The following is a 55541-nucleotide window of genomic DNA, read 5'->3' as shown; positions in this document are numbered from 1 at the left end:
CAGCGTCGACAACGTGGTGGGCGCCCACCTGGCCACCGCCCACCTGCTACAGCTCGGCCACCGACGCATCGCCTTCGTCTCGGGGTCGCTGCGCAGCGTGAACCGCCGGGAACGGTTCCGGGGTTTCACCGACGCACTCGAGCAGGCCGGCCTGGACCCGGTCGAAACATTCGTCTGGTCCGGTGGCGCAGAGCAGGAGCCCTACGGAGATCTCGACGCCGCCGGTCTCGGTCGCACCGCCGCGAACGCGCTGCTGCGGACTTCGGACCGCCCCACCGCCATCGTCGCCATCAACGACATGTGCGCCCTCGGAATCAGCGCCGGCATCCGGGACGCCGGGCTCCGGGTAGGCCAGGACATCTCGGTCGTCGGCTTCGATGACATCGTGCTCGCCGACCTCGCCGCACCACCACTGACGACCGTACGCCAGCCGGTCGCGGAGATGGCGGCAGCCGCGTTCCGGCACCTGCGGGACCGGATCGACAACACCGAACCCGGCCCGAGCCAGTCGCTGCTGCTCCGCCCAGAGCTGGTGGTCCGCACCTCGACGGGCCCGGTACCGGAAGTGAGGAAGTAGGGGTACCACGATGACGACAGGCGGCGTCCCCCGGGTCAAATCGGCAGACCGCACCGTCGAGCTGCTGGAGCTACTCGCCGCCACCGCGGACCGGCGCACCCTCGTGGAACTCGCCCGCGCCCTGGGTATCCCCAAGAGCAGCATGCACGGACTGCTCCACACCCTCGTGCAGCGCGGCTGGGTTGAGACTGACACCGCAGGGTCCCGTTACGGGCTGGGTGTCCAAGCACTGCGGACCGGCGCAGCTTACCTGCGTACCGACCGCGCGGTCCGCAGGCTCACCCCGGTCGTGGACCTGTTGCACCGCCGGCTCAAGACCACCGTGCAACTGGGCCGGCTGGTAGGTGGCCACATGGTCGCCCTGCTGACGCGGGAAGAGGTCGACGTGGCACCGATGCTTCGGACGGGCTGGCCGGCCCCGGCATACACCACGGCGATCGGCCGCGTCGTACTGGCCCGAGTGGCCGACGACGAGTCACTGGCACGGATGCTGTCCGCCTCACCGCCCCTGCCTCCCGACGCTTTCGCAGCGCTCCGCGAAGAGCTCCGGCGGGTGGTCGAGCGTGGACATGCTGTCGACCAGGTGCCGGCCGACCCGAACGGCGGCCGCGGCGTGGCGGTCGCCGCTCCGGCCAAGCTCGGCCCGCACGACGCGATCGGCGTCTGCGTCACCGACGGCGAGCTGACCGAGGCGCATGCCAGTGAACTCGCGGACGCAATCCGGGCAGCGACCATCGCCGGCCTGACGGGTCGGATCTAACAACTTCGCAATACTCCGTTGACCATCCAGTCATCATCGCGCTGCCGACCGGCTCCTCCGGCAGCCCGACCGAAATCAAGCAACCCGCCCTGAACGGCTTCCAAATCTCCCCTATTTCGTCACTACGGACTCGTGCCGGTCGGTCCAGCTCCGCTCCCCCGTCAACGGGGTGACCACAGGCGGCTCCAGCTACGCCCGGTCGGAGCTGCGTGAGATGGCGAACAACGGTGCCGCCCACGCGAGCTGGTCGTCGACCTCCGGCACACACACCCGGGGGCTCACACCCCCGGGCGGCGCGGCGTCCTCGCGTCGCTTCCGCCCCTGGCGCCGAGGTCAGAGCGGGCGGATTCTACAAAAGCGCCCGACATCGGCTCCGATAACCGGCACCGACGGCAGAGTCAATCGGCGGCGCGGCAGACTTGGCGATGCTCGCCCAGCCCTTCGATGTCGACCCGCACCACATCCCCCACGCGCAGATAGGGAAACTGGCCAGACAACGCGACCCCCTCCGGCGTACCGGTGTTGACGACGTCACCTGGCTCAAGCACCAGATACTGGCTCAGATACCAGATCAGGTGGCGCACATCAAAAATCATGTCCTGTGTGGTGGAATGCTGACGAGGCTGGTCGTTCACAAAGCTGCGCAGGGTGAGGCGTTGCGGATCATCTAATTCATCGGCAGTGACCAGCCATGGTCCCATCGGGTTGAACGACTCGCAACTCTTGCCCCTGGCCCACTGGCCGCCGGCATCACCCATCTGGTAGTCCCGCTCGGACAGATCGTTGGACACGGCGTACCCCGCTATGACGTCGCCCGCCTCGTTGGGTGACGCGAGGTAACGTGCCCGCCGGCCGATGACGACCGCCAACTCCACCTCCCAGTCGGTCTTCACCGCACCCCTCGGGATCACAATGTCATCGTAGGGCCCGACCACGGTGTTCGAAGCCTTGAGGAAAACGACCGGCTCGGCCGGCGGAACGGTGCCGGACTCCGCAGCATGTCGGGAGTAGTTCAGCCCGATGCAGGCCACCGTGCCTGGCCTGGCGATCGGCGCACCGACGCGGGCACCCCGGACATCGACCTCTGGGAGATCCCCGGCGGCCATGGCAGCGCGTACCCGGTTGATGCCGTCACCGCCGAAAAAGGCCGGGTCGATGTCAGCGGTGACGCTGGTCAGATCGAAGTGACGGCCCCCGACGAGGAGGACCGGTCGCTCGCTGCCCTTTGGGCCGACCCGCATGAGCTTCATCATCAATTCCCTTCGAAGCAGGACAAGTCTCCGCAGACCGGGACGGCACCATCGGCATCAGCCAGGCCGTGCGCAGTAAATCGATACACTCGCCAGTCTCGTCAACCTCCGCGCGGTCTGTCAATCGACGACGCACACCCTCGAAGCAGCCTGTGGACTGATCAGCCGGGCGGGCAGGGTGGTCGCCACCCGTACGACACCGTGCAGCTGGCCCGTTAATCAGCGCGGATGGACCGGGACACGGTCACCGGTCCGGCGACGGATCACCGCCGGACCGGTGACCGGCACGCGATACGCCGAACCGAGCGGACCGCCCGTACGTGGATTCCTCGCGACAAGGCCGCCACTGCGGGCCCCGCTCGCATGAAAGTGGTGGGCGATACTGGGATCGAACCAGTGACCTCTTCGGTGTGAACGAAGCGCTCTCCCGCTGAGCTAATCGCCCTCAGCGCGGATGACTGTACCCGATCATCCCACCTGGGCGCACATCCGGGTGGCGGTCGGCTCAGGTGGTGGCGAGGTAGCGCAGGAAGCTGGCGATCACGTCGATGCCGAGGCCGACCTTCAGCGAGACGATCACCACGGCCGCGACGAAGGCGAGGCCCACCCCGGCTATGCCGAGCCGCACCGGCCAGCTCTGCCGGGTCACCCACCGGGTCCATCCCTGAACGTGCCGTCGGGCGAAGGCGAGCAGCCGCTTGGCCCAATGGAACTCCACGCCCCAGACCGCGAGTCCGCCGAAGACGATCAGCCAGCCTGGCCCGGGTAGCGGGATCAGCACCAGGCCGAGGACCACGATCAGGGCACCGAGCAGGCCGACGCCGACTTTCAAGGCGATCCGGCCAGTGGGATTGGAGCGGATCAGGGCGAGGGTCACCCGAATCCGTTGGCGCAGCCCGGACAACGTTCGCGGTGCCTCCGGTTCGGGACGATCGGTGACGGCAACCGGAGCGCCGCGCCCACCCTGACGCCCGATCGGGTCGCTGCCCACCTGGTCTCCCCCCGACTCGGCGTGTCCGACAGCCTCATCCGCCGGGTCGTACGGCGCATGACCCGGTGTTGAATTCTCGGCCATCCGCTTGGCGGAGGAGGGTTTTATGGCCATTTTGCCCCTCATTGTCGCCTGCCCCGTCACCCCAGGGCACCACTGGACGTTACCGGAGTGAGTCGACGTCTGAACCACCCGACGCCGGGCACGTCCCAGTACCCAGGCAGATCCGGACAAGCCACCTAAAACGGACTTTTTCAGTGCATGCCGGAACCGCTTCCCTCTACTGGGTGAGATCAGTGATAGACGGAGCGTAGTCAAATGCAAGGCCGGAGTATGGGGAAAGCGGGGCGGGCGTCCCGCAGCGGCGCCGGGGGGAGAACGTCCATGAGTGTCATCCGACCAACGACCGTCGAGGTCGAGACGTCACTACGGCTCATCGCGCCTGACGCTACCGCGCTGCCGGTACGAGCCAGCCTGCGTTACGAACCAACTGATCCGTACGCGGTCCACGTGCTCTTCCACGCGGAGTCGGCCGGCGGTGAAGCGGTCAGCTGGTCGTTCGCCCGAGAGCTTCTGGTGACCGGGCTCGACGAACCGGCCGGGATCGGTGACGTCCGGGTCTGGCCCTGGGCAACTCCCCGGGGCGATTTCGTGGCGCTCGCGCTGAGCTCCCCGGACGGCAACGCGCTGTTCGAGGTACCGCGCAGCGTGCTGGTCCGCTTTCTGCGCCGCACCTACGTGGTGGTGCCCCGCGGCCGCGAGTCCGACCACCTGGACGTGGACACTGCGGTAAACCGGCTGCTGGCCGGACGCTGATCGGAACGGCCCGACTCCGCCCGACCCGGCGGGGACTACGGCTGTTTCGCGTGACGGGAGTACGGCGATGCGCCGTACTCCCGCCGCTGGTGCCGCCGCCGGTGCGCCCCGGCACCTCCGCTGGCACGATGCGACGATCCCGCCGGGTGGCCGGGATGCGGTTGCGGCGCACTGCGGTTACCGTCGAGAACGATGGTTCAGCCCGATCAGCTCGCCCGCCGGATGTCCGACCCGGATTCCCTCGGGCCAGCGATCAGCGCAACTACTCTCAGTGACAGCCTGACTGCTGACGCACCACCTCGACCACGACTACTCCCCCACGACGAACTGCTACTGGTCACCGCCGGTCACGGCAGCCACGAGATCGACTTTGTCGCGTACCCGTGCCGACCCGGCACTCTGCTGTGGGCCCGGGCCGGGCAGGTGGTCCGGGCCGGCGGACAGCACGGTCTGGACGCGATCCTGGTGCGATGGACTCCGGCACCAGGGATGCCGGACCGGCCCACCTCCCGCGCCCACTGGCAGCTCACCGGTGAGGACGCCGACGCCATCATCAACGAGGTCAGCCAACTCGTCGTGGACAGCCAGCGGTCCCGGCGGACGACGCTCGTCGACGAACTCCTCCGCCATGAGCTGCGGGTCCTGCTGCTACGGATCGCCCTGCTGCCGTCCGACTCCCCGCCGGCGCTCGATGCCCCCACCACAGATGACCGTCCCGGTGACGTTCCCGCATGGGCGGACGAGGCCACCGGGGCGGGTTCGTCGAGGTGGGACACCTTCCGGCGGTTCCGGGCCGAGGTGGAGCGAGACCACGCGCGTAGCCGGCGGGTCGAGGAGTACGCCGAACGGCTGTCCTGCGCGGTCCGGACCCTCACCCGGGCCAGTCTGACCGTGGCCGGGCGGACCGCCAAACAGGTGATCGACGACCGAGTGGCCCTGCAGGCCAAGCGGTTACTCGCGGCGACCGACCTGCCGGTGGCCCAGATCGGTGCACGGCTCGGCTTCCCCGAGCCGACGAACTTCGGCCGTTTCTTTCAACGCGAAGTGGGGTGCAGCCCGGGTAGCTTCCGCGCTGACCTGCGGGAACGCCCACCGGTGACCGACCGGGTCGCGGCAACCGGCATGATGGTGGCGTGCAGATCTCCGCGCGCGGCGACTACGCGGTACGAGCAGCGCTGATCCTGGCTGCCGCGTACCCGACGCTGATGTCCACCCAGGCGATCGCCGCCGAGCAGGACATGCCGCGCAAATTCCTCGAGGCGGTGCTGGCCGACCTGCGCCGCGGCGGGGTGGTCCGGGCGCAGCGCGGCGCGGAGGGTGGCTACACGCTGAGCCAGCCGCCTGGGGACGTCACCATCGGCATGATCCTGCGGGCGGTGGACGGGCCGCTGGCCGGGGTGCGCGGGCTGCGTCCGGAGGAGACCCGGTACGCCGGCGCCGCGGAGAACCTGCCCCGGCTCTGGATCGCGGTACGCGCCGCGTTGCGCGAGGTGGTCGACGAGGTCAGCCTCGCCGAGGTACTCACCGGCCGGATGCCGGCGCACGTACGCAAATTGACGCTGAAGCCGGATGCCTGGGAGTCCCGCTAGTCAGGCAAGTGGACGGTGGGGCTCCAGTTGAACTTCACCGAAAACGAGTTCTCGTCCTGGACCATCCGGATCGGCCGATGGTCGTGGAACTCGCGAGCCAGGAGGCACCGGTACGACCTGCCTGGCCCGTTCTCGTGGAAGCAGGACAAGTCGCGTAGCTGAGCGGCGCAGCGCAGGCGCAGGGCAACGATCGAAGGCTCGGCGGGATCACCCGCCGGGCCTTTGATTTGTAGGAATAATAATCTTATGTCCGATATAGCTGGAGATGATGCTCTGTCCCGTACTCGGAATCCCCGCCGGGCCGAGGTACGGCGTACCACTGCCATCTGCCTGCTGATGGTCCTGCTCTACTACCTGGTCCCGGTGGAGCCGGGGGTGACGGGGATGCATCTCGCGGTCCGCGCCGTGGTCACCGTCGTCGGCGTGGCTCTGGCGGCTGCGCTGGTGCTCCAGCAGATCCGCGACCAGATCACCGCCGATCCGACCGACGTACGCCTCACCCGACTGGCGATCGCGCTGGTCGGCGGAGTAGTCGTGTTCGCGCTGGCCGACCTGGTCATCTCGTTCAGCGACCCGGACCAGTTCGTCAACCTGACGACGAAGACCGATGCGCTCTACTTCGCGATCGGCACGCTCACCACCGTCGGGTACGGCGACGTGCACGCCGAGGGCCAACTCGCCCGCGCGGCGGTGTGCGTCCAGATGGTGTTCAGCGTCGGGGTGCTCGCCACCGGCGCGTCGCTGCTGGTCAGGCAGTGGACGGAGTACGCCCGCCGGCAGCCGGGGCAGTCGGGGTGATCTCCACATCGCCGGCCAACCGTCCGTCCGCCGGCCAGCGCCGTACCCGGTCGGCGGCGAGCAGACCGGCCAGCGCCCGGTTGGCGTCGACGGCCCGGTGGACCGTCCCGGTCACCGTGAAGCTGCGCAGCTCGGCGACGGTCCGGGAGCCGCACTCGACGAGGTGGGCGTACAGCCGGTCGCGCAGCGCGGCGAGCCCGTGGTCCGGCTCCGGCCCGGCGACGGCCGTCGCCTGCGGATCGTCGGCGGCACGCAGCCCCCACCCCGCCGGGTCGACCTCCCAGAGCGCTTCCTTGAACGCCTCGATGCGTTTGCCGGACCCGGTGGCGAAGGCGACCGGGTACGACGTAGCGCCGTCGACCTGCCCGGTCGCCCCGGCCGGCACCAGCTCGACGACGCTGATCAGCGGAAAGCCGGCTGCGGTCAACACCGGGCGCAGTTCAGCTGATGAAGCCGCTCCGACCACCAGCAACTCGGCCGGGCGGCCGGCCGTCGACGCACGCCACACGGCGGGTCCGGGCAACGGGCCACCGGCCAGGTCAAGGTGGCACAACAGCGGCGCGTTGGCGGCTGCGGCGGCGGTCACGGCCACCGGGAGCAGCTCCGGACTGCCAGGCAGCAGATGGGCCGTCACCGCCGCCGGCAGCCCGGTCGGGTCCGCCTCGGCACCGGAGGACGTGACAGTGACGACCGTCAGGTGCCGGCCGGTGACCAGTTCCGGGTGGTCGGCGACGGCGCGCAGCGCAGCGTACGCGGTGGCCCCCGGCGGGCCCTGGTACGCCTGAACGAAGGTGGCGCGACGGGCCTGGCGCAGCGCGGCGGGAACCCAGGTGCTCAGGTGGCGGAGCAACAGGTCACGCGGGACCCGGCCCGCTGGCTCGGCTGTCATGGCGTCCGTTCTACCGGCCCGGGTCACGGCCCGCACGGGCGGGGCCGACCGACCCGTTGGCGGGCCGCCGTCGACCCGGCTCCTCCCGTAGTCGGTTGTCGCACGCCGTGTCCCGGCTGGAACAGCTCGGCTGGGTCCGCCGCGAGGAGTGTCCGACCGACCGGCGCGGTCAGTTCGCGGTGCTCACCGTGCCCGGCTCAACTGCCCTCACCGCCGCCGCGCCCGGCCACGTCGACGCGGTTCGGCGACACCTGTTCGACCAGCTGACCCCGGAACAGGTCGATCAACTGCGGATCATCAGCGAAGCATTAGTCAAGCATCTGGCCGGTAACAATCCGCCATCATGAGCGAACTGTCCCACATCAGGCCCTTGTTCAGACCGTCGTCGGACACGCACGATGGGACGTGTCTCTCGGCCTGGGCGAAATCACCACGCAGGCGCACGGCCTGATCAGCGTCGGCGACCTGCTGGGCGCGCGCGACTTGCTGGCCACGGCGTTGGCCGCCACCGACCCGCGTCCCGCACACGCCGGCACCGAACAGGCGGAGGCCGCCGGACTACTCGCCCGGGTGACGGTCGCGCTCGGCGACGCACCGGCGGCTCGGGCGTGGGCGGCGTACGCGTACTCGGCGAACCAGCGGCTGCATGGAACGGCGGACGAACGGACCATCGGGGCCGCCGCCACCCTCGCCGCCGTACTGCACCGGGTGGGCAGCGACGCCCGCGCCGCGCACCTGTACCGCGAGGTGATCGACGAGCTCTGCGCCATCGACGGCCCCGAGTCGCTCCGGGTCCTGGCCGCCCACGCGGACCTCGCCACCGTCGAGTTCGCCCGCGGCGAGTGCGACGTCGCCCGGGACCGTCTGGAGGATGCCTGGGAACTGCACCGCGAGGTGTACGGCGAGGGGCATCCGGCCGGGATCAAGATGCTGGCCCGGCTCGGCGCGATGCAGCGCGACTGCGGCCGGCTCGCCGAGTCCGACGTCAGCCTGTCGCTCGCCATCGACCTGTGCCGCACCCGCCTGCCGGCCGACCATCCGCTGGTCGGGCAGGTCGCCGCGCTGGCCGAGGCGTCCGCTGATCCGGCGCACCGCTGTGGCGGGCCGGGGCCGGTCAACGACGGGCCGGACGACACCGGCGGCCCGGATCCCGACCGCGGTCCGGACGACACCGACGGCCCAGGACCGAATCTTCAGCCGGACGACAACGGCGGCCCAGGCCACGACGGCGGCCTGGGCCAGGGCGGCTGGCCGCCCGGCACCAGGCCGGCCGGTGGGCCAACGACTCCGGCGGCCGATCCCGCCGGGCGCGACCGGCTCACCGGTCCGGCCTGGGCCGAGCCCGGCTGGATCGAGCCGGAACCACCGGTCGCTGAGGTAGCCGACCCCCGCTGGTCGGCGGCGTTCTGGACGGAACCGAACGCGCCGTCGGTGACGCCGGCCACCGGCCGGTCAAGCGACGACGCGACGGACGGCCATCGGGACGGACGGCACCGGGCCGACCCGCCCTGGCTCGACCCGCTGGACCAGCCGGTGGACCAATCGGTGCCCGACCCGGTGGCTGAGCTGGACAGCGGCCGGCCGTGGGCCCAGCACGGCTGGATCGAGCGGGAACCGGCGAGCAGCGACGCCGACGACCCGCTCTGGTCGCCCAGTGGTTGGCTAACCGACGACCCCTCCCCTGCCCGGCGGAACACGACCGGGCAGGAGCAGGGAGGCGACCAGCACCAACCGGACGAACCCGACCCGACCGACGGCCGGCCGGCGACCATCCCACCGCCCCGGGTGCCGGTCGATCTGCCGCCGTCCGGCTCAGCCAACCATGACGGGTCATCTGGTATTTGGCTCTTCGACGAACCGTGGTGGCCGCCCGAGCAGTCCGCTGCCGGGGACGGCTCCAATCCGGCCGCGGTGGATCGCCAGGACGGACCAGATCAACCGGACGCACCAGAGCGGCCGGACGTCTCAGACGCCGCCGGCCCGGTCAGCCCGTTCGGGCCGGTCCGGTTCCGGCAAGCGACCGGCCCGTCAGCGGCCGACTCTCCCACGGCCGACAGTTCCATCAGCGGCCCGGCGGCCGTGCCCGGCGAGCCGGTGCCGCCGGAGACCCCTGCCTTCGTACCCAACCCACGGGTGCCCGACAGGGCAGACGCTCGACCGGAACCGGCACCACCGGTGAGCGACGAAGATTTTGCGGGCCGGGAGGCCTCGGTCGATGCCGACTCCGCGGTCCGCCACGCCGAGGTCACGGACGGGCCGGGCACCGGAGCCACGGACGAACCGGCCGCGAGCGTCGCAGCCGGTGGAGTCGGCGCGACCATCGGAACCGGCGCCACCGGCACGGGCCGGAGTACCGGGACGCTGTCCCGACTGCCACGACGTGAACTCAGCCGGATACCCGACCGCCGCAGGAGTCTTCCGGTCCGACGGCAGCGAGGAGAGTTGGTGCCGGTGCCCAAGCCGGCGGCGACCGCCGCCCGCCCACGCGGGCCGATGCTGGTGTTCACCGGCGTGGTGGTGGTTCTGCTCGGCGCTGCGGCGGTGGTGGCCGGCGTCAGCCTGGTCGACGAGACGCCCTCCGAGCCGGCCGGGGCACCAGCCGAGGCCACCCCCCCGACCGGTACGCCGACCAGCGCTGCGCCGCCGGCCACACCGGGTACCGCGCCGGGCGGCGTGGGTCTGCGCGACAACCGGGACAGCGTGACGTTGACCTGGACCTATCCGGCGGGTGCCGAGGGACAGGTGCTGATCTCCGGGGGCAGCAGCGATCAGCAGCCCCGGGCCTTCATGACGTTGCCAGCGGGTGCGGACAGCTTCGTCGCGTACGGGCTGGACGAGTCGATCGACTACTGCTTCACGGTCGCCGTGGTCTACTCGGCCGATGTGATCGGGCAGGCCGACCCGGTCTGCACGGACCGGTCAGCGAACGCCCGGTGACGCTGTCCGGTCTATGCCGGGCCGGGGTCGTCGTCCACCGGGTCTGCCGGAAGCCGAACCCGAACCTGAAGTCCGGTATGGGCACCGTCGGGCCCTGCCGCATCACCGTCGCGTCCCGCCGCATCTTCCGCCTGCCCCGCATCGGCCAGTTCGACAGTGCCGCCGTGTCGGCGGACCAACTGCGCGACGATGGCCAGCCCGAGCCCGGCGCCACCGGCGTCGTGGGCCCGCGCGTCGTCGAGCCGGGTGAACCGGTCGAAGACCCGTTGCCGGTCGGCCGGTGGGACACCCGGACCGTCATCGGTGACCAGCAGCTCATGCCAGTCCGGCCCGTGCGGTCGGGCGGTCACCAGCACCTCGGAGCGGGCGTGTCGGACCGCGTTGTCCAGCAGGTTGGCCAACACCCGGACCAGCGCGTCCGGGTCACCGGCGATCCACAGCGGCTGGTCCGGCGGCACCACCCGCACCGGAGGTCGTGGATACCGGGCGGCCACCGTGGCGGCCAGTTCGCCCAGTTCCACCGGACCGACCGGGCCGAGCACCACCCCGAACTGGCCGGCCTGCTGGTCGGCGCGGGCCAGCAGCAGCAGGTCGTCGACCAGTCGGCTGAGCCGTTGACTGTCCGCCAGCAGGTCGTCGGCGACCGCCAACCAGTCCGTGCGGCTACCGAGTCGCTGCGCCACCTCAAGCTGCGTACGCAGACTGGTCAGCGGACTGCGCAGCTCGTGGGCGACGTCGGCGACGAACGCGCGTTGCCGGGCCCGCGCGGCCTCCAACCGGTCGAGCATGTCGTTGAGGGTGACCGCCAGCCGGTGAATCTCGTCGCCACCACCCGGCACCGGCAGGTGGCCGGCCTGGTCGCCACCGGTGATCTCGGCCGCGCCGGCCCGCAGTTTCTCCACCGGCCGCAGCGCCGCCCCGACGGCCCGCCAGACGATGACCGTGACCGCTGCCACCAACAGTGGGAACGTCATCAGCAGAATCACCCGGACCAGGGCGAGGCTGCGGTTGATGTCGGCCATCGACCGGGCGACCAGCACGGTACGCGGCTGCGCCAGCCCGCCGGCCGGTTGCGCGATCACCCGAACCGGGCCGCGCAGACCGAGCCGGGCACCCGGCACGGTGACCGCCCCGGTCGGTTCGGCAGCGAGCTGTTCCCGCTCGGCCGCGTAGAGCATCGGGACGAGTCGGTCGGCGCCAATGGATGCGGCGCGTATCCGTCCCCGCTCGTCGACAATCTGCACCCGTACGTCGTTGCCGGCCACCGGCAACGGGTCAGGCACCGCGTCGGCGGCCACCAGCTGGGCGATCGCGTCGGCGGTGGTCCGGGCGTCGGCGTCGGCGCTGCGTTCCAACGCCAGGGCAAGGACGACGGTGAGCCCGATCGCCCCAGCGGCCAGGCCGGCGGTGAGACCCAGCACGCTGATCGCGGTCAGCCGGGTGCGCAGGCTGAGCCGGACCCGCAGGTACGCCCGCCACTGACTGGGATGCACCACCGAAAGCCGTCGGCCGGTCACGGGACCAGCCGGTAGCCGGCACCCCGGACGGTTTCCAGCCGATCCCGGCCGACCTTGCGGCGCAGGTACCCGATGTACACCTCGACGGCGTTCGGCGCGGTGTCGACGCTGGCGTCCCAGACGTGGTCGAGCAGTTCGATCTTGGAGACCACCTCGCCGGCGCGCCGCATCAGGTACTCCAGCAGGGCGTACTCACGGGCGGTGAGCGCCACCTCGGCGTCGGCCCGGGTGACCCGCCGCCGGGCCGGGTCGAGGCTCAGGTCACCGGCGGTGAGCACGGCGGGCCGCTGCGGCGCGCCGCGCCGCAGCAGCGCGCGCAGCCGGGCCAGCAGCACCACGTACGAGAAGGGCTTGGTCAGGTAGTCGTCGGCACCGCAGTCGAGGCCGTCCGCCTGGTCGTACTCGCCGTCCTTCGCGGACAGGATCAGCACCGGCAGCCAGTTCTGCTCGGCCCGCAGCTGGCGCACCACCCGGTAGCCGGACAGTCCGGGCAGCATCACGTCAAGAATCATCGCGTCGTACCCGCCGTGCCGGGCCAGCTCCAGCCCGGCCGGCCCGCTCGCGGCGACGTCCACGGCGAAGCCTTCCTCCTGCAAGCCGCGCCGCAGGGCGTCGGCCAACCGGACCTCGTCCTCCACCACCAGCACCCGCACTGGTCAAGGGTGCCACCATGGGCGTGTAACCGGGTTACCCGTGATCGTCGTCGCTGAGCGTGTTCTCAGCTTGGCCACCGGCTCTCAGCAACGTCTCAGTACACCCGACGCACGATGGGTGGCAGGAGGTACGAAGATGTCGGTATTCACATCCCGGCCGGCGATGCGCTGGCTGGTCCCCGCCGCGTCGGCGGCGGTGCTCGTCGGCGGCGGCGTTGCCGTGGGGGCGCTCGCCGCGTCCGCTGACCCGGTCCTGCCGCCGCGCAGCGCCGAGCAGTTGCTGGTCGACCTGCAGACCGCCGAAATCGACGGCATGTCCGGGACTGTCGTGCACCGCGCCGAGCTGGGCCTGCCGACGGCGCTCAACCTGGCCGGTCAGATCGGTGCCGGCAACGGGCTCGGCTCGCTGATCAACGGCACGCAGACTCTGCGCGTCTGGTATGCCGGTCCGGACCAGGCCCGGTTGGCGATGGTCCGCACGCTGGGCGAGACCGACGTCATCCGCAACGGACGGGACGTCTGGATCTGGTCCAGCCAGCAGCAGCAGGCCACCCACTTCGAGTTGCCGGCCGAGGGCGATCACGCCGACGCGGCGGGCGAGCGGGCCGGCGCCGATCCGACGCCGGAGCTGCCCATCACCCCGCAGGCGGCGGCCGACGAAGTGCTGGAGGCGATCGACCCGAGCACCGAGGTGTCGGTGGGCCGCTCGGCGGAGCTCGCCGGGCGGACCGCGTACGAACTGGTGCTCACCCCACGCGACAAGGACTCGCTGGTCGAGGAGATCCGGATCGCGATCGACTCGGTGGAGTACGTGCCGCTGCGGTTCGCGGTCTATCCGGTCGGCGCCGACCGGGCCGCCATCGAGACGGCGTTCACCCAGGTCAGCTTCGACACACCGGATGAGGAGCAGTTCGTCTTCAACCCACCGCCGGGCACCGAGGTGATCGAGGCGGGCGAGGACGACGTCGCGGCGCCGGGTGACGGTTCCCGAGGTCCGGACCAGCTGCCGGGCGACGCCGAGACCGACGGCATGCTGGAGGAGCTGGCGCGGGGTTGGGCGGACAGTGAGGACGCGGTCCGTACGGTCGGCAGCGGCTGGGGCACCGTCCTGGTGATCACGCCGCCGGCCGAGGCGGCGACCGCGGTCGAGGAGCACGCCGGTGAGTCCGCCGAGGGCGCCCAAGTCATGCAGATGCTGGGTGATCTGCCGGCGGTCGACGGCCCGTGGGGCAGCGGCCGGCTGTTCTCCAGTGCGCTGTTCACCGCGTTGATCGCCGACGACGGCCGGCTGTTCGCCGGCGCGGTGACGCCGGAGCGGCTGTACAAGGTGGCTACCGAGACCCGCTGACTTGACCGGTCCACTACCGGCGTCGACCCCGGATCACCGGACGTCGACGCCGGTAGCGGCGGTTACCGGGCACGATCAGCCAGAGGTGCGGACCGACACCAGGGACGGAGCAACTTAACCGGTTGCGTAGCGGGACCGCGCCGGTCTACTCTGATGCCTGCGTGAAGGGCCGGGTAGTCGCCGACACCGCGCTGGCCAGGTCAGCAGGTGTCTTTCGTCCCCGTGGGTCACCCACGGGTCGCTACCCGAGGTAGGTCATGAAGACACGTCTGAGCGTCGCGGCCGCGACGCTGCTCGCCCTGGTCACCTCCGTCGTGGTACTGGTCCAGCCCGCACACGCCGCCGTCGGTCTGCACGTCAGCGGCGGCCGGCTGGTCGAGGCGAACGGCACTCCGTTCGTCCTGCGCGGGGTCAACCACGCACACACCTGGTACCCCAGCCAGACCAGTTCCTTCGCCAACATCAAGTCCTTGGGCGCGAACGCCGTCCGGGTGGTGCTCAGCAACGGCCATCGGTGGACCCGCAACGATGCCAGTGACGTCGCCAACGTCATTTCGCTGTGCAAGGCCAACCGGCTGATCTGCGTCCTGGAGGTGCACGACACCACCGGGTACGGCGAGGAGGGGGCCGCCGCGACCCTGGCGTCCGCCGCCGACTACTGGATCAGCCTGGCCAGCGTGCTGCGCGGCCAGGAGAACTACGTCATCATCAACATCGGCAACGAGCCGTTTGGCAACAGCGGCTACCAGAGCTGGGCCAGTCACACCACGAGCGCGGTACAGCGGCTGCGCGACGCCGGTTTCGAACACGCGATCATGGTCGACGCACCGAACTGGGGACAGGACTGGACCTTCACGATGCGCGACAACGCGCAGTCGGTGTGGAACGCCGACCCGACCCGCAACCTGATCTTCTCGATCCACATGTACGGCGTGTTCGACACCGCCGCCGAGATCAGCAACTACCTCGGGCGGTTCCGCTCGGCCGGGCTGCCGATCGCGGTCGGCGAGTTCGGGCACGACCATTCCGACGGCAACCCGGACGAGGATTCGATCCTGTCCTACACCCGGCAGCACGGCATCGGCTGGCTCGGTTGGTCGTGGAGCGGCAACAGCGGCGGCGTCGAATACCTCGACATGGTGAACAATTTCAACGTCAACAGCCTCACCTCGTGGGGTCAGCGGCTGTTCAACGGTGCCGACGGAATCCGGGAGACCGCTCGGGAGGCGACCATCTACAGCGGCGGTACGCCACCGCCCACCACCGCACCCCCCACCACCGCACCCCCCACCACCACACCCCCCACCACCCAGCCGCCGGCCGGGGCGTGCACCGCGACGTACGCGGTGGTCGGTCAGTGGCAGGGTGGTTTCCAGGGTGAGGTCCGGGTGACTGCGGGCGGTTCGGCGCTCAGCGGCTGGCGGGTGAGCTGGACGTTCGCCAGCGGTCAGTCGGTCAACCAGGCATGGAACGCCACCGTCACCAGCACCGGGGCGAGTGTCTCGGCGACCAACGTCAGCTACAACGGCAACCTCGGCGCCGGACAGAGCACGACCTTCGGCTTCATCGGCAGTTGGAGCGGCAGCAACCCGGTGCCGACGCTGTCCTGCGCCGCGCGGTAGCGGCCGCCACCCGAAGGTGTGGCCGGTGGCCGGACGGGTACCCGTCCGGCCACCGGCCACACCCGGCGTCGTTCACCTGAGCCGGCCGGCGGCCGGTGTGGGCACTGCCAAGTCGCTACGAGCTGGAGGTTGATGGTGAGCGAAGGTCCTCGTATACGGGTGGGCGCGTACGCGGTGGTCGTCCGCGACTCAGCGGTGCTGCTGAGCCGGTTGTCCGAGGCGTCTCCGGTGTTCGAGCCGGGTGCGTGGCACCTGCCGGGAGGTGGTCTCGATCCGGGCGAGCAGCCCAGCGAGGCGCTCGCCCGGGAGCTGCAGGAGGAGGCCGGGCTGGAGGTGATGTCGTCGCGGTTGCTGGACGTGCGGTCGTACCTGGCGCACCGCAACGGCACCGACTGGCACGTGGTCGGGCTGCTGCACAGCGCGCGGGTGGGGCCGGGCGAGCCGGTTGTCACCGAGGTCGGCGGCAGTGCGGACGCCATCCGGTGGGTGCCGGTCAACGAGATCGACCGGCTGCCCCTGTCGCCGCCGACCGCTGACGGGCTGCGGATGGCGGAGCTGCTACCGGTGCCGGCGTAGGAATTCGTCGCCGGGCGCGGCTGGTTGGTCGTCAGGCATGGTCACCGGACCGGTCGCAGCCGTCACGGCCTCGGCCGGGCCGGTGACGACCGGATGCCGGCTGGCCGGCGGCCGCGTCGGGTGCACATTCGCGGCGGGCGGCCCGTAGCCGCCAGACGACGAGCGCCCCGAGCGCCAGCACCGCGACCACGACGGCGGCTGCCCGGCCGGCGACCTCCTCGATCGCGGCGTAGGAGCTGCCGGCCAGGTAGCCGATCAGCACCGTGCCGACCCCCCAGACCAACGCGCCGGCGACGTTGTAAAGAAAGAACCGCCGGTACGGCATGTGTGCCGCGCCGGCCAGGGCGGGCATCACCGCGTGGAAGAAGGTCACGAACCGGCCAACGAAGACCGCGGTGCCGCCCCGTACCGCCAACTGGTGCTGCGCCCGCCGCACCCAGGCCTGCCGCTTGCGCAGGAAACGCATCCGCAGCAGCCGGGGCCCCAGGGCCCGGCCGATCAGATAGCTGGTGGTATCGCCGGCCACGGCCGCACTGACCACGACCACGGTGATGCCGGGCAGCGAGATGGTGCCGAGGCTGGCGGCGACGCCGCCGAGCACCGCAGCGGTCTCGCCGGGGAACACGAAGCCGACGAACAGCGCGTCCTCGGCGAACACCAACAGCCCGACCAGCAGGTAGATCAACGCACTGTCCATCGACAGCAACGGCTGCAGCCAGTCGCTCAGCACAGCACCCCCCGCTCGCGGGGGGCTGCGGAGCCGACGTTAGCAGTTGCGGGACGGTGCCCGTGACGGTCCGACGGATGCCGCGCCGGGGCGTCGCGGGCGTACTCCCCACCACAGAGAGGTGTCACCCGGACCCGGTCGGCGGATCAGCCGGCGTCGCCAGACGCACCATCGTCCAGGAGACGGGCGGCAGCATCACCGACAGCCGCCCCCTGGTCGGCCGCCGGGCCGGGAAGGGTCTGGGGACGGACCCGGTCCGGCTGCGCCGACGTGTTGGCGGCCCGCACGTCCGGGTCGGTCAGCACGCCCTGCTCAACGACCCGGTAGCCGGGGGATGCCCGCAGGTCGATGTCGAGCACGAGGGACTCCCGCTGCCCACGGTTGACATCGGCGGTCTGATGACCCAGCTGTCAAGGCCCGTCCATCTCGTTGCCGAGACACCACTGACGAACTCATCCAGCCCGAAAGCGTTGGTCTCGATGCTGTGCCAGGCGTTCGACGAAGGATCCGAAGGTACGGCGTACCTCCGCAGAAGGTGCACGGGTGCGGTCGTGGGGCGACCGGCCACGGGCATCGACGGTCACCGCCGGCGCCCCAGGCTGTCGGACGCTAGCACGCGCGGTGTAGCCCTGCCTGCCAGCAGGCCCGGTTACGGCAAGGGCGCGGCGGCTACGACAGCGTACGGGACGGACGCGGTGGGTCAGGGTTTGCGGGCGACGCCGCCGACGAAGGTGTAGTAGGTGTCGGTCTGCTCCGACGGCTCGTCGTCATGGTCCGGGCGCCACTCCGCAAGGGGCACCAGGCCCGGTTCGAGCATCTCGAAGTCGCCGAAGTACCCGAGGATCTCGTCACGCTGGCGCCACCGACCGGTACCCAACGTCTGGTTAAAGATCTTCTCGACCACGAGCGCCTTGCGGGCGGCCTCCGGCTGGCTGTCACCCGGGTGGTGGAAGTGGGACAGGGCCAGGTAGCTCCCGCTCGGGACCGCGTTCCGGTAGACCGTCGCCACCCCGGCTGGATCCTCGTCGTCACCGAGATGGTGCAGGATGCCGAGCATCAGCAGACCGACCGGCTGATCCAGGTTGATCATCGACTGTACGTCGGGGTTGGCCAGGATCTGCTCCGGGTCGCGGGCGTCCGCCTGGACGACGGTGGTCATCGGAGAGCTGTCGAGCAGCGCCCGACCGTGTGCCAGCACCATCGGATCACTGTCCACGTACACCACCCGCACCTGCGGGTCGACCTGGTGGGCGATCTCGTGCACGTTTCCCTGGGTCGGCAGGCCCGAGCCGATGTCGAGGAACTGCCGCACGCCGGCCTCGGCGACCAGGTGCCCCACCACGCGGCGTAGGAAGCCGCGGTTGGCCCGGGCGGCCAGCGGACCGTCGGGGGTGACCTGCAGCGCCATCTCGCTGGCCTGGCGATCGACCGCGAAGTTGTCCTTGCCGCCGAGCATGTAGTCGTACACGCGGGCGACGCTAGGGCGGGTGGTGTCCACCCCGACCGGAACTCGGTCCTCAATGCTCACGGCGGAGACCTCCGGGGGATGCGTCCGACCAGGATCTCGTGGTCGGCTGGGAGCGCTGCCAGGCGCAGTCTAGAGGATCCGCCCCGGGGACTCTCCCGGCGGATCCGGCTCACCCGCGCCGGGTCGGAACCGCCGGTGGCATGTCTATCCCCTGTCGACGGCGAGGGCGAGCACCCGGTCGACCGTCACCTCGTCGAGGCGGTCGACGACGAGCGTCGCGCCGGCCAGGGCGTCGGCCGCCGGCGGATACGCGGGGTGTGGCACCGCGACCACCACCAGACCGGCGGCCACGGCGGACCGCAGCCCGTTGCTCGAATCCTCCACCGCCAGGCACCGCCCCGGCGGTTCGCCGAGCAGCCGTGCCGCCACCTGGTAGACCTCGGGGTCCGGCTTGCCGGCCGCGCACTCCTCGGTCGACACGGTCGCCCGGAACGCCTCGGTGAGCCCCGCCGTGGCCAGCACCTGTTCGATCAGACGGCGGGGGGAGGAGCTGGCCAGCGCGAGCGGGAACCGCCCGGCGAGGTCGCGGACCACCTCGATCGCGCCTGGGATCAACGGCAGCTCGGCCCGGTACCGCGCCGCCATGGCGTCGATCACCTCGTCAGCGACCCGGTCGGCGCCGCGCCCGACGCCGAGGTCCGCGTCCAGGTAGCCGGCCCACTCCGGGGTGCTCATCCCCATCAGCCGCTGCTGGGCGTCCGGCAGCCACCGACCACCGGCCCCGGCCACGTAGTCGCGCCGGACCTGCTCCCAGACCGGCTCGGTGTCGATGAGTACGCCGTCCATGTCGAACACCACCGCCGAGATCATGACCCCATCCTGCCCGGTCGACCGGAATCGACCCGGAGCGGGGTCACTGAGCGCTATCCTCGCAGGTGAGCTCCCCTTTCTCGATCCGAGCCGGGTCGCTGCAGCGGCCCACGCACCGGACTGAAGCGGTGAAAGGAGTTGCGATGTCGGAGCACGCCGCACCGGCCCGCGACCGGATCATAGCCGGCGTCCACGACTCGGCATCCAGCTGGGCCGCCGTCGCCCTGGCCGCCCGGGAAGCCGCCACCGCGCACCGGCCGCTGCGGCTGGTGCACGCCCTCAACTGGATCCCGGACGACCTGTCCGGTGGCGACGACCCCCAGCCGGACGCCTACCAGCTCGTCGAACGCGCTGTGGAGATCGCCACCCGGACGGCCCCCGGAATCGACGTCACCACCGAGGTGTCCGAGAACGCCCCGGCCACCGCGCTGCTCCGGGAGTCCCGGATGGCGTCGTTGATCGTGATCGGCGACGGGGACCTGGCCCGGTGGACCTGCCTGCCGCTGGACGCACTCGCCGTACAGATCGCCGCCCGCGCCGACTGCTCGGTGCTGGTCGCCCGGGCCGGCTCCGAGCCGGCCCCCGAACCGGCCGCGCCGGTGCTGGTCGGCGTGGACGGCTCAGCCGGCTCGGAGCGGGCGCTCGGCTTCGCCTTCGACGCCGCCGCGCAACGGGACAGCGACCTGATCGTCGTGCGCAGTTGGGAGAGCGAGTCGAGCTGGGCCGACGCCTCGGCGGCGACCGCCGACGAACTCGCTGCGGCGGTGACCCCGTGGCAGGAGAAGCATCCCGACGTCGCGGTCCGTCAGCAAGTGGTGAACGGCCCGCCGGCCCGGGTGCTGATCGAGCGTGCCACCCAGGCCGGTCTGGTGGTCGTCGGAGCCCGTGGCGACCATCCGCTGCGGGTTCCGCTCGGCGCGGTCAGCCAGGCGGTGCTGCACCATGCCGGGTGCGCGACGGCGATCGTCCGCGAAGGCGGCCCCCGGCCGGCCGTCGGCGACTGACCGGCGTGCGGGTCACCCTCGACCGTGCAGGAGGCGGGCGCCACGGGTCGTCGCCGACAGCCGTCGTCCCTGGTGGGCCCGGATGCTAGGGGCCCGACGGTTGAGCCGGTGAGCCGGCCCGCCCGGTCGGGACACGGCAGCACGGAACGGTCAGGACACGGCAGCCATGTGGACGATGTTCACGTATTGGTACTCATATGATTACGCTGTGACAACCCCCGACACGTGGCGCCTTCCGCCCTGGACCCTCCTCAGCAACCACGGACACGTCCTGCTCGCCATCGCCCGCGACCCACGGGCCCGGCTGCGGGACGTGGCGGCGCGGGTCGGGATAACCGAACGCGCGGCGCACACCATCGTCGCCGACCTGGAGGAAGCCGGATACCTCGCCCGGCACCGGGTCGGCCGGCGCAACGAGTACACGGTCAATCCGCACGTGCCGTTCCGACATCCGGCCGAATGCGACCACCTGGTCGGCGAACTACTCGCGCTGTTCACCGGCGGCCAGCCGGCATCGGCCGGACCGCCGACGCCGACGCCGACCGTATCGCCGCCGGCCGATCCACATCCGACCCCGGCCGGGCCGCCGACGCCGGCCGGTCGACCGACGGGACCCCAGTCCCGCAACGGCGGGTCCTTCGCACCTGTCCCCCAGCCGTCGACGGAGGTGGACTGTAGTCAGGTGCGACTGAAGGAGTGAGGACCATGAGCGCCAGTCACCTGATCGTCGTCGGTGTCGACGGCTCCGAGGGCAGCCGCCAGGCTCTCGACTGGGCCGCCAGGGAAGCCGCCGAGCGGGGCGGCGCGCTGCGCGCCGTCGTCGCCTGGCGGTGGGACGGTGGAACCACGGTCAGCCCCATCGAGGAGCGGCAACGCGCCAGCGAACTGCTGGACCAGGAGATCACCGCGCTGACCGCCCGGGTCGGATCGGCGTCGCCGGTCGTCGGCGAGGTGGTCGAGGGCCGCGCCGCCGACGTGCTGACCACCGCCGCCCGCGGCGCGGACCTGCTGGTCCTGGGCAGCCACGGGCACGGCCGCCTGCAGCACACCGTGCTCGGCTCGGTCAGCGAGGAGTGTATCCGCAAGGCCACCTGCCCGGTCGTGGTGATCCCCGTTCCCGCGCTGGTCTGCTCGGCCGCCGACCCCACGAGCTGAGCCGGAGGTGATGGCCGTGATCAGGCCGGTCGTCGTAGGGTACGACGGCTCGTCCAGCGCCGACGCCGCGGTCAGCTGGGCGGTCGCCGAAGCCGTCCGGACCGCCACCCCGGTGGTCCTCGCGTTCGCTTTCGAGTGGCCGACCGGGACCGGTCCGCTGGCCCCCGTGCCGACCAGCTGGCCGAACGCGGCCTCCCGGCGCGACGCGGAGACGATGCTGCGGGTGGCGGCCGCCGAGGCCGCCGAGACGCACCCGGACGCCGACATCAGCACCGTCGTCCTCGACGGACCCGCCGCCCTACGGCTGCGTGAGAAGTCCCGGGACGCGGCGCTGCTGGTGGTCGGCAACCGGGGGCACGGCGGCTTCGCAGACCTGCTGCTCGGGTCGACCAGCGTGGCCGTCTCCGCGCACGCACACTGCCCGGTGGTGGTGGTTCGCGGTGCGGCACACCCCACCGCCTCAGTGGTGGTCGGCGTGGACGGCTCCGAGCCGTCACTGGCCGCGCTGCGCTTCGCCGTCGAGCAGGCGGCCAGCCGGCTGGTGCCGCTGCGGGTGCTGCGTGCCTGGCACCCACCGGCACAGCGGTGGCAGCCACCGGCCTTCGACCCTCGGGAGATCGTCGCCGCCGAGCGTGCCCTGCTCGACGACGAGCTGACCGGGTGGCGGGAAAAGTATCCCGAGGTCACGATGACCGCCGAGGCGGTTGGCGACAACCCGGGCCGGGTCCTGGTCGACGCGTCGCGTACCGCCAGCCTGGTGGTGGTCGGCTCGCGCGGCCGGGGCGGCTTCACCGGCCTGCTACTCGGCTCGGTGTCGCAGCAGCTGCTGCACCACAGTCACAGCCCGGTCGCGGTGATCCGCGACACCATCCCGGCCGACGTGCCCTGAGCTGGCGCGCCGACGACCACCCGCCCGGCGGGCCGTCCCTTGACCCGCCGGGCCTTCCACCCATGGAGGCTGACGTGTTCGCCGAGCAGATCCACGATCCGTGGCGGACCTTCCAGGGACGACGGTGGCGGGACACGATCGACGTGGCCGCCTTCGTCCAGGCCAACCACACGCCGTACACCGGCGACGCCGGGTTCCTGACCGGCCCGACCGGACCCGGGCGGTCTGGGACCGGCTGCGGGACATGTTCGTCGAGGAACGCCGTCGGGGCGTCTACGACGTCGACTTCGCGACGCCGTCCACGATCACCGCGCATGCTCCCGGCTACCCGGCCGACCCACAGGTGCACCGAATCTTCACCACGTACCGCAAGACCCACAACGACGCCGTCTTCGACGCCTACCCGGCCGACGTACTGCGGGCCCGCCGCTCGCACATCGTCACCGGGCTGCCGGACGCCTACAGGCGGGGACGGATCATCGGTGACTATCGGCGGGTTCGCCCTGTACGGTGTGGACCGGTTGATCGCCGACCGCCGGGCGCAGCGCGAGGCGCTGGACCTGGTCCCGTCCACCGACGACGTGATCCGCGACCGGGCGGAGCTGGCCGAGCAGATCCGGGCACTCGGTGAGCTGGTCGAGATGGCAGCCGCGTACGGCTACGACGGCTCACGGCCGGCCGCCGGCGCCCGGGAGGCGGTCCAATGGCTGTACTTCGCCTATCTGGCCGCCGGCAAGGAGCAGAACGGCGCGGCGATGTCGCTCGGCCGGACCGCCACGTTCCTCGACGTCTACCTGCAGCGCGACATCGACTCCGGGCAGCTGACCGAGCTGGCCGCGCAGGAGCTGGTCGACGACTCTGCGCTCAAGTTGCGGATCATCCGCTTCCTGCGCACCCCGAGTACGACGAACTCTTCTCCGGCGACCCCACCTGAGTGACCGAATCCCTCGGCGGGACCGGCACCGACGGACGGACCCTGGTCACCCGGACCACGTTCCGCTACCTGCAGACGCTCTACAACCTGGGACCGGCGCCGGAGCCGAACCTGACCGTACTCCGGTCCCCCACGCTGCCCGACGGGCTCAAGAAATTCTGCGCCCAGGTGTCGCTGGACGCCAGCGCCATCCAGTACGAGAACGACGACACGCTGCGGTCCTGGTACGACGACGACACCGCGATCGCCTGCTGCGTGTCGGCGATGCGCCTCGGCCGGGACATGCAGTTCTTCGGGGCCCGGGCAAACCTGGCCAAGGCCCACGCGATCAACGGCGGCCGCGATGAGGTCACCGGCGAGCAGATTGCCCCGGTGAGTCAGCCGGTCGGCGGGGAGGTCCTCGACTACGACGAGGTCCTCGCGGCCTTCGACCGGACGTTGGACTGGCTGGCCGCCACCTACGTCACCGCGCTCAACGTCATCCACCACATGCACGACCGGTACGCGTACGAACGGTTGCAGATGGCGCTGCACGACTACCCGGTGCACCGGTTCCTGGCCTGCGGGATCGCCCGCCAGCGGCTTCCACCTCAACGTCAACGTGTTGGACCGGGCCACCCTGGAGGACGCGATGGGGCACCCGGAGCGGTACCCGCAGCTGACCATCCGGGTCAGCGGGTACGCGGTGAACTTCGTGCGGCTCACCGCCGAGCAGCAGCGCGACGTCATCTCCCGGACGTTCCACGGAGGGCTGTGAGGTGACCACCGGGGCGGTCCACTCGTACGACGTGTCGATTGGGGCGGACGGCCCCGGTACCCGGTTCGTCGCGTTCCTCGCCGGCTGTCCGCTGGCGGCTCGCCGACCGGGGCACCCCGATCTGGGTCCGGTTCGTGCTGGCGTCCACCGGACTCACCGGCTACCGACCTGGTCGCCGTAGGCCGCGGCGACCGGGCGGTCGGCCCGCCACGCCGGTGACCAGCGGAAACGGTGAGTGCCGCCACGCCAGCCGCCGACGGCCGCCGACCTGACCGGTGCGGCGGCAAGTTCGGCGGCGATCTGCCGGACCTGGTGGTAGCCGGTGGCCATCAGGAAGGCCGACGCCCGGCCGTAGCTCTTGATGCCGACGACAAAGTAGCCCGGCTCGGGATGGCGCAGCTCGTCGACTCCGGGTGCCGGCGCCGACCAACCCCGGGCCGGCCCGGGGTCGAGCAGGGTGGCCAGGCCACGGCTGGTGCCGAGCACCGGGTCCAGGTCGAGGCGGAGCTCGCTGGCGAGCCGGTGGTCGGCACGGAACCCGGTGGCGACCACCACCCGGTCGGCGACGACGGTCCGCCCGTCGCGGCTGGACAGCCGGACCGGGCCAAGGTCGGACAGCTGCTCCACCCGATGCGTGACGAATCCGGTCTCCAGGACGATCCGACCAACGTCGACCAGTTGGCGCAGCCGGGTGCCGATCGCCCCGCGTGCCGGCAACGCGTCGGCGGCACCCGGGGCGAAGATCGGATCGGCGGTGACCCGACGGACCGCCCAGGTGATCCGGGTGCCAGGCTGCTGGTCGGCCAGTTCGATCAGGTCGAGCAAGGTGTTGGCGGCCGAGTGTCCGGCGCCCACCACGACGGTGTGCCGGCCGGCATGTTCCGCGCGGTTGACGCCGAGCACATCGGGCAGGGCGAAGTCGAGATGTGCGGCTGCGGCCGGCTCGCCGAACGCGGGCAGGCCCTCGCCGCCCAGATGGTTGGGGGTGTCCCAGGTCCCCGACGCGTCGACAACGGCGCAGGCGAGTTGTTCGGTGCCATCGGCCAGGCGGGCCACGAACGGCGCGTCGCCGCGTCCGGGGCCGCGCAGCCGGTCGACGCCGAGCCGGGTGATCCCGGTGACCCGGGTGCCGTAGCGGATCCGGTCGGCCAGCACTGGCAGCTTCGCCAGCGGCAGCAGGTACTCCTCGATCAGTTCGGCTCCGGTCGGGTGGTGCCCGGGTTCGGGTACCGACCAGCCGGCGGCGTCGAGCAGTCGGCCGGCAACCGGGTCGATGTTGTCCCGCCAGCTGCTGAACAGCCGTACATGCTGCCAGTTGCGGATCGCGGCACCGGCGGCGGCGCCTGCTTCCAGCACCAGCGACGGGACCCGGTGCCCGGTGAGGTGGGCGGCGGCGGCCAGTCCCACCGGGCCGGCGCCGATCACGACCACGGGCAGTTGCCGGGCGGCGTACTCGATGCTCATCTGTCTCCTCTCGACGTGGTGGCGGCCAGCCGAGACGGCAGCACGCAGCGGGGACGTCCGCGAGTTGGCCCGTCACCCCATCAGTTGAATCGATGCCTATCGAGACAACGCATCATGCTGTACCGCGCCCTGAGCTCCGGCTGGGCGGACACGCTTCCAACGACCACCCCACCGCAGGCGTTCGCACACTGGGTCCGATTACCAACCGGTCACTTCGTCGCGACCATCACCCGTCGCGACCCGCGCAGCCACGACCAGCCCAGCACGCTCCCGGCCGCAACCGTTTGAATGTCGATTTCGCCACGGCCCGGCACCTGGAAGTTCAACACCACCTGCCCGGTCCGCAGCAGCCAGAACCGGTCCGCCGTCCGCCCCTTCCGGAAGATCTGCTGCCCGCTGTGCCGGACCCCGGGGCGCGCCTGGTACGACAGCCGCTCCAGCCAGGGCCGGGGTAGGTCGGCCAGGAACGACCGGCCGAGCCGGACGTGCCGCGTCGGCCGCCCAGACCACCGACCGAGTCGGTGCTCGGCGCCGGCCTGCTCACCGGGTGCTCACCACCGGCGCGCCTCCAACGGGGTACGGCGGCGGATGGCGAACCCGGCGTTGGTTTTCGCAGTGGCCGGCGCGGGTCTGCTGCAGCTCGCCGGGGTCTACCTCGGCCCGCTGCACACGCTGCTGGGCGCCGAGCCGCTGGCGCTTACCCGAGTTGGCGGCCTGTGCCGCTGTCGCGGCGCTGCCCGCACTGGTGTTACATCTGTCCCGGAGCGGGAACGGACGTGGTTCGGGTCCGGATTCCCCGCGTCCCGTCGGCCGTGAGCCGGCGGCGTAGCAGACCCTGACCAGGAGGCAGCAGATGGACGAGGCGACCACCAAGGGGACCAGCACCAGCACCAGCACCGGGACCGGCGTCGACACGGCGGTGACCGGCGCCGACGCCGCGACCGGCGCCCGGCCGTTGGCCGCCGTACTGACCGAGGCCGCCGCAGCCGCCGGCCACGCGCCGTCGGTGCACAACACCCAGCCCTGGCACTGGCGGGTTCGGCCGGACAGTCTGGAGCTGCGCGCTGCCCGGGATCGGCAGTTGCCGGCCACCGATCCGGACCGCCGGTTACTGATCCTCAGCTGCGGTGCCGCGCTGCACCACGCGAGGATCGCGCTCGCCGCCCAGGGTTGGACGGCCCAGGTGCAGCGGTCGCCGGACCCGGCCGAGGAGGATCTGCTGGCGGTGCTACGACCCACCGAACGGATCGCGATCCAGCCCGACACCGTCCGGATGTTCCAGGCGATGCAGGTGCGACACACCGACCGCCGGCCGGTCAGCGACGAGCCGCTGCCGGTCGCGGCGGTCACCGCGATCACCGCCGCCGCCGGAGCCGGCGTCCAGCTGCAAATCCTCTCCTCCGACCAGGTGATGCTGCTCGCCGCAGCAGCCAGCCGGGCGGAGGAGGTCGAGTCGGAGGACCCGCAGATCCGCAGCGAGCTCGACTACTGGACCGGGCTGGGCACCCCGCCCGGCACCGGACTGCCCGACGAGGTCCTGCCGGAACGCGCCGCGCAGACCACGGTGCCCGGACGCGACTTCGGCCGGGCCGGCACTCTGCCGGTCGGCGGCGGGCACGACCGGGCTGCCGTCTACGCCCTGCTCTTCGGTGCCGACGACGAACCGGCGTCCTGGCTGGCCGCCGGCGAGGCGCTCTCCTCGGCCTGGCTGACCGCGACCGAGCTGGGCATTTCGGTGGTGCCGCTGAGCGGGGCGGTCGAGGTGGCCGCCACCCGGCAGACCTTGCGGCACATCCTCGCCGGGCTCGGCTACCCGTACCTGGTGCTACGGCTCGGCATCGCCAGCCCGGACCACGCCGGCCCGCCGCACCCGCCGAGGATGCCGGCGGCGCAGCTGGTGGACACCAGTGCGGTGGACACCGCAAAACCCCACGCCGCCGACCCTGCGGAGGGCCGATGAGTCCCGACGGACCCGTACTGGTCGGTGTCGACGGTTCCAAGGCCGCAGTGCAGGCCGCCCGGCTGGCCGCCCGGGAGGCCGCGATGCGACGGCGCCCGCTGCGGATCGTGCACGCCTTCGTCTGGCCGGCGCTGCAGGCACCGATGGCGTTGGCACCAGCGGTGCCGCCGGAGGGCGAAGTCGAACGGTACACCCGGGAGATCGTCGACGAGGCCGCCCGGGCGGCGGCCGACGAGGCGCCGCAGCTCGAGATCGCCACCCAGGTGGTCGACGGGGCCGCCACCGTGGTCCTGCTCGCCGAGGCCCGCTCCGCAGCGCTGGTCGTCCTCGGCGACCACGGGTTCGGACCGATCTCCGGGGCGCTGGTCGGCTCGGTCGCCTCCCAGGTGGCGACCCACGCCGACGGTCCGGTGCTGGTGGCCCGGGGCGACTGTGACCGCAGCGGTCCAGTGATCGTCGGGGTGGACGGCTCCGAGCTGTCCGCACAGGCCGTCGGCTTCGCCGCCGAGGCGGCCGACCTGCGTGGCACGGAGCTGCTCGCGGTCCACACCTGGACCCATCCGCCGTCGATCGGACCGGGTGACATGCAACCGCTGGTCTACGACGCGGCAGCCCTGCAGGCAGAGGAGGAGGCGCTGCTCGCCGAGTCGGTGGCCGGGGTCCGCGAGCGGCATCCCGACCTGACCGTACGGCAGTTGTCGGTCCAGGGTCGGGCGACCAAGGTGCTGACCGAAGAGTCGGCCCGGGGTCAGCTGCTGGTGATTGGCGCCCGCGGGCGGGGCGGCTTCACCGGGCTGCTGCTCGGCTCGGTGAGCAACGCCCTGCTGTACCGCAGTCAGTGTCCGCTGGTCGTCATCCGGCCGACCCGGCACTGAGTGGGCCGGCCCGGCGGGCGGCGAGCCGAGCCGGTCCGGCGACGGGCCGGTTAGCATCGTCGCTGTGAGCGCCGCGAACCCCCCGCCGGACGAGCACCGCGACGCGCCGTCGCTCGGGCTGACCCCACTGTCCCGGGTCCGACTGGACCAGCTGCTACACGAGATGCTCGACCGGGTCGGCGAGGTCGTCACCAGTCGGGAGCGGCTCCGTGCGTTGCTCGACGCGGTGGTCGGCATCGGCACCGACCTGGAGCTGCACAGCACCTTGCGGCGCATCGTCGAGGCGGCGTGCGGGTTGGCCGGGGCCCGGTACGGCGCCCTCGGGGTGATCGGCCCGGACCGCCAGCTGGTCGATTTCGTCACCCACGGCATCGATCCGCAAACGCACGCGGCGATCGGTGACCTGCCGCACGGTCGAGGCGTTCTCGGCCTGCTCATCGACGATCCGGCGCCGGTGCGGATGCCGGACATCACCAGGCACCCCCGGTCGTACGGGTTTCCGCCGCACCATCCGCCGATGCACAGTTTCCTGGGAGTGCCGCTGCGCATCCGCAACCAGGTCTTCGGCAACCTGTACCTGGCCGAGAAGCAGGGTGCGGCCGAGTTCACCGAGGACGACGAGGAGATCGTGACGGCGCTGGCCGCCGCCGCCGGCGTGGCGATCGAAAACGCCCGGCTGTACGAGTTGGCCAACCGACGCGAACGTTGGCTGGCCGCCACCGCGGAGATCACCGGCGTACTGCTCGGCACCGTGCGCCGCACCGACGCGCTGACCCTGGTCGCCCGGCGGGCACGTGAGGTGGCCGAGGCAGACATGGTCCTGGTCCTGGTCAACGACGACGAGGCGGCCCAGTTCACGGTCGAGGTGGTGGACGGGTCGACCTTCGGGCTGGTCGGCGCGGTGCTGCCGGCTGGTGAGACCAGCTTCGCCGGCGCGATCACCAGCGGTGAGCCGATCATGGTGGAGAGCCTGGCGAAGGCGGCACCGTGGCCGGTGCCGGTCACCGCCGGACCAGCGGTGATCTCTCCACTGACGGTCGCGGAGACGCTGCACGGCGTGCTGGTGGTGGCGCACCACGCGGACGCTGCCGGGCCGACCGACGGGGACGCGCCGCTGCTGGCCAGCTTCGCCGGTCAGGCGGCGCTGGCCATCGAGCGGGCCCGAGCGCAGGAGGAACGCGAGCTGCTCGTGGTGCTGGAGGACCGGGAACGGATCGCCCGCGACCTGCACGACGTGGTGATCCAGCGGCTGTTCGCCACCGGGCTGCAGTTGCAGAGCGCCATGCCGCTGTGCAGTGGTCGACCGGAGATCGGAAAACGGATCAACACCGCCGTCGACGATCTGGACTCCACCATCCGGGACATCCGCCGGGCGATCTTCGAGCTGCGTACCCCGATGAGCGCGGCCCTGCGTACCGAGTTGCGCGAGGCGGTCGACCTGGCCGCCGACGGGTTGGGCTTCCGGCCCGCCCTGCAGCTGGACGGGCCGGTGGACAGCGCCGTGCCGGACCAGCTCCGTCCGGACCTGCTGGCGGTGCTGCGAGAGGCGCTGTCCAATGTAGTACGGCATGCCCGGGCGAATCAGGTGACGGTACGGGTGTCGGCACTCGAAGGTGAACTCGCGCTCACGGTGACCGATGACGGGATCGGGGTGGACCCGGCCGCCGCCCGGGGTGGGCTGGTCAACATGCGAGAACGTGCCGAGCAGCGCGGCGGAGCCTTCTCGGTGGCCGCCGGGGATCCCCGCGGCACCATCCTTACCTGGAAGGTCCCGTTACGGGACTGATCTGACCCGGCAAGGTCCCGTTACGGGACTGATCTGACCGAGGGTCAGTGACGCGGGCCGAGCAGCCGGGTGGCGAGCACCGCCGCCTGGGTCCGCCGTTCCAAGCCGAGCTTGGCGAGCAGACTGGAGACGTAGTTCTTCACGGTCTTCTCGGCAAGGAACATCTTGCCGGCGATCTCCCGGTTGGTCAGCCCTTCGGCGACGTACTCCAGGATCCGGCGTTCCTGCTCGGTGAGCGACTTCAGCTCGTGCGGCTCCTCGACGCCGCTGCGAATTCGCTCCAGCACCCGGCGGGTCACCGCCGGGTCGAGCAACGACTGACCGGCCGCCACCCGGCGTACCGCGTCCACCAGGTCGGTGCCCCGGATCTGCTTGAGCACGTAGCCGGCGGCACCGGCCATGATTGCGGCGAAGAGCGCTTCGTCGTCCTCGTACGAGGTGAGAATGAGCCCGTTGATGGACGAGTCGACGGCCCGCACGTCGCGACAGACGTCGATGCCGTTGCCGTCCGGCAGTCGAGCGTCGAGAATCGCCACGTCCGGGCGCAGCGCCGGGATGCGCCGGGCCGCCTCCTGCGCGGACCCGGACTCGCCGATCACCTCGATGTCGCCGCTGCTCTGCAGCAGGTCGGCAAGGCCACGGCGGACGACCTCATGGTCGTCGAGCAGGAAGACGCGGATCATCCCCTGTTTCTACCCTGTCGCGGGGCGCGGCGGCCAGGGACCAAAGTCCCGGGCGCCGGGACCGGCCGGGCCGGCCGGGGACCGGGTGCCGGTGACGGTGGGGCGCGGCAGGCAAGACGGACGGGCCCGGTGGCCCGGGAGGATCCGGGACGTACGACCCTGCCGGTGCCGGCCCGGGACCGGGCACCGTGTAGTCATGCTGACCACCACGTTCACCATGGCCCAGCTGCGTACCGCGGTGACCGCGGCGGTCCGCGCCCCGTCGCTGCACAACAGCCAGCCGTGGCGGTTCCGGCTGGTCGAGGGCGCGATCGAGCTCCGGCTCGACCCGGACCGGCTGCTCACCGCCTGCGATCCGACCGGCTGGGCCGCCCGGATCGGCTGCGGGGCCGCCCTGTTCAACCTACGGCTCGCCCTGGTCGCCGCCGGCACACCGGCCGAGGTCCGGCTCCGCCCCGAGCCGGCCGACCCGTGGCTGCTGGCCCGGCTGGTGCCCGGACCGCCGCGGCCGGCCACGCCGGCCGAGTCCCGGCTGTACGCCGCGGTGCCACGCCGGCACAGCAACCGGCTGCCGTTGCGGCCGGACCCGGTGCCGCCGCCGGAGCGGCGGCGGCTGATCGAGGCGGCCCGGGCCGAGGGCGGCTGGCTGGAGCTGGTGGTCGGCTCAACCGCCGTCACCGCCGTAGCGGAGATCGCCACCAGCGCCAACCGGGTGCTCGACCGGGATCCCGGGTACCGGGCGGAAGTGGCCAGGTGGACCCGGCACTTCCCGGCACCGGACGGGGTGCCGGCGGCCGCCGGCGGACCGGTCGCGGAGCCGCACGATCTACTTCCCCGACGACCGTTTGGCAGTACCCGCCGCGCTGCGGGACGCGATTTCGAGTCCGAACCGCTGGTGGCGGTGCTCGGCGCGACCGGCAACACGCCAAGCGACCAGCTGACCGCCGGGCAGGCGCTGCAGCGGGTGCTGTTGACGGCCACCGACGCTGGCCTGGCGACGTCGATGCTGTCCCAGCCGATCGAGGTCGCTCAGGCCCGCGAGCAGCTCCGGCTGGCGCTCGGCCGGTTCGGAACACCACAAATGGTCATCAGGATCGGATACGGTCAGCCCGGCCGACCGACGCCACGTCGGGATCCGGCCAACGTGATCGACACGGTCCGGGAGGAACGATGAGTGACCCGATCGTCTCAGGGGTGGACGGATCACCAGCCAGCCTGTGCGCCGCCCGACACGCCGCCGAGGCCGCGGTCCGGCACGGCGCGCCGTTGGTGCTGGTCCACGGCTATCTGCACGCCTTCGGGTACGGGATCCCGATCAATCCGTACGACGGCGAACTACCCGGGCCGAACGAGGAAGGTGAGCGGATGCTCGCCGAGACCGCCGCGCAGCTGCGCGCCGAGCGGCCCGGCATCACGGTGCAGACCCGGCAGGTGGCGGCCGGCGGGGCACCGACCTTGATCGAGGAGTCCCGGCACGCGGAGCTCGTGGTGGTCGGCAGTCGGGGCCTCGGCGGTTTCACCGGACTGCTGCTCGGCTCGGTCAGTTCACAGGTGGCCGGGCACGCGCACTCCCCGGTGCTGGTGGTCCGACCACCGGACGCGCCGGTCGAGGCGGACGGCCCGGTGCTGGTCGGCGTCGACGGGTCGGCGCACGCGGAGCAGGCCCTGCACGCCGCGGCCGACGAAGCCGCCGCGCGCAGGGTCGGGCTGGCCGTACTCCACGTGTGGTGGCCGAGTCCGATGCGGGACAGCACCGAAGTCGCGGCGCCGGCCGACAGCGCCCGCCGGGAGGCCGACGAACTGCTCGACGCCGCGGTCGCCGCCGTTCGGCGACACCATCCGGACCTGCCCATCGAGCGGCGGCCGTTGGAAGGGGTCGAGGCCGACGCGGTGATGGTCGAGGCGAGCCGCAAGGCGGGTCTGGTGGTGGTTGGTTCCCGCGGTCGGGGTGGCTTCACCGGGCTGCTGCTCGGCTCGGTCAGCCAGACGCTGGTGCACCACGCGCACTGCCCGGTGCTGGTGGCCCGCCCGCATTCGCACCGCTGACCGGCCCGCCAGCCGGGTCGGACGTCCCGGCCGCCCGGTCAGACGGTGTAACGCAGGATCGCACCGATGCCGTCGGGCACCTGGTCGGCGAGCTTGTCCGGCACCACCACCAGCCGGGCGCCGCCGGCGAGGGCGGCCCGCACGGCGGCGTCACCCAGCGGCACCTCGACGGGGTCTGTCACTCCGAAGACGGCCACCGCACCGGCCGTGGCACCCACCTGGTCGGGCTGCGGACCGGTGTACGCCGAACGGGTCGTCAGCTGCGGACCGTCGACCAGCAGCAGAGTGTCGACCTGACGGCGGGCCAGCGTCGCGAGGGTGTCCGACGCTCCACCGGCGGCCCGGTCGGCCTGGCCGATCTCCCGCCGGTACGCCGCCACGGCGGCGGCCACGTCGGCGTCGGCAATGTCTTCCACCACGTCGACGGCCTGTTCGACCGCCGCGTCGGTGGTGTCGTAGGCGCCCTGCACCTCGTGCAGCAGTGCGGCGACCCGGGTCGGTGACTTGTCCCGCAGGAACTGCACCGCCCGGACGTCCCCGGTGACCACGACCGCTCGGGGGCGGACCTCGTCGACCAGTTCGGTGAGCCGCTCGGCCACCAGCGTCGCGTTGGCCTCCCACCGGTCCTCGGCCCGCTGCTGGTACCGCCGCTGGGACCAGCCACCCGGATGCGACCGGGTGATGTGCAACGTCTCCCCGGCGACCGTCTCGGTCACCTCCACACCGTCCGGCTGCAGGGCGACGATCTCGGCGCCGACCCGGTCGGTCGCCACCACCAGCACGGGCAGCTGCCGCTGCTCCCAGCGCAGTAGCGGCAGCAGGTGCGCGACCGGACCATAGCTGGCGGTCTCCCGATCCGGTGGTTCCGGCAGCTGGCGTACCAGCCGCACCCGGTCGGCGTCGGCGACCACCACCAGGGTGTCGCCGTCGAGATTGGCCCGCCCGGTCAACCCACCGATCACGTCGAGCAGGTGGTCGGGCGCGCCCGCCTCGGCCAACTGCCGACGCGCCGCCCGCCAGCGCAGCTGGACCTGCTCGGCGGTTTCCGGGGCCCGGCCGCTGGTGTCCAGGTAGAGCGACACGAACGGTCCGGGTGCGGTGGCCAGGTCGACGAGGGTGGTTCGGGGCGTGGTCGAAGTCACCGTTGGTCCTTCCCATGGTCGTACGGGGTCGGGCAGGTCGTCGCTACGGGGTACCCGGTCGCCGGTCCGGCTACTCCCCCGGCGCGTCGCCGTCGGATGCCGGCGGACGAGCCGGGTGACCGACAGGGTCGGTGCCAGCGCGGGTCAGTGCCCGCGACCGAACGCGTCGACCACGCCCCAGCGACCGGGAATGTCCAGCAGCTCGATCCGACCGATGTCGCGCGGTAGGTGCGGGCGGACGATCAGGTGTTCACCCTTGGGGTCCAGGCCGAGCATGGAGCGCAGGAACATCAGTACCGCCCCGGCCGACCAGGCGTGCGGGCTGCAGGCAGCTGGAAACTGCACCGGATACTTGGTCAACGCTCGGTCGTAGCCGGTGAACGCGCCGGGCAGCCGCCCGTCGAAGAACTGCGCGGCCCCGATCATCGCTCCGGCGACAACGGCCGCCTCCTCGTCGAAGCCGTAACGGCGCATTCCGCAGGCGATCAGCGCGTTGTCGAACGGCCAAATCGTGCCGTTGTGGTAGCCAACCGGGCTGTACCGCCCGGCACCTCCGGCGAGGGTACGAATCCCCCAGCCGGAGAACAGCCGCCGGCTCATCAGGTGACCGACGACGTGCCGGGCCTTGTCCGGGTCGGCGATACCGCTCCACAGCAGATGCCCCATGTTCGAGGCGCAGGCGTCGATCAGGTTGCCGTCGGCGTCCATGCCGAGCGCGTAGTACCTGCCGTTGGACATCCAGAACTCCTCGTTGAACCGACGCTTGAGCTCGGCCGCCTCGCGTTCCAGCTGGTCGGCGTAGGCCGCGTCGGACCAGATGTCGCGGGCCAGCCGGGCACCCCGCCGTTTCGCGTCGTACGCGTAGCCCTGCAGTTCGCAGGTTGCGCGGGGGCCGACCGGCAGCCGACCGTCGCGGTAGGAGATGGCGTCGGCAGAGTCCTTCCACCCCTGGTTCTGCACTCCGAGGCGTTCATTGCGGCACGCGTACCAGACGTATCCGTCGCCCATGATGTCGCCGTACGAGTCGATCCAGTCCAGGGCGAGCCGGGCGTGGAACTCGAGTTCCCGGACCAGATCCGCGTCGCCGGTCCACCGTTCGTACTCGTCGAGCAGCACGACGAACAGCGGCGTGGTGTCGGCACCGCCGTAGTAGGGGCAGGCGCTGATCTCCTCGTAGCCGGCGCGTTCGCCGTACCGGAACTCCTGCAGGATCTTGCCCGGCTCCTCCTCGGCGAAGTCGTCAAGCCGGCTGCCCTGCGCATCGGCGAGGGTGTGCAGCACAGCGGGGGTGAGCTGCGGGGCGAACGGCAGTGCCTGCAGGCTAGTGATGATCGCGTCCCGGCCGAAGAAGCCCATCAGCCAGGGCAGCCCGGCGGCGAAGACCATCTCGCCGCGGGTGTTGCCCTGGAACCGCAGCGCGGCCAGGTCTACGAGGCTGCGGCGGTATGCCTGGTCGAGGCTCGCCGAGTCGCAGGTGAGGGTGGGCGCGGCGGCCAGCCATTCGTCGAGCGCCTCGCCCGTCTCCACCTTTGCGGGGGTATCGTAGGCCGGCACCGCCTCCCGGATGTCCCGCCCTTCGGTTCCGCGGCTCCAGAGCACCACCTGGAAGGTGGTATCCCAGGCGCCCTGCGGCCCGACCTGGATCTCGAAGGTCATGCCGTGGTCGTCAACGGCGGCGTCCGCGCTGCTGGATACCACGACCTCGCGTCGCTGGTTCTCCCGGTGGTAGAGCAGGCGCAGCGTGCCGTCCTCGACCGCGACGGAGATCTTGCCCTTCTTCTGCACGTCGGCGACTTCGGTGATGTCCGCGAAGTCGGTGCTGATGTCGAGGCGGATCCGCAGGTCCACCGGCACGTCCTGATGGTTCAGGACGGTGAGCCGCTCCAGGAACAGCCCGCCACCGACCGACCGCTGCCGGATCACCGAGAGGTTGGCGTCCACGTAGTGGGTCGGTTCGCCGGGCACCAGGAAGTACCGCGACTCGAAGTACCGCAGGTCGTCGACCGACAGGGCGGTGAGCCCTTCGCCGTTGACGGTGAGATCCCAGGTGGAGAGCACCCGCATGTCGAACGAGAAGAGTCCGGTGGGCAGTTCAGCCGACGGATGGATGTCTCCCCGACCGTCGCTGATCATGAACATCATGCCGTCGAGGATGCTGGTGTAGCTCAGGTTCCTCACCGTGCTCTCCCCCAGCCCTGGGCCAACTGCCGGGGGTGACGGGCACCGACGGTGTCGGGTAGCAGCCGCTCGAACGCCGGCACCATGAAGATGTTGCCCTCGACAATGAACGCGAACCGAACGAAGGTCGCCCACAGCCGGTCCTCGCCGCGCAGTAGCCGCTCGAACAGTGGGCCGTCGATGACGGCGACGCAGTCCGCGTCGGCACCGGACTGTTCGGCCTGTACACCGCCGGCTGCGAAGTGCAGCAGCCACTGCTCGATGTGGTCGCGGTACCGCACGTCGAATCGCAGCGTGCCGTCGATCGTCGGGGGTAGCCGGGGGGCACGTTCGTCGAGACCGGCGAAGAAGGCCTCCGTGGTCGCTGACAATCCGCCACCTCCGTCGTCCGCTACTCAGCGAGCTTCCCGGTTGGGTCGGCGGGGTGCGGGCGGTTGCGCCGGAAATCACCCGGCAGGGTGTCCGACGACGGCATTCGCTGCGGCCCGTGGGATACCGAGTTCCGGCCGGCGAGCGTGTTGACTTCGTAGTTGCATGTCAACCGCTCTGAGGAAAGCGCTTTCTCCTGCCACGGCAGGGACGGTGGGTCCGCACCACCGACCGTCCCTGCCACCGACGGCAGCCGCCCGACACTCGCCATAACCCAGCGATACCAAGAGCGATCTTCGATACCACGACCAACCAGCACCATTGACAAATATCGATCATGATGCCAACCTCAGGGTACCGCGTAGGAGCCTGACATCCGCGTGGGGAGCAGGGCAACTCTCCACTGACTCGGCACGCGTCGACGACCACGCGCATCTTCCGGGCAGAACGCACACGTAACCAGGTCGCGCCGTCCACCGGCGCGTACCCACCACAGTTGGAGTCGTCATGTCCCTTCCCACCACCACCGACCGCCGACCGCTGGGGCTGTACGCCCTGGTTGTCGCGGTCACCGCCGGGTTGCTGCTGACCACGGCGCTGGCCAACGTCGCCTCGGCGCACGGTTCGGTGATCAGCCCGGCCTCACGCAACTACGGCTGCCTCGAGCGTTGGGGCGACAACCACATGGCGCCGGAGATGGCCACCGAGGACCCCATGTGTTACCAGGCGTGGCAGGCCAACGCCGCCGCGATGTGGAACTGGAACGGCCTCTACCGGGAGGGCGTCGGTGGCAACCACCAGGGCGCCATCCCGGACGGCCAGCTCTGCAGCGGTGGACGCACCGAAGGCGGTCGCTACAACGCGATGGACGCGATCGGCGACTGGCGCGCCACGTCGATCAACAACTCCTTCAACGTCCGGCTGTTCGACGGGGCCAGCCACGGCGCCGACTACATCCGGGTCTACGTGACCCGGCAGGGCTTCAACCCGATCACCCAGGCGCTGGGCTGGGGCAATCTGGAGCTCGTAGCCCAGATCGGCAACACACCGGCGTCGCAGTGGCAGAGCGTGCCCAGCGGGGTGCAGATCGACATCCCGGCGACCGCTCCGGGGCGCACCGGCCGGCACATGGTCTACACCATCTGGCAGGCCAGCCACATGGACCAGTCCTACTACTTCTGCAGCGACGTGAACTTCGGCGGTAGCAACCCGCCGCCGACCACCGCGCCACCGACCACGCCGCCGCCGACCACCGCGCCACCGACCACCGCGCCGCCGCCCGGCTCGGCCGGCTGCACCGCGTCCTACACGGTCGCCTCGAGCTGGTCCGGCGGCTTCCAGGGTGACGTACGGGTGACCGCGGGCGCGTCGGCGATCAGCGGCTGGACGGTGACCCTGAGCTACCCCAGTGGACAGACCGTGCAGCAGGCGTGGAACGCCACCGTCTCGGCCAGCGGCTCGACGGTGACCGCCCGCAATGTCAGCTACAACGGCAGCCTCGCCGCCGGAGCCAGTACCAACTTCGGCTTCATTGGCTCGAACTCCGGCGGCACACCGTCGGTGACCTGCCGCGCCACCTGAGGCGTACCGGGTCAGCACGCCTTCCGGGGCGGTGTCGCGGTTCGCGGCACCGCCCCGGTTGTCATGCCGGGCCGAAATCAGATCGATGGCCATCGTAGGTAATTGACCGTCTTACACATCCGAAACAGGCGGTAACACGGATATTATTGTCAGCCATTGCCCACGTGGTTACAGTCGTACCTTCTCGGGGCCAGGAAGCGCAGGTCACGGCCGGTCAACCGGATCAGCCATGCTGTCCGAAGTGGATCAATGGTGCCGGGAAACCGGTACCGCAGAGAGGATCCGCCCATGTCAGGAGTCGTCCGCGCCGCCATCGTCCAGACCGCCTGGACCGGCGACAAGGAATCCATGATCAAAGCGCACGAGGAGTACGTCCGGCAGGCCGCCGCCCAGGGCGCCAAGGTGATCTGCTTTCAGGAGCTGTTCTACGGGCCGTACTTCTGCCAGGTGCAGGAGAGCGAGTACTACGCGTACGCCGAATCGATCCCCGGGCCGATCACCGAACGGTTCGCCGCCCTCGCGGCCGAGCACGGCATGGTGATGGTGCTGCCGATGTACGAGCGCGAGCAGGCCGGCCTGCTCTACAACACCGCCGCCGTGATCGACGCCGACGGCAGTTACCTGGGCAAGTTCCGCAAGACCCACATCCCCAACGTCAAGGGCTTCTGGGAGAAGTTCTACTTCCGCCCCGGCAACCTCGGCTACCCGGTCTTCGACACCGCCGTCGGTCGGATCGGCGTCTACATCTGCTACGACCGGCACTTCCCGGAAGGCTGGCGGGCGCTGGGCCTGTCCGGCGCGCAGATCGTGTTCAACCCGTCGGCGACCAGCCGCAGCCTCTCGTCGTACCTGTGGAAGCTGGAGCAGCCGGCGGCAGCGGTGGCCAACGAGTACTTCATCGCCGCGATCAACCGGGTCGGCGTCGAGGCCGATTACGGCGACAACGACTTCTACGGCACCTCCTACTTCGTCGACCCGGAAGGCAAGTTCGTCGGCGACACCGGGGACCCGTACCAGTCGGAGTTAATCGTCCGGGACCTCGACCTCGGCCTAATCGAGACGGTCCGCAACCGCTGGGCCTTCTACCGCGACCGCCGCCCGGACGCCTACGGCGACCTGGTCCAACCCTGAGCCGGCGGAGGAAGCCATGAGTCTGCTGATCACCGGCGGCACCGTGATCGGACCCACCGGACCGTACGCCGCCGACGTGCTCGTCGACGGCGAGACGATCACCGCGCTGCACTCCCCCGGCACCGGGCCGGCCACTGGCGTCGACGTCCTCGACGCCAGTGGCAAGTACGTCATCCCCGGCGGCGTCGACGTCCACACCCACATGGAGCTCCCGTTCGGTGGCACCAACGCGAGTGACACCTTCGACACCGGCACCCGGGCCGCCGCACACGGCGGCACCACCACGATCATCGATTTCGCGGTGCAGCGTGCCGGTGAGGTGGTCGGCGACGGGCTGGCCGCCTGGCACGCGAAGGCCGAGGGCAACTGCCACGTCGACTACGGCTTCCACATGATCATCGGCGGGGTGGACGACGAATCGCTCAAGGCGATGGACTCGCTGGTCGCCACCGAGGGGATCACCAGCTTCAAGCTGTTCATGGCGTACCCGGGGGTGTTCTACAGCGACGACGGCCAGATCCTGCGGGCCATGCAGAAGGCCCGCGACAACGGCGCCACCATCATGATGCACGCCGAGAACGGCATCGCCATCGACGTGCTCATCGGCCAGGCCCTCGCCCGGGGCGAGACCGACCCGATCCACCACGGACTGACCCGCCCGGCCGCGTTGGAGGCCGAAGCGACCAGCCGGGCCATCGCGCTGGCCGGGGTCGCCGCCGACTGCCCGCTCTACATCGTGCACCTGTCCGCCAGCGAAGCCCTCGCCGCCGTCGCCGCCGCCCGCGACACCGGCCGCAACGTCTTCGCCGAAACCTGCCCGCAGTACCTCTACCTCGCCCTGGAGGACCAGCTCGGCGCGCCCGGCTTCGAGGGCGCGAAATGGGTCTGCTCCACTCCGCTGCGCAGCAGGCACGAACCCCACCGCGCCGACCTGTGGCGGGGGCTGCGCACCAACGACCTGGCGGTAGTCTCCACCGACCACTGCCCGTTCTGCTTCAAGGACCAGAAGGAACTCGGCCTCGGCGACTTCTCCAAGATCCCCAATGGGATCGGCGGCGTCGAACACCGGGTCGACCTGGTCTACCAGGGCGTCGTCGACGGCAAACTGTCCCTGGCCCGCTGGGTGGAGACGATCGCCACCACGCCGGCCCGGATGTTCGGCCTCTACCCGCGCAAGGGCGTCATCGCCCCCGGCTCCGACGCCGACATCGTCGTCTACGACCCGGCCGGCCGGACCACCATCTCGGCGGCCACCCACCACATGAACATGGACCACTCGGCGTACGAAGGGTTCGAGATCACCGGCAAGGTCGACACCGTGCTCTCCCGCGGCACCGTCCTGGTCAGCGGCGACGGGGCCTACCACGGCCGCGCCGGCCACGGCCGCTACCTGCGCCGCGGCCTGTCGGACTACCTGCTGTGAAGGAGGCGAGCATGGACTTCGGCGTCGTGTTCCAGTGTGACCCGCCCGGCCGGGAGCTGGTGTCGCTGGCCCAACGGGCCGAGCAGGCCGGCTTCAGCCACGTGTGGACGTTCGACTCGCACGTGCTGTGGCAGGAGCCGTTCGTCATCTACAGCCAGATCCTCGCCGCCACCTCGTCAGTGACGGTGGGGCCGATGGTGACCAACCCGAGCACCCGGGACTGGACCGTCACCGCGTCGACGTTCGCCACCCTCAACGAGATGTACGGCAACCGTACGGTCTGCGGCATCGGCCGGGGCGACTCAGCGGTACGGGTCCTCGGTGCCCGCCCCACCACCCTCGCCGAGCTGCGCGAATGCGTCACCGTCATCCGCGACCTGGCCGCCGGGCGGACCGTGCGCTACCGCGACCGCGACATCACCCTGCCGTGGGTCAGTGACGGGGCGCTGGAGGTCTGGGTCGCCGCGTACGGGCCGAAGGCGCTCGCCCTGGCCGGCGAGGTCGGCGACGGCTACATCCTGCAACTCGCCGACCCGGACATCGCCGCCTGGATGATCGGTGCGGTCCGGGCGGCGGCCGAACGTGCCGGCCGCGACCCGGACGCGGTCACCTTCTGCGTCGCCGCCCCCGCCTACGTCGGCGACGACCTGGCCCACCAGCGGGAGCAGACCCGCTGGTTCGGCGGCATGGTCGGCAACCACATCGCCGACATCGTGGCCCGCTACGGCGGTGGCGGCAGCGCGGTGCCGAAGGTGCTCACCGACTACATCGCCGGCCGGCAGGGCTACGACTACGCCGAACACGGCCGGGCCGGCAACACCCACACCGACTTCGTGCCCGACGAGATCATCGACCGGTTCTGCCTGCTCGGCCCGGCCGAGGAGCACCTGCGGCGGCTCGCCGAGCTGCGTGATCTCGGCGTCGACCAGTTCGCCGTCTACCTGCAACACGACGCCAAGCAGGAGACCCTGGCCGCGTACGGCGAGCAGATCATCCCCGCGTACCGCCGGGTGGTCGCGTCTTGACCAGCGGCTGGACGCGCCGGGCCAGCGTCGCCGGGGTCGCGCTGGCCGCGCTCGCCCTCGCCGCCACCGGTTGGGAAGGCTACAAACTGGTCGGCGACCCGGACGGCACCGACTTGTACGGCGTACCGCTGCTGCCGCGCGCCGACGACGCCGCCATGCCGCACCTGGCCGACGTGGTCGCCGGCCTAGGTGCTGTCGACGTCGCCGCCGGCCAGCCGGTGTGGCGGGTCGTCGTGGACGCCTGCCTGTTCACCCTCGGGGTGACCGGCGTCGGGTTCGCCGCCGGCACGCTGGTCGGGCTGGTCCTGGCGGTGGCGATGCAGCGGTGGCGGATCGTCGAGCGTGGACTGCTGCCGTACGTGGTGCTGTCGCAGACCGTGCCGCTGGTCGCCCTGGCCCCGGTGATCGCCGGCTGGGGAGGGCGGCTGTCCATCGGCACCTACCCGTGGCAGCCGTGGATGTCGGTCGCGGTGATCGCCGCGTACCTGGCGTTCTTCCCGGTCGCCGTCGGCATGCTGCGCGGCCTGCAGTCGCCGCCGGCCGCCGGGGTCGAGCTGATGCGCAGCTACGCCGCCGGCTGGTGGCGCACCCTGTGGAAACTGCGGGCACCGGCCGCGCTGCCGTACCTGTTCCCGGCGCTGCGGCTGGCCGGGGCGGCGGCCGTGGTCGGCGCGGTCGTCGGGGAGATCTCCACCGGCACCCGGGGCGGCATCGGCCGACTGATCCTGGAATATTCGCGGCAGGCGACCAGCGCCCCGGCGAAGGTGTACGCGGCGATCCTCGGTGCCGCCGTCCTCGGCCTGGTCGTCGCCGCCACGGTGACCCTGCTGGAGGTCGGACTGACCCGGCACCAGCGGCGGGTGGCGGTGACCGGATGAGCAGCGAGTTCGCTGTCGGTCTCACCGGGGTCGACAAGGTCTTCCACGCCGGCCGGGCCGACGCGGTCACCGCGCTGACCGGGGTGGAGCTGGCCATCGGCCGGGGCGAGTTCGTGTCGCTGATCGGGCCGTCCGGCTGCGGCAAGAGCACCCTGCTGCGGCTGATCGCCGACCTGATCACCCCGACCGCCGGCACGGTCACCGTCAACGGCAAACCCGCCCGGCAGGCCAGACTGGACCAGGAGTACGGAATCGCCTTCCAGCAGGCCGGCCTCTTCGACTGGCGGACGGTGCGGCGCAACGTGGAACTGCCGTTGGAGCTGCGCGGGGTGCGGCGGGCGCAGCGGCGGGCCCGGGTCGACGAGATGCTGGCCCTGGTCGGGTTGGCCGACTTCGCCGGGCACTACCCGGCTCAGCTGTCCGGTGGCATGCAGCAGCGGGTGGCGATCGCGCGGGCGCTCGCCGTACACCCGCCGTTGCTGTTGATGGACGAACCGTTCGGGGCCCTCGACGAGATGACCCGCGAACGCCTGCAGGACGAACTGCTCGGCATCTGCGCGCGCACCGCGACCAGCACCGTCTTCGTCACCCATTCGATCTCCGAGGCGGTGTACCTGTCCGACCGGGTGGTGGTGATGTCGGCCCGGCCGGGTCGGATCACCGCCGTCGTCGACGTCGACCTCGGCGAGCGTACGGAGCAGACCCGGCAGTCGGCGGAGTTCTTCGCCGCCGTCACCGAGGTCCGCCGGGCGCTGCGCGGCACCGGTACGCCGGCTGCGGATGCGGCGGTGGCGTGAAAGCGCTTCGGGCGGCCGGGCCGCCGGTCGCCGTCGGGCTCGCCGGGCTGGCGCTGTGGGAAGCGACGGTACGGCTGGGCCGGGTCGCCTCCTATGTGCTGCCGGCCCCGTCAGCGATCGCCGAACAGTTCTGGGCCAGCCGTACCGTGGTGCTGACCGCCGGGCTGGCCAGCGGCACCAACGCGCTGATCGGGCTGCTGGCCGGGGCAGCGCTCGGGGTGCTGGTGGCGTTGGCGGTCAGCCGGCTGCGGCTGCTCAGCGAGGTGTCGGTGCCACTGGCCGCGCTGGTCAACGCGCTGCCGATCATCGCGCTCGCCCCGGTGCTGAACAACATGTTCGACGCGGCCAGCAGCGTGCCCCGGCGGATCGTCGTCGGCCTGGTCGCGTTCTTCCCGGTCTTCGTCAACACGCTGCGTGGGCTGCGCCAGGTGCAGCCGATCCACCGCGAACTGATGGACAGCTACGCCGCCAGCGGCGCGACGTTCGCCCGGCTGGTCCGGCTGCCCGGCGCGCTGCCGTTCGTCTTCACCGGGCTGCGGCAGGCGTCGTCGCTGGCGGTGATCGCGGCCGTGGTCGCCGAGTACTTCGGTGGGCTGCAGGACGGGCTGGGGGCGCGGATCACCTCGGCGGCCTCGCTCACCGCGTACCCCCGGGCCTGGGCTTTCGTCGTCGGCGCCTGCCTGCTCGGCCTGGTCTTCTACCTGGCGACCCTGCTGCTGGAACGCCTCGCGATGCCGTGGCGCACCGGCCAGGCCCCGTGACCCCCACCTCCCCTGGCGCACCCGTCCCGCGCCGTAGTCCCCCGCTCCATCATCGCGACCAGGAGGAACGACGAAGATGAGAAGACGGTTGGCCGCCGCGGCGGCGTTGACGGGTGCCGCGCTGCTGATCAGCGCCTGCGGTACGGCGGACGAGGAACCGGAGGCTGGTGGCGGTGCCACCGACGGCACCACCACGGTGAAGGTCCAGTTGCAGTGGTTCTTCCAGGCCCAGTTCGCCGGCTACATCGCCGCCGTCGAGAAGGGCTTCTACGCGGAGGAAGGGCTCGACGTCGAGCTGCTCGAAGGCGGGGTGGACATCGTCCCGCAGACGGTGCTCGCCCAGGGGCAGGCCGACTATGCGATCGCCTGGGTGCCGAAGGCGCTCGCGTCGCGGGAGCAGGGTGCCGAGATCACCGACGTGGGGCAGATCTTCGCCCGTTCCGGCACCTACCAGGTGGCGTTCGCCGACTCCGGCATCAGCGGGCCGGCGGACCTGCGCGGCAAGAAGGTCGGCAACTGGGGCTTCGGCAACGAGTTCGAGCTGTTCGCCGCGATGACCCAGGCCGGGCTGGACCCGGGGTCCGATGTGACCCTGGTGCAGCAGCAGTTCGACATGCAGGCGCTGCTGCGCGGCGACATCGACGCCGCCCAGGCGATGAGCTACAACGAGTACGCGCAGCTGCTGGAGGCGGAGAACCCGGACACCGGTGAGCTGTACACGCCGGAGGACTTCACGGTGCTCGACTGGAACGAGGTCGGGACGGCGATGCTGCAGGACGCCATCTGGGCCGACACCACCAAGCTCGACGACCCGGCGTACCAGGAGCAGACCGTCAAGTTCCTCACCGGCACCATCAAGGGCTGGGCGTACTGCCGGGACAACCCGGAGGAGTGCCGGGACCTGTCCGTCGCGGCCGGGTCGACGTTGGGCGCCAGCCATCAGCTGTGGCAGGTCAACGAGGTCAACAAGCTGATCTGGCCGTCGACCGGCGGGATCGGGCTGATCGACGAGGCGGACTGGGCGCGTACGGTCGAGTTGTCGCTGGCCACGAAGAACCAGGACGGCCAGACGGTGCTGACCGCCGAGCCGGAGGGGTTGGCCTACACCAACGACTACATCACCGAGGCGCTCGAAGCTGCGGAGGCGGACGGTGTCGACGTCACCGGCTCCGGTTTCACCCCGCTGACCGTCACCCTCAACCCCGGCGGCGCCTGAGCCAGGGTCGGTCGGCAACCGCGCTGTTCTCCATGATCAGATGACGAAAAACCGGAACGGCACCGGCGTGTCGCCCGGTTTTTCGTCATCTGATCTTCATGTCGCACGTGGACGGGACCGCGTGGTGGTCAGAATCGGCCGGTGATCTTGGCTTTGGCGATGTCGGAGCCGGCCTTGGCGGCTTTGACGTACCAGAGCCGGGCCAGTTGCTCGTCGCCTCGGCGTCCGTACATCGCGCCGAGGTTGTGCATCGCGTCGGCGTCGCCGGTCCTGGCCGCGCGCAGGAACCAATGCTCGGCCTGACCGTGATCGGCCCGCAGTTCCAGCAAGCGTCCAAGGTTGGACATGGCGCGGGGATGGTCGTGGTCGGCGGCCTGTCGGTACCAGTGTTCGGCCTCGGTCAGCTCGTCACGTTGCTCGAGCAGCGAGGCCAGGTTCGTCATACCCAGGACGTGCCCGGCGCGTGCGGCACGTGCGTAGAGCTCTTCGGCTTCGGCATAGCGTTGCTGGCGTTCGCGGAAGACGCCGAATTCGCAGCAGGCGTTGACGCTGCCCGCGTCGACCGCCTTGCCCAGCCACGCCTCCGCCTCGGTGCCGCCACCGGGTCGCTGGCTGAGCATGAAGCCCAGGCTGTCCATGCCGTCGGGATCGCCGGCGGCAGCCGCGCGCCGCAGCCAGGGTTCCGCCTCCGCCGTCATCGCCGAGCGCGCCAGCCAGGTACCCGCGAGTGCCATCTGGTGCGTGTCACCGGCGACCGCACCGGAGAGCAGGTCCAGGCCCTCACCCGTGAGCATCTGCCGCAGTGCCGGCCAGGCGACGTCGTTCTCCGCGCCCACCGCCCGGATCAGCCAGAACGCCGCGCTTTGTTGATCTCCGCGACGCAGGTGAACGGCCGCGAGGTTGCTCATGGCCTCGGCGAACCCGTCGTCGGCGGCCAGCCGGAACCAGCGTTCGGCCGCGCCGGTCTCGGCCCGATCCAGCAGGATGGCGGCTAGATTGTTCATCGCGCGGTGGCTGCCCTGCTCGGCGGCGGCGCGGTAGCACTCCTCGGCCTCCGCGACCTGTCCGCGCCGCTCCAACCACTCGCCGAGGACACCCCGGCCGTACGCTCCGACCGATGTGGCCGCGTCGCGAAGCCGCCGTTCGGCCTCGTCATCGGGGAGCAGCTCAGCTAGGCGCGCGGCTGCGGTCGACCGCTCGATCGGGTCACCGTCGGCGCTGACCGCCCGGTCGTACCACGGCTCGGCGTCGTCCACGTTGTGCATTCGGCAGAAGTCGCCGATGGCGCGCAACACGGCTGGATCGCGGCACTCGGCAGCGGCCTCCCGCCACCGGAGGCTGTCGTCGGGACGGTTGCGTCGCGCGCAGACAACCGACCAGAGGAACATTCCCAGCGGGTCCCCCGCCTCGGCCGCCCGTCGCCACCAGTGCCTGGTTTTCCGGTCGTGCACCGGTCCGCTGCGCGGCAACAGGTGGGTGCGCAGGTTGCCGTGACGGCCTGCGGCGATGTCGACCCGCACCATAACCAGACTCACCATCGCGGTGGCCTGCCCGGCTTCGGCGGCCCGCTCGAGCCAACTCTTCGCGCCATGCAGATCGCCCTCCTGGGCGAGCCGCGCGCCCAGGTGAGTCATCCCGACGAGGTCGCCAGCGGCGGCGGCGTTGCGCAGCCACTGCTGAGCTTCGGACCGCCGACCCCGTACCAACAGCCACTGCGCCAGCTCCACCATCGCGGCGGAATCGTCCAGCGCCGCCCGCTCCCGGAGGCTGGCCTCCAGGTTCATCGTCGGCCTCCTCGGGTCGCTGTCGCGCGGGCACCAACGCCGACAGGTAGGGACGTGCGCTTGGACATAGCAGCCTCCGCTGGATGCGACACACGATGAAGGTAGCGGATTGTTCAACAATCCTGCAATACTAGATCGATGGTTGCTCGTGTCCTGCGTGACCGGATCGTTGAACGATCCGACTGTTTGTATCCTCCAGTCGTGGCAGCTGCGATGCGTGAAGACTGGGTCGCCCGACTGACCGACGACCGCACCCGCCTCGACCTCGGCGGCTACGGCGAACGGGTTGCGGACGTCCTTCGTGAACGGATCACCGAGGGCGTCTTCCCGCCCGGTGTCCGGCTGAGCGAGAACGCCCTGTGCGAGGCACTAGGGGTGTCCCGCAACACCCTGCGGGAAGCGTTCCGGCTGCTGTCGCACGAGGGCCTGCTCACGCACGAGTTCAACCGCGGCGTCTTCATCCGGGAACTGACCGCCGCCGACGTCCGGGATCTCTACGCGTTCCGCCGGATCATCGAGGGTGCCGCGGTCCTCGCCGCCGCCGACGCGCCACCCGGCGCGCTGGACCGCGTCGGCGAGGCGGTCGAGGCGGCCGAGGTCGCCGCCGCCGCCGGTGACTGGGCGAAGGTGGGTACGGCGAACATGCGGTTCCACCAGGCCATCGCCGACCTGGCCGGCAACAGCCGCCTCAGTCAGACCGCGCGTCGCCTGCTGGCCGAGCTACGCCTGGTGTTTCTGGTGGTCCCCGCCGTACAGGCGTTCCACCAGCCCTACATCCGAGACAACCGGCAGATCCACCAGCTACTCGTCACTGGCGAGTTCGTCGAGGCCCATCGGGTCCTGACCGCCTACCTCGACGCCGCCGAACGCCAACTCCTGGACGCCTTCCCGCCACAGCGGACCGGCGGCGCTCCCTCGGCCGGCACCGGCCGCGCGGCCCCTACCAACGCGCCGCGATGAACGTCGTCCTGTGGGTGCTGCAGTGGACACTCGGTGCGGTGATGCTGTCGTCCTTCCTGAGCATGCCCTATCTGCTGCGCCAGGGTCACGCCCGCCAGCCGATCGGTGCGGCCGCGATGGCGACGCTCGGGTTGTGCTGCGGCATCGGAGTCGTGCTGCCCTGGCTGACCAGCCAGGCGCGGATCGTAACCACGATCGCCGCCACGGCGATCGGCGTGGTCACCGTGTTCGACAGCCTCACCAACCGGCTGGACGCGGCAGACGCCACCTTCAACACAGTGGTCCTGGTGATGGCGGTGACCGTCGCGGCTGGCCGGTTGCACGACCTGAGCCCCGACACCGGCCCGATGCCCCTCGGATGGGGCTTCCTCCTCGGTGGGACCGCCCTTGTAGTGTTCGCCATCTGGGGCGCCCGGTACGCCATCTCCCCGACGACGCGCTGGACGCAGGCCTTCACCGGACTCGCCGGCGTACTGGCCGGCCTCATTGCGTTCGCCGGCCTCAGCACCTTCTCCGGCCCCTGATCGGGACGACCGATCGTCGATCCTGCACGCCTACCCCCATGATCATCTGACGAAAAACCGGGATGGCGCCGGCGTGTCGCCCGGTTTTTCGTCAGATGATCTTCTAAACGATCTTGGGCTGGCCTGATTGCTGAGGCGGCGCCAGCAGGTCCTCCCAGCCGATCCCGGTGTGCAGCACGTACAGAATACCTTGCTGGCGGGGTCGGTCGGGCCGGTCGTGGTCCTGGTGATCGATGTGGCCGGCGCGGCAATAGCGGCTCGATCAACTCCCACTTGGCCCGACCAAGGACTGAACCAAGATTCACAGTCGATCCAGCTCTTTATGCATTGACTCCCATCAGTCAATGGCGTTACGGTGTCCCTGCGCCTGGACCAACACGGGGAAGGACAGGCAAGCAATCCAAGAGCAGCCTGACGGCAACCCCTCGGCTGGATCGTCGCGCTCACTTGTCTTCCCAGGCGCTCCATTGGTGCGTCGATCGAGGTCCCCACCCTCAACATCACGGGAGGAACGTACGTGGACGCTGGATTCCCGAAATCGAAAGACACCAGCCACCCTCACCGGACCGGAGTCACGGCCCCACTCAGTCTACTCACCGCACTGACCACCAGCGCCCTGCTGATGATGTCCGGCATGCCGGCCCAGGCCGCACCGCCTGCCAACCCGACCCAGGATGCACGCATTGTCACCGAACAGGGCACCCACATCGTCACGGGGCGGGACGCGAAGGGTGCGACCCGCACCGGAGCGATCGCACCGGGAACGGTGACCCGCGCCGCGCCACCAAAGGTGACGGGCCACCCTCCGCTGCCGCAGCAGGGCTTCAGTAAACGCTCGAGCGGGACCGCCTTCGGTGACTTCTGGCAGTTGCAGATGAACCTCTGCAACAGCGGTCACGCCGGTTGTTACGCCGACGGGTACGCGATCGACGAGGGCGCGTACATGATCTATCTGCTCATGCCAGACCTCGTCACCGTCAACGAGGTCTGTCTCGGGGACGTCGCGAACGACCTCGCGCCGGCGATGGCCGGCGCATGGGCCGGCGACTGGGCGTTCTACGTGTTCATGCCCGCCGTCACCGCCGCTGGAACCCCGGTAACCTGCACAAACGGCGACGAGTACGGGGTAGCTGTGATCGGGCACATGCCTGACTCCATGTACTACGGCTTCGACGCCTTCGGCGGACATTACGGCAACCAGGACTCCGGCAACGAGAAGCGCGCCTTCGCCTGCCTGTACGCCATCGACCACTATTACGCCTGCACAACTCATCTGAGCAGCAACAGCGAGCCGGTCGCCCTCGCTCAGTGCCTGGAACTGCTGACTGGGGTCATCCCCGCGATCCGCACGTATGAAGGCGTGTACCGACCCACTGTGATCGGCGGCGACCTCAACCTGGAATATGACACCAGTGATCCGGAGAATGTGCAGAACTGCGTTCCGTCCGGATACACCCGCAAAGGCGACGGAAACGTGCAGCACATCATGGCGACCAACGACACGCCGTTCTACGACACCGAGACGTACCTGATGTTCTACACCGACCATCAAGCGTTTCTGGCCAAGCTGACCATGCCCTGACGGGCCGACCCGAGCATCAGCCGGGCCAGTGGGGCCCGAGCCAACAGACCGGGTGACCGGGCCACGTGCCGGGATCCGATCGAGCCGGTTCCGCCGACGCATGTCGATCTGTTGGCGGGACCGGTACGGACCGGAGGGACAGCAGTGTCCAGTATGATCCAGCGTACTGATCCGGCGGGAGGGCTACGGGGGCAGAGCGTGCACCGAATCCGGTCGTCCACGTCGCACCGACCGAAGGGCACACCACCCCGGTTGAAGGGCAGCGGCTCCGTTCACCCGGTCCGGGTCGCGGTCGCCGTCTGGTTCGCCGCAGCCGTCGTCGCCGTCGCCCAGTCGGTGGCGGCGCTCACCCGCGCCCGGCACGACCGGCTCGCCGACCTCGACGTATACGTGGAGGCGGTCACCGGGCTACGGCAGGGCACCAGCCTCTACGACTACGCTGCGGCGAGCACCGGGGCACCGTTCACCTATCCGCCCCTGTCCGGCCTGCTGTTCGTACCGCTGACGCTGATCGACATCGACGTGCTGCGGGTGATCTGGACGGCGGCCACCGTTGCGCTGGTGGCGCTGCTCGCCGTGATCGTGTCCCGCGCCGATGGGGCCCACCGGCTCCTGCCCCGGCAGGTGGCACCGGCGGCGATCGCCCTGCTGCTGTTCGCGTCGGCTCCGGTCTCCAGCAACCTCCGGTTCGGCCAGGTCAGCGTGATCCTGACCCTGCTGGTGCTGGTCGACTGCCTGGGGCGTGCCCCGCGTCGGCTAGCTGGTGTCGCCACCGGACTGGCCGCCGCGATCAAGCTCACCCCGCTGATCTTCATCCCGTACCTGTGGCTCGCCGGCGAGCGACGGGCGGCGGTCACCGCGACCGGGACCTTCCTCGCCGGTACCGGCCTGGCCTGGCTGATCCTGCCAGGCGAGTCGGCGCGGTTCTGGCTCACCGAGATGTGGGACGTCGACCGGGTCGGCAACATCGTCACCGCCGGCAACCAGTCGATCAACGGTGCCCTACTACGGTTGGGAGCACCCGACGACGCTCGTACCCTCGTGCTGTTCACCGCCGGGCTCGCGGTGGTCACGATCGCCCTGGTACGCGGCGCGGTCGCCTACCGGGACGGGGACCGGCTGGCTGGCGTGGTGATCGTCGGCGCGGCCGGCCTGGCGTTCTCGCCGGTGTCCTGGACCCACCATCAGACCTGGCTCGTACTAGCCGCCCTACTGGTGGTGGGCGAGCGCCGAGGCCGCGCACTGGCCTGGACCGGTCTGGTGGCTGCCACCATGATCCTTCCGGTGATGTCGATGGGCGACGGGCTGCCCACCGCAGACCTGACCGACAACGTCCGGGTGCTGCTCGCGTTGGTGGTGGCCTGCCTGGTCCCGACCGTCGGGGGTCGACCAGGGTCCGGTCTTCCTGGGCGGGCCGAGGTGCCCAACCTCACTGCCCGACGCTTTAGGGCGGCGGCTTGGCGGTAGTAAGTTCGCCGCAGCGGGGGCACCAGCGGCTCTTCACCTTGAACGAGAACAGCCCGGCGAGGTAGCCGAGCAACACGGCACTGGTCAGGGCACAAACGTCCATCGTGGTCCACTTTCAATCGCAGCTTGGGATGGGGTCGGGCTGGTGGTTGCCGCCACCGACCCGACCCCGGCTCAAACGGACGGCGGGCAGCGGGCGGCAGAGGTCTACGGGTGTGCGGCTGGAAAGGGGTCGACGCCGTTGGGCGGCTGCCGGCGTTGCACCACGCCGGAGCGGGTCAGGGCACTCTTGTAGACGCCGATCGCGGCCATCCGCCCGTCCCGCCCGGCCGAGGTGATCGTGGCGAGGATGCCCACCACCGGGGAGTCGGCGTCGTCGAGGCCGTACCGGATGTCGGAGACCCGGACCGTCATCGGCCGGTCGCCGAACACCCAGTCGGCCTTGCCGAGATGCAGCGTGTCACCGACCCGCAGGAGTTCCCCGTCGGCCATCAGTCGTCCCGCCCGTCGTGGACGTACCCGTCCGGCCAGAGTCCGGCGTACTGCAACACCGCCCGCACCCGACGCGCCCGACTGTGATCCCAGCGGTCCAGCACGGCCAACGCGTTGGTGAACGGCGGGCAGAACGCCGGCCCGTCGCACGCCCGGCACTCGGCCAACCGGCTCGGCATGTGCTCGGTGACCGTCTCCCGCGCCCAGTCCAACACGTCGACGTCCGGCCGGTTCCGCATCGCCGCCGCCGCCTCGTCCAGCACCGGCCGCTCGGCGTCGACAGCCGCACACTCGGCATTCGGCGCGGGTGCCACCGCACGCGCGCCCAGCAGCCGAAACCGTGGATCGCGCCCGATGTCCGTGTGCCCCGGCGTCCGTCGCGGCAACGGCGGCCGGTCCGGCGTCGGATCTTCATTACCACCGAGGTACGGCGACGGGCAGTACCTGCTACTCGGCGGGTTGTTTCCGGCCATGCGCTTTCCTCCGTGGAGACATGTCGACGGATACATTCGAGTTATTAATTGCCGCTCGCGTGACTCACTACATCCACGGTCGCCTACGTCACACGCACGCCACCACCCGCCGACATCCGGAGATTCCGAATCGCCTATTCCCCGTGACGCGGGGAAGTTCCCAAAGTCGAAGCAGTCGCGTATCGTCTATCCAAATAGGTCTGCGGATCTTTCTGATCATGGGCGGGTGACGGCATGACTGAATCAAGATCGGAAAGTCTTCGACAGCAGCAGACTCGCCTCGCGGCCGAGCTACGGTCGGAGGGAAAGACGTGGGTCGAGGTGGCCGAGGTCTTCCGGCAGCGGTTTCGGCTCAACCCCCGGGCCGCGCTCCGCGCCGCCCGGGGCTGGAGCCAGGCGCAGGCAGCCGAGGAGTGGAACCGGCGCTGGCCCGACGAGCCCAAGACCCACAAGAGCTTCTCGTACTGGGAGATCTGGCCCGGTAAGGGCGGCTACACGCCGTCGCAGGACAACCTGGTCCGCCTGGCCGAGATCTACGAGTGCGCCGTCGCCGATCTGCTGGCCGACCTGCCCAGCTTCCGCCACCTCGATGCCGCAACCCGAGCAACTTTCACCGTCGCACGGGGTACTTCGGCCGTCCTCACCGGTGAGACCATGGTGCCGAGAGAAGCGGAGATCCTGCTTCGCGACCTGCTCGGCCGGCGACCCGGCGCCGAGGCGGGTGCCCCGCCACGAGCGGACCTCACCGGCCTGCACCGCCTGCCCGAGGAGGTCAACTTCGGAGAGTTGGCGCAGGTCATCGTCATGTGGATGCAACGGATACCGGACCCGCAGACCCGCCGGGCCATGCTCGGCAAACTGACCGCCGCGCTCGCGGTCGCCACCACCGCGCCGCTGACCGAGCTGGCGGGTGCGGCCGAGCCGGCCAACGCGGCACCGCCGTCCGCCGGACCGGGAACGTTCGACCCGGCGACGCTGGCTCACTGCGAAGAGATGATGCCCTACCTGCGGAAGCAGGGCGACGTCCTCGGCGCGGGTGCCACCCTGCCCAGCGCTTTGGCCTACCGGCGCACCGCCGAGCAGCAGGCCAAGGCCGCCCCCGCCGGGCCGCACCGGGACCGGGCGATCGCCGCCTACGCCGAGCTGACCCAGCTGGCCGGCTGGTTGTGCTTCAACATGGGCGACTACGGCTCCGCGCAGCGGCTCTACGACGACGCCCGCTCCGCCGCCCACGAAGCACGCGCCGTGGAGCTGGTCACCTACATCCTGTGCACCATGAGCCACCTGGCGACCTGGCAGGGAAAACCCCGGATCGGCATCGACCACGCCGCCGCCGCCACCGCCTGGGCCGAGCAGAGCGGCAGCCCGTACGCCCGCGCCTATGCCGCCGATGTCGCGGTGCGCGCGCTCACCGCCGACAGGCAGGCCGACAGGTCTCAGGCGAATCTCGACCGCGAGTACGCCGCCCTACAGGAAGCGCAGGCCGACGACGGCCCCCGGCAATCGTGGTGGTACTTCTACGACGAGTCGTTCTACTGGAGCACCACCGCGCAGCAGGCGCTGGGCTTCCACGACGCCGACCGGGTGCTCGCCGCCACCGACAAGACGTTGTGCCTGATCGACCCGGGCAACCTGCACAACCGTGCGTTCGGGCTGCTGTACCGCGCCGAGGCGTTCGCCCAGCAGCGCGACATCGACCAGGCCTGCCGGACCGCCACCGAGGCGGTCGAGCTGACCTCGGTCAACTCCAGCAAGCGGATCACCCAGCAGGTGCAGAAGCTGCGCCGTGGGCTCGACCCGTGGAAACGCACCCGCTCCGTCAAAGAGCTCGACCAGGCGGTACGCAGCTACCGGTCAACGCCCTTCGGCTGACCGCAGCGAGCGCACAAAGACGGCGTACTCCCGGTAGTAGGCACCCGGAGGTCCAGGCTTCGTGCCGACCCGCCGCCACCCCCACCGCTCGTAGAGTGCGTGGGTGGCGGTAGCGACCGGGTTGGCCGACAGCGTCGCCCGCTCCTCGCGTCGACCGCCGAGGAACGTGTCGTGCAGGCCGCGCCCGATGCCCTTGCCCTGCCACGCCTTGCGTACCTCGATCTCCGCCAGGACCACGGTCCGCTCGCCGCCACGCTCGTCGGTGAAACCCGGCTCGGGCGCCGGATCGAGCCCACCGAACCAGTCCCGCTCCTGCCGCAGGCTGTACCCGAAGACGAAACCCACCAGCTCGTCGCCGCTCCGGGCTGTCACCAGCTCGTAGTTGCGGGCACCCAGCGCAGCCGTCGCCCGGTCACAGAAAGCGTCCGCCTTGACGCCTGCGTCCTCGCCGGGGACCTGGCCGTAGGCGTCGGCATACGCATCGGCCAACTGGTCCAGCATCGCGGCGGCAGCGGCGGCGTCGAGACGGACGTACGAAACCTCAGTCACACCAACCACCGTACGGACGAGCGGATGTTTGTCCTTCCCCGCGCCACGGGGAAAATGGGCCCAGTACTAACCTTCGTGTCGACCAAGCGCCCGACGGTCAGCCTGTAGGGATCTCGATACGGCATCAACATGTCATTGAGGGGATCCATCGGATGATCGACGAACCCAGTGGGCAAAGTTGGATTCCGCAATGAGGGTTTCCGGGTGGCTGGCGCCTAACACCTTTCGCAGAGTAGGCAGCAATTCAACCAACTGGTCTCTCGCGGAAGAATAATCGCCAGCCGATCCGGTCAAGTTAGCAATCTCGGAGCACGCAATGAGGGTTTCCGGGTGATTGGCGCCTAACACCTTTCGCAGAGTAGGCAGCAATTCAACCAACTGGTCTCTCGCGGAAGA

Annotated in this window: 55 protein-coding genes, 1 tRNA gene and 5 pseudogenes (1 of these 61 running past the window's edge); 39 read left to right on the top strand and 22 right to left on the bottom strand. The window is 70.7% G+C overall.

Annotated elements, in window-relative coordinates; genetic code table 11:
- The 3 genes and pseudogenes from ACFHW1_RS11075 to ACFHW1_RS11065 all read left to right on the top strand — a co-directional run.
- A protein-coding gene (locus tag ACFHW1_RS11075; RefSeq protein ID WP_416554089.1) for a LacI family DNA-binding transcriptional regulator crosses the window boundary here: on the top strand, positions 1-577 show its 3' portion. Its footprint begins 485 nt before the window's first position; 577 of the gene's 1062 nt are visible here — the last part of the coding sequence; its start codon lies off the left edge, out of view; it ends in the stop codon at positions 575-577.
- A 10-nt stretch (positions 578-587) separates the two neighbouring features.
- Complete coding sequence (locus ACFHW1_RS11070; RefSeq protein ID WP_416590871.1) at positions 588-1337, top strand: IclR family transcriptional regulator; 750 nt, start codon at positions 588-590, stop codon at positions 1335-1337.
- Positions 1338-1497: 160 nt separating this feature from the next.
- Positions 1498-1545 (top strand): annotated as a pseudogene (locus ACFHW1_RS11065) (hypothetical protein); the annotation flags it as partial.
- 190 nt (positions 1546-1735) lie between these two features.
- Here ACFHW1_RS11065 and ACFHW1_RS11060 read toward each other — a convergent pair.
- The 3 genes from ACFHW1_RS11060 to ACFHW1_RS11050 all read right to left on the bottom strand — a co-directional run bounded on the left by ACFHW1_RS11060 (position 1736) and on the right by ACFHW1_RS11050 (position 3692).
- Positions 1736-2587, bottom strand: a complete 852-nt coding sequence (locus ACFHW1_RS11060) for a fumarylacetoacetate hydrolase family protein (protein WP_416554085.1) — start codon at positions 2585-2587, stop codon at positions 1736-1738.
- Between the two features lie 370 nt (positions 2588-2957).
- Positions 2958-3032: transfer RNA gene (locus tag ACFHW1_RS11055), tRNA-Val, on the bottom strand.
- A gap of 60 nt (positions 3033-3092) precedes the next feature.
- Positions 3093-3692, bottom strand: a complete 600-nt coding sequence (locus ACFHW1_RS11050; RefSeq protein WP_416554083.1) for a TIGR02611 family protein — start codon at positions 3690-3692, stop codon at positions 3093-3095.
- Positions 3693-3962: 270 nt separating this feature from the next.
- Between ACFHW1_RS11050 and ACFHW1_RS11045 the strand changes: the two genes are divergently transcribed.
- The 5 genes from ACFHW1_RS11045 to ACFHW1_RS11025 all read left to right on the top strand — a co-directional run bounded on the left by ACFHW1_RS11045 (position 3963) and on the right by ACFHW1_RS11025 (position 6781).
- Positions 3963-4394 (top strand): SsgA family sporulation/cell division regulator, encoded by a 432-nt coding sequence (locus ACFHW1_RS11045; protein ID WP_282230144.1) that lies wholly within the window; start codon positions 3963-3965, stop codon positions 4392-4394.
- A 192-nt stretch (positions 4395-4586) separates the two neighbouring features.
- A complete protein-coding gene (locus ACFHW1_RS11040; protein ID WP_416615343.1) occupies positions 4587-5573 on the top strand; it encodes a helix-turn-helix domain-containing protein in 987 nt (328 codons plus the stop codon).
- Positions 5528-5983 (top strand): RrF2 family transcriptional regulator, encoded by a 456-nt coding sequence (locus tag ACFHW1_RS11035; RefSeq protein WP_123600883.1) that lies wholly within the window; start codon positions 5528-5530, stop codon positions 5981-5983. The genes ACFHW1_RS11040 and ACFHW1_RS11035 overlap by 46 nt, the downstream gene beginning before the upstream one ends.
- Positions 5984-5998: 15 nt before the next feature.
- On the top strand, positions 5999-6145 hold the full coding sequence (locus ACFHW1_RS11030; RefSeq protein WP_416557314.1) for a DUF4236 domain-containing protein: 147 nt from the start codon (positions 5999-6001) through the stop codon (positions 6143-6145).
- Positions 6146-6229: 84 nt separating this feature from the next.
- The gene (locus tag ACFHW1_RS11025; protein ID WP_416568795.1) at positions 6230-6781 is read left to right on the top strand and encodes a potassium channel family protein; all 552 of its coding nucleotides are present in this window, start codon (positions 6230-6232) and stop codon (positions 6779-6781) included.
- On the opposite strand, the gene ACFHW1_RS11020 is transcribed toward ACFHW1_RS11025, so the two are convergent.
- Positions 6732-7670, bottom strand: a complete 939-nt coding sequence (locus ACFHW1_RS11020; RefSeq protein ID WP_416557312.1) for a hypothetical protein — start codon at positions 7668-7670, stop codon at positions 6732-6734. The genes ACFHW1_RS11025 and ACFHW1_RS11020 overlap by 50 nt on opposite strands.
- Before the next feature lie 56 nt (positions 7671-7726).
- Here ACFHW1_RS11020 and ACFHW1_RS11015 point away from each other — a divergent pair, with 56 nt between their 5' ends.
- Positions 7727-8017 carry a MarR family winged helix-turn-helix transcriptional regulator gene (locus ACFHW1_RS11015; RefSeq protein ID WP_416615342.1) on the top strand — a complete coding sequence of 97 codons (291 nt, stop codon included), beginning with the start codon at positions 7727-7729 and terminating at the stop codon, positions 8015-8017.
- A gap of 103 nt (positions 8018-8120) precedes the next feature.
- Positions 8121-8969 (top strand): annotated as a pseudogene (locus ACFHW1_RS11010) (tetratricopeptide repeat protein); the annotation flags it as partial.
- Between the two features lie 1649 nt (positions 8970-10618).
- Here ACFHW1_RS11010 and ACFHW1_RS11005 read toward each other — a convergent pair.
- Both ACFHW1_RS11005 and ACFHW1_RS11000 read right to left on the bottom strand, forming a co-directional pair.
- On the bottom strand, positions 10619-12073 hold the full coding sequence (locus tag ACFHW1_RS11005) for a sensor histidine kinase (protein ID WP_416557317.1): 1455 nt from the start codon (positions 12071-12073) through the stop codon (positions 10619-10621).
- Positions 12074-12120: 47 nt separating this feature from the next.
- Positions 12121-12777 (bottom strand): response regulator transcription factor, encoded by a 657-nt coding sequence (locus ACFHW1_RS11000; RefSeq protein ID WP_416568793.1) that lies wholly within the window; start codon positions 12775-12777, stop codon positions 12121-12123.
- 136 nt (positions 12778-12913) lie between these two features.
- Here ACFHW1_RS11000 and ACFHW1_RS10995 point away from each other — a divergent pair, with 136 nt between their 5' ends.
- From ACFHW1_RS10995 to ACFHW1_RS10985, 3 genes are all read left to right on the top strand, one after another.
- A complete protein-coding gene (locus tag ACFHW1_RS10995; RefSeq protein WP_416568792.1) occupies positions 12914-14125 on the top strand; it encodes a LolA family protein in 1212 nt (403 codons plus the stop codon).
- A gap of 257 nt (positions 14126-14382) precedes the next feature.
- The gene (locus tag ACFHW1_RS10990; protein WP_416615340.1) at positions 14383-15747 is read left to right on the top strand and encodes a cellulase family glycosylhydrolase; all 1365 of its coding nucleotides are present in this window, start codon (positions 14383-14385) and stop codon (positions 15745-15747) included.
- Positions 15748-15882: 135 nt separating this feature from the next.
- Entirely contained in the window at positions 15883-16323 is a 441-nt protein-coding gene (locus ACFHW1_RS10985) for an NUDIX hydrolase (RefSeq protein ID WP_416557307.1), read from the top strand.
- A gap of 31 nt (positions 16324-16354) precedes the next feature.
- Here the strand turns inward: ACFHW1_RS10985 and ACFHW1_RS10980 are convergent, their stop codons facing one another.
- From ACFHW1_RS10980 to ACFHW1_RS10965, 4 genes are all read right to left on the bottom strand, one after another.
- On the bottom strand, positions 16355-17053 hold the full coding sequence (locus ACFHW1_RS10980; protein WP_416557306.1) for a DedA family protein: 699 nt from the start codon (positions 17051-17053) through the stop codon (positions 16355-16357).
- Positions 17054-17196: 143 nt separating this feature from the next.
- The gene (locus ACFHW1_RS10975; protein ID WP_416557305.1) at positions 17197-17409 is read right to left on the bottom strand and encodes a hypothetical protein; all 213 of its coding nucleotides are present in this window, start codon (positions 17407-17409) and stop codon (positions 17197-17199) included.
- A 341-nt stretch (positions 17410-17750) separates the two neighbouring features.
- Positions 17751-18578 carry an SAM-dependent methyltransferase gene (locus ACFHW1_RS10970; protein WP_416615338.1) on the bottom strand — a complete coding sequence of 276 codons (828 nt, stop codon included), beginning with the start codon at positions 18576-18578 and terminating at the stop codon, positions 17751-17753.
- Between the two features lie 144 nt (positions 18579-18722).
- Positions 18723-19388 carry an HAD family hydrolase gene (locus ACFHW1_RS10965; protein WP_416557303.1) on the bottom strand — a complete coding sequence of 222 codons (666 nt, stop codon included), beginning with the start codon at positions 19386-19388 and terminating at the stop codon, positions 18723-18725.
- A gap of 143 nt (positions 19389-19531) precedes the next feature.
- Here ACFHW1_RS10965 and ACFHW1_RS10960 point away from each other — a divergent pair, with 143 nt between their 5' ends.
- The 8 genes and pseudogenes from ACFHW1_RS10960 (at position 19532) to ACFHW1_RS10925 (ending at position 24127) form a co-directional block, all read left to right on the top strand.
- Entirely contained in the window at positions 19532-20392 is an 861-nt protein-coding gene (locus ACFHW1_RS10960; protein ID WP_416557302.1) for a universal stress protein, read from the top strand.
- Between the two features lie 208 nt (positions 20393-20600).
- A pseudogene (locus ACFHW1_RS10955) lies at positions 20601-20891 on the top strand (helix-turn-helix transcriptional regulator); the annotation flags it as partial.
- A gap of 206 nt (positions 20892-21097) precedes the next feature.
- On the top strand, positions 21098-21547 hold the full coding sequence (locus tag ACFHW1_RS10950; RefSeq protein WP_416557301.1) for a universal stress protein: 450 nt from the start codon (positions 21098-21100) through the stop codon (positions 21545-21547).
- A gap of 10 nt (positions 21548-21557) precedes the next feature.
- The gene (locus ACFHW1_RS10945) at positions 21558-22436 is read left to right on the top strand and encodes a universal stress protein (RefSeq protein ID WP_416615336.1); all 879 of its coding nucleotides are present in this window, start codon (positions 21558-21560) and stop codon (positions 22434-22436) included.
- Positions 22437-22680: 244 nt separating this feature from the next.
- Positions 22681-22875 (top strand): annotated as a pseudogene (locus tag ACFHW1_RS10940) (hypothetical protein); the annotation flags it as partial.
- Between the two features lie 43 nt (positions 22876-22918).
- Complete coding sequence (locus ACFHW1_RS10935; RefSeq protein ID WP_416615334.1) at positions 22919-23374, top strand: pyruvate formate lyase family protein; 456 nt, start codon at positions 22919-22921, stop codon at positions 23372-23374.
- Positions 23371-23880 (top strand): annotated as a pseudogene (locus ACFHW1_RS10930) (pyruvate formate lyase family protein); the annotation flags it as partial. The gene ACFHW1_RS10935 and the pseudogene ACFHW1_RS10930, both read left to right, overlap by 4 nt.
- Before the next feature lie 121 nt (positions 23881-24001).
- Positions 24002-24127 (top strand): glycine radical domain-containing protein, encoded by a 126-nt coding sequence (locus ACFHW1_RS10925; protein ID WP_416568812.1) that lies wholly within the window; start codon positions 24002-24004, stop codon positions 24125-24127.
- Between the two features lie 153 nt (positions 24128-24280).
- Here the strand turns inward: ACFHW1_RS10925 and ACFHW1_RS10920 are convergent, their stop codons facing one another.
- Together ACFHW1_RS10920 and ACFHW1_RS10915 are read right to left on the bottom strand one after the other, a co-directional pair.
- Positions 24281-25591, bottom strand: a complete 1311-nt coding sequence (locus ACFHW1_RS10920) for an FAD-dependent oxidoreductase (protein WP_416568785.1) — start codon at positions 25589-25591, stop codon at positions 24281-24283.
- A 209-nt stretch (positions 25592-25800) separates the two neighbouring features.
- On the bottom strand, positions 25801-25923 hold the full coding sequence (locus ACFHW1_RS10915; protein WP_416568784.1) for a hypothetical protein: 123 nt from the start codon (positions 25921-25923) through the stop codon (positions 25801-25803).
- A gap of 521 nt (positions 25924-26444) precedes the next feature.
- Here ACFHW1_RS10915 and ACFHW1_RS10910 point away from each other — a divergent pair.
- The 3 genes from ACFHW1_RS10910 (at position 26445) to ACFHW1_RS10900 (ending at position 30212) form a co-directional block, all read left to right on the top strand.
- Positions 26445-27551, top strand: a complete 1107-nt coding sequence (locus tag ACFHW1_RS10910; protein WP_416615332.1) for an Acg family FMN-binding oxidoreductase — start codon at positions 26445-26447, stop codon at positions 27549-27551.
- Entirely contained in the window at positions 27548-28426 is an 879-nt protein-coding gene (locus ACFHW1_RS10905; protein WP_416557296.1) for a universal stress protein, read from the top strand. The genes ACFHW1_RS10910 and ACFHW1_RS10905 overlap by 4 nt, the downstream gene beginning before the upstream one ends.
- A 118-nt stretch (positions 28427-28544) precedes the next feature.
- On the top strand, positions 28545-30212 hold the full coding sequence (locus tag ACFHW1_RS10900) for a GAF domain-containing protein (RefSeq protein WP_416568811.1): 1668 nt from the start codon (positions 28545-28547) through the stop codon (positions 30210-30212).
- Positions 30213-30256: 44 nt separating this feature from the next.
- Here the strand turns inward: ACFHW1_RS10900 and ACFHW1_RS10895 are convergent, their stop codons facing one another.
- Positions 30257-30895, bottom strand: a complete 639-nt coding sequence (locus ACFHW1_RS10895; RefSeq protein WP_123600861.1) for a response regulator — start codon at positions 30893-30895, stop codon at positions 30257-30259.
- 196 nt (positions 30896-31091) lie between these two features.
- Here ACFHW1_RS10895 and ACFHW1_RS10890 point away from each other — a divergent pair, with 196 nt between their 5' ends.
- Both ACFHW1_RS10890 and ACFHW1_RS10885 read left to right on the top strand, forming a co-directional pair.
- Entirely contained in the window at positions 31092-32069 is a 978-nt protein-coding gene (locus ACFHW1_RS10890) for an Acg family FMN-binding oxidoreductase (protein WP_416557295.1), read from the top strand.
- Positions 32066-32941, top strand: coding sequence for a universal stress protein (locus ACFHW1_RS10885; protein WP_416615330.1), 876 nt, complete (start codon positions 32066-32068; stop codon positions 32939-32941). Before ACFHW1_RS10890 ends, ACFHW1_RS10885 begins: the two co-directional genes overlap by 4 nt.
- Before the next feature lie 38 nt (positions 32942-32979).
- Here the strand turns inward: ACFHW1_RS10885 and ACFHW1_RS10880 are convergent, their stop codons facing one another.
- The 3 genes from ACFHW1_RS10880 to ACFHW1_RS10870 form a co-directional block, all read right to left on the bottom strand.
- Complete coding sequence (locus ACFHW1_RS10880; protein WP_416615329.1) at positions 32980-34083, bottom strand: Vms1/Ankzf1 family peptidyl-tRNA hydrolase; 1104 nt, start codon at positions 34081-34083, stop codon at positions 32980-32982.
- 144 nt (positions 34084-34227) lie between these two features.
- Positions 34228-36225 (bottom strand): glycogen debranching N-terminal domain-containing protein, encoded by a 1998-nt coding sequence (locus tag ACFHW1_RS10875; protein WP_416615386.1) that lies wholly within the window; start codon positions 36223-36225, stop codon positions 34228-34230.
- Positions 36226-36257: 32 nt separating this feature from the next.
- On the bottom strand, positions 36258-36632 hold the full coding sequence (locus ACFHW1_RS10870) for a hypothetical protein (protein ID WP_416557292.1): 375 nt from the start codon (positions 36630-36632) through the stop codon (positions 36258-36260).
- Between the two features lie 505 nt (positions 36633-37137).
- Here ACFHW1_RS10870 and ACFHW1_RS10865 point away from each other — a divergent pair.
- From ACFHW1_RS10865 to ACFHW1_RS10830, 8 genes are all read left to right on the top strand, one after another.
- On the top strand, positions 37138-38211 hold the full coding sequence (locus ACFHW1_RS10865) for a lytic polysaccharide monooxygenase auxiliary activity family 9 protein (protein WP_416557392.1): 1074 nt from the start codon (positions 37138-37140) through the stop codon (positions 38209-38211).
- 288 nt (positions 38212-38499) lie between these two features.
- Positions 38500-39342, top strand: coding sequence for a nitrilase-related carbon-nitrogen hydrolase (locus ACFHW1_RS10860; RefSeq protein WP_416568781.1), 843 nt, complete (start codon positions 38500-38502; stop codon positions 39340-39342).
- 16 nt (positions 39343-39358) lie between these two features.
- Complete coding sequence (gene hydA, locus ACFHW1_RS10855) at positions 39359-40765, top strand: dihydropyrimidinase (RefSeq protein ID WP_416568780.1); 1407 nt, start codon at positions 39359-39361, stop codon at positions 40763-40765.
- Positions 40766-40776: 11 nt separating this feature from the next.
- Positions 40777-41790 (top strand): TIGR03842 family LLM class F420-dependent oxidoreductase, encoded by a 1014-nt coding sequence (locus ACFHW1_RS10850; RefSeq protein WP_416557395.1) that lies wholly within the window; start codon positions 40777-40779, stop codon positions 41788-41790.
- On the top strand, positions 41787-42668 hold the full coding sequence (locus ACFHW1_RS10845) for an ABC transporter permease (protein ID WP_416590889.1): 882 nt from the start codon (positions 41787-41789) through the stop codon (positions 42666-42668). The genes ACFHW1_RS10850 and ACFHW1_RS10845 overlap by 4 nt, the downstream gene beginning before the upstream one ends.
- Positions 42665-43465, top strand: coding sequence for an ABC transporter ATP-binding protein (locus ACFHW1_RS10840; protein WP_416590890.1), 801 nt, complete (start codon positions 42665-42667; stop codon positions 43463-43465). Before ACFHW1_RS10845 ends, ACFHW1_RS10840 begins: the two co-directional genes overlap by 4 nt.
- Positions 43462-44226, top strand: a complete 765-nt coding sequence (locus ACFHW1_RS10835; RefSeq protein WP_416615328.1) for an ABC transporter permease — start codon at positions 43462-43464, stop codon at positions 44224-44226. The genes ACFHW1_RS10840 and ACFHW1_RS10835 overlap by 4 nt, the downstream gene beginning before the upstream one ends.
- Before the next feature lie 76 nt (positions 44227-44302).
- A complete protein-coding gene (locus ACFHW1_RS10830) occupies positions 44303-45442 on the top strand; it encodes an ABC transporter substrate-binding protein (RefSeq protein WP_416615327.1) in 1140 nt (379 codons plus the stop codon).
- Between the two features lie 128 nt (positions 45443-45570).
- Here ACFHW1_RS10830 and ACFHW1_RS10825 read toward each other — a convergent pair whose 3' ends face one another.
- On the bottom strand, positions 45571-47226 hold the full coding sequence (locus ACFHW1_RS10825) for a tetratricopeptide repeat protein (RefSeq protein WP_416615325.1): 1656 nt from the start codon (positions 47224-47226) through the stop codon (positions 45571-45573).
- 201 nt (positions 47227-47427) lie between these two features.
- Between ACFHW1_RS10825 and ACFHW1_RS10820 the strand changes: the two genes are divergently transcribed.
- The 4 genes from ACFHW1_RS10820 to ACFHW1_RS10805 all read left to right on the top strand — a co-directional run bounded on the left by ACFHW1_RS10820 (position 47428) and on the right by ACFHW1_RS10805 (position 51759).
- A complete protein-coding gene (locus tag ACFHW1_RS10820; RefSeq protein WP_416557401.1) occupies positions 47428-48186 on the top strand; it encodes a GntR family transcriptional regulator in 759 nt (252 codons plus the stop codon).
- Entirely contained in the window at positions 48183-48710 is a 528-nt protein-coding gene (locus ACFHW1_RS10815; RefSeq protein WP_416615324.1) for a hypothetical protein, read from the top strand. The genes ACFHW1_RS10820 and ACFHW1_RS10815 overlap by 4 nt, the downstream gene beginning before the upstream one ends.
- Before the next feature lie 517 nt (positions 48711-49227).
- Complete coding sequence (locus ACFHW1_RS10810; RefSeq protein WP_416557403.1) at positions 49228-50292, top strand: hypothetical protein; 1065 nt, start codon at positions 49228-49230, stop codon at positions 50290-50292.
- 153 nt (positions 50293-50445) lie between these two features.
- Positions 50446-51759 carry a glycosyltransferase 87 family protein gene (locus ACFHW1_RS10805; RefSeq protein ID WP_416557404.1) on the top strand — a complete coding sequence of 438 codons (1314 nt, stop codon included), beginning with the start codon at positions 50446-50448 and terminating at the stop codon, positions 51757-51759.
- Here ACFHW1_RS10805 and ACFHW1_RS10800 read toward each other — a convergent pair.
- The 3 genes from ACFHW1_RS10800 to ACFHW1_RS10790 form a co-directional block, all read right to left on the bottom strand.
- On the bottom strand, positions 51737-51862 hold the full coding sequence (locus ACFHW1_RS10800; protein ID WP_416557405.1) for a hypothetical protein: 126 nt from the start codon (positions 51860-51862) through the stop codon (positions 51737-51739). The genes ACFHW1_RS10805 and ACFHW1_RS10800 overlap by 23 nt on opposite strands.
- 104 nt (positions 51863-51966) lie before the next feature.
- Entirely contained in the window at positions 51967-52251 is a 285-nt protein-coding gene (locus tag ACFHW1_RS10795; RefSeq protein ID WP_416557406.1) for a hypothetical protein, read from the bottom strand.
- Positions 52251-52565, bottom strand: a complete 315-nt coding sequence (locus ACFHW1_RS10790) for a hypothetical protein (RefSeq protein ID WP_416615323.1) — start codon at positions 52563-52565, stop codon at positions 52251-52253. The genes ACFHW1_RS10795 and ACFHW1_RS10790 overlap by 1 nt, the downstream gene beginning before the upstream one ends.
- Positions 52566-52958: 393 nt before the next feature.
- Here ACFHW1_RS10790 and ACFHW1_RS10785 point away from each other — a divergent pair, with 393 nt between their 5' ends.
- Positions 52959-54596, top strand: coding sequence for a helix-turn-helix transcriptional regulator (locus tag ACFHW1_RS10785; RefSeq protein WP_416557408.1), 1638 nt, complete (start codon positions 52959-52961; stop codon positions 54594-54596).
- Here the strand turns inward: ACFHW1_RS10785 and ACFHW1_RS10780 are convergent.
- A complete protein-coding gene (locus tag ACFHW1_RS10780) occupies positions 54579-55145 on the bottom strand; it encodes a GNAT family N-acetyltransferase (RefSeq protein ID WP_416557409.1) in 567 nt (188 codons plus the stop codon). The genes ACFHW1_RS10785 and ACFHW1_RS10780 overlap by 18 nt on opposite strands.
- A 132-nt stretch (positions 55146-55277) precedes the next feature.
- Complete coding sequence (locus tag ACFHW1_RS10775; RefSeq protein ID WP_416615384.1) at positions 55278-55493, bottom strand: tetratricopeptide repeat protein; 216 nt, start codon at positions 55491-55493, stop codon at positions 55278-55280.
- Between the last annotated feature and the right edge of the window lie 48 nt (positions 55494-55541).

The organism is Micromonospora sp. LOL_014 (assembly GCF_048060245.1).
Lineage (GTDB): Bacteria > Actinomycetota > Actinomycetes > Mycobacteriales > Micromonosporaceae > Micromonospora_E.
Note: the sequence above shows the minus strand (reverse complement) of the source record. Positions and strands in the feature narration are given on the sequence as shown.

Excerpts from the sequence above, each read along its gene's own strand:
- ACFHW1_RS11040 (WP_416615343.1), top strand. The coding sequence starts at position 4,587 with ATGGTTCAGCCCGATCAGCTCGCCCGCCGGATGTCCGACCCGGATTCC.
- ACFHW1_RS11045 (WP_282230144.1), top strand. The coding sequence starts at position 3,963 with ATGAGTGTCATCCGACCAACGACCGTCGAGGTCGAGACGTCACTACGG.
- ACFHW1_RS10895 (WP_123600861.1), bottom strand. The coding sequence starts at position 30,895 with ATGATCCGCGTCTTCCTGCTCGACGACCATGAGGTCGTCCGCCGTGGC.
- ACFHW1_RS10795 (WP_416557406.1), bottom strand. The coding sequence starts at position 52,251 with ATGGCCGACGGGGAACTCCTGCGGGTCGGTGACACGCTGCATCTCGGC.
- ACFHW1_RS11025 (WP_416568795.1), top strand. The coding sequence starts at position 6,230 with ATGTCCGATATAGCTGGAGATGATGCTCTGTCCCGTACTCGGAATCCC.
- ACFHW1_RS10995 (WP_416568792.1), top strand. The coding sequence starts at position 12,914 with ATGTCGGTATTCACATCCCGGCCGGCGATGCGCTGGCTGGTCCCCGCC.
- ACFHW1_RS10840 (WP_416590890.1), top strand. The coding sequence starts at position 42,665 with ATGAGCAGCGAGTTCGCTGTCGGTCTCACCGGGGTCGACAAGGTCTTC.
- ACFHW1_RS11070 (WP_416590871.1), top strand. The coding sequence starts at position 588 with ATGACGACAGGCGGCGTCCCCCGGGTCAAATCGGCAGACCGCACCGTC.
- hydA (WP_416568780.1), top strand. The coding sequence starts at position 39,359 with ATGAGTCTGCTGATCACCGGCGGCACCGTGATCGGACCCACCGGACCG.
- ACFHW1_RS10945 (WP_416615336.1), top strand. The coding sequence starts at position 21,558 with ATGGCCGTGATCAGGCCGGTCGTCGTAGGGTACGACGGCTCGTCCAGC.
- ACFHW1_RS10805 (WP_416557404.1), top strand. The coding sequence starts at position 50,446 with ATGATCCAGCGTACTGATCCGGCGGGAGGGCTACGGGGGCAGAGCGTG.
- ACFHW1_RS10910 (WP_416615332.1), top strand. The coding sequence starts at position 26,445 with ATGGACGAGGCGACCACCAAGGGGACCAGCACCAGCACCAGCACCGGG.
- ACFHW1_RS10885 (WP_416615330.1), top strand. The coding sequence starts at position 32,066 with ATGAGTGACCCGATCGTCTCAGGGGTGGACGGATCACCAGCCAGCCTG.
- ACFHW1_RS10860 (WP_416568781.1), top strand. The coding sequence starts at position 38,500 with ATGTCAGGAGTCGTCCGCGCCGCCATCGTCCAGACCGCCTGGACCGGC.
- ACFHW1_RS11050 (WP_416554083.1), bottom strand. The coding sequence starts at position 3,692 with ATGGCCATAAAACCCTCCTCCGCCAAGCGGATGGCCGAGAATTCAACA.
- ACFHW1_RS10905 (WP_416557296.1), top strand. The coding sequence starts at position 27,548 with ATGAGTCCCGACGGACCCGTACTGGTCGGTGTCGACGGTTCCAAGGCC.
- ACFHW1_RS10990 (WP_416615340.1), top strand. The coding sequence starts at position 14,383 with ATGAAGACACGTCTGAGCGTCGCGGCCGCGACGCTGCTCGCCCTGGTC.
- ACFHW1_RS10925 (WP_416568812.1), top strand. The coding sequence starts at position 24,002 with ATGGGGCACCCGGAGCGGTACCCGCAGCTGACCATCCGGGTCAGCGGG.
- ACFHW1_RS10800 (WP_416557405.1), bottom strand. The coding sequence starts at position 51,862 with ATGGACGTTTGTGCCCTGACCAGTGCCGTGTTGCTCGGCTACCTCGCC.
- ACFHW1_RS10965 (WP_416557303.1), bottom strand. The coding sequence starts at position 19,388 with ATGATCTCGGCGGTGGTGTTCGACATGGACGGCGTACTCATCGACACC.
- ACFHW1_RS10785 (WP_416557408.1), top strand. The coding sequence starts at position 52,959 with ATGACTGAATCAAGATCGGAAAGTCTTCGACAGCAGCAGACTCGCCTC.
- ACFHW1_RS11060 (WP_416554085.1), bottom strand. The coding sequence starts at position 2,587 with ATGAAGCTCATGCGGGTCGGCCCAAAGGGCAGCGAGCGACCGGTCCTC.
- ACFHW1_RS10815 (WP_416615324.1), top strand. The coding sequence starts at position 48,183 with ATGAACGTCGTCCTGTGGGTGCTGCAGTGGACACTCGGTGCGGTGATG.
- ACFHW1_RS10875 (WP_416615386.1), bottom strand. The coding sequence starts at position 36,225 with ATGATGTTCATGATCAGCGACGGTCGGGGAGACATCCATCCGTCGGCT.
- ACFHW1_RS10865 (WP_416557392.1), top strand. The coding sequence starts at position 37,138 with ATGTCCCTTCCCACCACCACCGACCGCCGACCGCTGGGGCTGTACGCC.
- ACFHW1_RS11020 (WP_416557312.1), bottom strand. The coding sequence starts at position 7,670 with ATGACAGCCGAGCCAGCGGGCCGGGTCCCGCGTGACCTGTTGCTCCGC.
- ACFHW1_RS10890 (WP_416557295.1), top strand. The coding sequence starts at position 31,092 with ATGCTGACCACCACGTTCACCATGGCCCAGCTGCGTACCGCGGTGACC.
- ACFHW1_RS10830 (WP_416615327.1), top strand. The coding sequence starts at position 44,303 with ATGAGAAGACGGTTGGCCGCCGCGGCGGCGTTGACGGGTGCCGCGCTG.
- ACFHW1_RS10950 (WP_416557301.1), top strand. The coding sequence starts at position 21,098 with ATGAGCGCCAGTCACCTGATCGTCGTCGGTGTCGACGGCTCCGAGGGC.
- ACFHW1_RS10825 (WP_416615325.1), bottom strand. The coding sequence starts at position 47,226 with ATGAACCTGGAGGCCAGCCTCCGGGAGCGGGCGGCGCTGGACGATTCC.
- ACFHW1_RS10850 (WP_416557395.1), top strand. The coding sequence starts at position 40,777 with ATGGACTTCGGCGTCGTGTTCCAGTGTGACCCGCCCGGCCGGGAGCTG.
- ACFHW1_RS10960 (WP_416557302.1), top strand. The coding sequence starts at position 19,532 with ATGTCGGAGCACGCCGCACCGGCCCGCGACCGGATCATAGCCGGCGTC.
- ACFHW1_RS10920 (WP_416568785.1), bottom strand. The coding sequence starts at position 25,591 with ATGAGCATCGAGTACGCCGCCCGGCAACTGCCCGTGGTCGTGATCGGC.